51 protein-coding genes are annotated in these 45,780 nt (G+C 67.5%); 35 read left to right on the plus strand and 16 right to left on the minus strand.

Features of this window, described 5'->3' with window-relative positions; all coding sequences use genetic code 11:
- Positions 1-131: 131 nt before the first annotated feature.
- Positions 132-926: an alpha/beta fold hydrolase gene (locus HGB39_RS35305; RefSeq protein ID WP_005566291.1), complete on the plus strand. Its 795-nt coding sequence runs from the start codon at positions 132-134 to the stop codon at positions 924-926.
- 4 nt (positions 927-930) lie between these two features.
- Here HGB39_RS35305 and HGB39_RS35310 read toward each other — a convergent pair whose 3' ends face one another.
- The 6 genes from HGB39_RS35310 to HGB39_RS35335 form a co-directional block, all read right to left on the minus strand.
- Entirely contained in the window at positions 931-2,166 is a 1,236-nt protein-coding gene (locus HGB39_RS35310; protein WP_005566293.1) for an acetyl-CoA C-acetyltransferase, read from the minus strand.
- Positions 2,159-3,865, minus strand: a complete 1,707-nt coding sequence (locus HGB39_RS35315) for an AMP-binding protein (RefSeq protein WP_043789621.1) — start codon at positions 3,863-3,865, stop codon at positions 2,159-2,161. Before HGB39_RS35315 ends, HGB39_RS35310 begins: the two co-directional genes overlap by 8 nt.
- A complete protein-coding gene (locus HGB39_RS35320) occupies positions 3,862-4,710 on the minus strand; it encodes an alpha/beta fold hydrolase (RefSeq protein ID WP_043789624.1) in 849 nt (282 codons plus the stop codon). The genes HGB39_RS35315 and HGB39_RS35320 overlap by 4 nt, the downstream gene beginning before the upstream one ends.
- On the minus strand, positions 4,707-5,510 hold the full coding sequence (locus HGB39_RS35325) for a hypothetical protein (protein ID WP_005566298.1): 804 nt from the start codon (positions 5,508-5,510) through the stop codon (positions 4,707-4,709). Before HGB39_RS35325 ends, HGB39_RS35320 begins: the two co-directional genes overlap by 4 nt.
- Entirely contained in the window at positions 5,507-6,700 is a 1,194-nt protein-coding gene (locus HGB39_RS35330) for an acyl-CoA dehydrogenase family protein (RefSeq protein ID WP_005566299.1), read from the minus strand. The genes HGB39_RS35325 and HGB39_RS35330 overlap by 4 nt, the downstream gene beginning before the upstream one ends.
- A gap of 136 nt (positions 6,701-6,836) precedes the next feature.
- The gene (locus tag HGB39_RS35335) at positions 6,837-7,442 is read right to left on the minus strand and encodes a TetR/AcrR family transcriptional regulator (protein WP_050998621.1); all 606 of its coding nucleotides are present in this window, start codon (positions 7,440-7,442) and stop codon (positions 6,837-6,839) included.
- A gap of 203 nt (positions 7,443-7,645) precedes the next feature.
- Here HGB39_RS35335 and HGB39_RS35340 point away from each other — a divergent pair, with 203 nt between their 5' ends.
- The 7 genes from HGB39_RS35340 to HGB39_RS35370 all read left to right on the plus strand — a co-directional run bounded on the left by HGB39_RS35340 (position 7,646) and on the right by HGB39_RS35370 (position 12,392).
- Positions 7,646-8,125: a nuclear transport factor 2 family protein gene (locus HGB39_RS35340; RefSeq protein WP_005259034.1), complete on the plus strand. Its 480-nt coding sequence runs from the start codon at positions 7,646-7,648 to the stop codon at positions 8,123-8,125.
- Positions 8,122-8,475 (plus strand): DUF485 domain-containing protein, encoded by a 354-nt coding sequence (locus tag HGB39_RS35345; RefSeq protein ID WP_005566301.1) that lies wholly within the window; start codon positions 8,122-8,124, stop codon positions 8,473-8,475. Before HGB39_RS35340 ends, HGB39_RS35345 begins: the two co-directional genes overlap by 4 nt.
- Positions 8,472-10,076, plus strand: coding sequence for a solute symporter family protein (locus HGB39_RS35350; protein ID WP_005566303.1), 1,605 nt, complete (start codon positions 8,472-8,474; stop codon positions 10,074-10,076). Before HGB39_RS35345 ends, HGB39_RS35350 begins: the two co-directional genes overlap by 4 nt.
- A 142-nt stretch (positions 10,077-10,218) precedes the next feature.
- Complete coding sequence (locus HGB39_RS35355) at positions 10,219-10,689, plus strand: nuclear transport factor 2 family protein (protein ID WP_005566305.1); 471 nt, start codon at positions 10,219-10,221, stop codon at positions 10,687-10,689.
- Positions 10,690-10,709: 20 nt separating this feature from the next.
- On the plus strand, positions 10,710-11,282 hold the full coding sequence (locus HGB39_RS35360; RefSeq protein ID WP_005566307.1) for an LmrA/YxaF family transcription factor: 573 nt from the start codon (positions 10,710-10,712) through the stop codon (positions 11,280-11,282).
- Positions 11,283-11,316: 34 nt separating this feature from the next.
- A complete protein-coding gene (locus HGB39_RS35365) occupies positions 11,317-11,640 on the plus strand; it encodes a putative quinol monooxygenase (protein ID WP_064080657.1) in 324 nt (107 codons plus the stop codon).
- Positions 11,641-11,693: 53 nt separating this feature from the next.
- Positions 11,694-12,392, plus strand: a complete 699-nt coding sequence (locus HGB39_RS35370) for an HAD family hydrolase (RefSeq protein ID WP_005566309.1) — start codon at positions 11,694-11,696, stop codon at positions 12,390-12,392.
- Between the two features lie 32 nt (positions 12,393-12,424).
- On the opposite strand, the gene HGB39_RS35375 is transcribed toward HGB39_RS35370, so the two are convergent.
- Positions 12,425-13,507 (minus strand): NAD(P)H-dependent amine dehydrogenase family protein, encoded by a 1,083-nt coding sequence (locus HGB39_RS35375; protein ID WP_005566311.1) that lies wholly within the window; start codon positions 13,505-13,507, stop codon positions 12,425-12,427.
- A 121-nt stretch (positions 13,508-13,628) separates the two neighbouring features.
- On the opposite strand from HGB39_RS35375, the gene HGB39_RS35380 reads away from it, so the two are divergent.
- From HGB39_RS35380 to HGB39_RS35405, 6 genes are all read left to right on the plus strand, one after another.
- Positions 13,629-14,117, plus strand: a complete 489-nt coding sequence (locus HGB39_RS35380; RefSeq protein WP_005566313.1) for a hypothetical protein — start codon at positions 13,629-13,631, stop codon at positions 14,115-14,117.
- Between the two features lie 324 nt (positions 14,118-14,441).
- Positions 14,442-15,674: an alkane 1-monooxygenase gene (locus HGB39_RS35385; protein WP_043789643.1), complete on the plus strand. Its 1,233-nt coding sequence runs from the start codon at positions 14,442-14,444 to the stop codon at positions 15,672-15,674.
- A complete protein-coding gene (locus HGB39_RS35390) occupies positions 15,674-15,841 on the plus strand; it encodes a rubredoxin (RefSeq protein ID WP_005259056.1) in 168 nt (55 codons plus the stop codon). The genes HGB39_RS35385 and HGB39_RS35390 overlap by 1 nt, the downstream gene beginning before the upstream one ends.
- Before the next feature lies 1 nt (position 15,842).
- On the plus strand, positions 15,843-16,028 hold the full coding sequence (locus tag HGB39_RS35395) for a rubredoxin (protein WP_005251084.1): 186 nt from the start codon (positions 15,843-15,845) through the stop codon (positions 16,026-16,028).
- Positions 16,029-16,033: 5 nt separating this feature from the next.
- Complete coding sequence (locus HGB39_RS35400; RefSeq protein WP_005566315.1) at positions 16,034-17,299, plus strand: NAD(P)/FAD-dependent oxidoreductase; 1,266 nt, start codon at positions 16,034-16,036, stop codon at positions 17,297-17,299.
- Between the two features lie 10 nt (positions 17,300-17,309).
- Positions 17,310-17,936: a TetR/AcrR family transcriptional regulator gene (locus tag HGB39_RS35405; RefSeq protein ID WP_005259060.1), complete on the plus strand. Its 627-nt coding sequence runs from the start codon at positions 17,310-17,312 to the stop codon at positions 17,934-17,936.
- Positions 17,937-17,968: 32 nt separating this feature from the next.
- Here HGB39_RS35405 and HGB39_RS35410 read toward each other — a convergent pair whose 3' ends face one another.
- From HGB39_RS35410 to HGB39_RS35420, 3 genes are all read right to left on the minus strand, one after another.
- A complete protein-coding gene (locus tag HGB39_RS35410) occupies positions 17,969-19,147 on the minus strand; it encodes a 4-hydroxybenzoate 3-monooxygenase (RefSeq protein ID WP_005566316.1) in 1,179 nt (392 codons plus the stop codon).
- A gap of 91 nt (positions 19,148-19,238) precedes the next feature.
- Entirely contained in the window at positions 19,239-19,976 is a 738-nt protein-coding gene (locus tag HGB39_RS35415) for an IclR family transcriptional regulator (protein ID WP_005566317.1), read from the minus strand.
- Between the two features lie 16 nt (positions 19,977-19,992).
- Positions 19,993-22,068 (minus strand): acyltransferase family protein, encoded by a 2,076-nt coding sequence (locus tag HGB39_RS35420; protein ID WP_005566318.1) that lies wholly within the window; start codon positions 22,066-22,068, stop codon positions 19,993-19,995.
- 260 nt (positions 22,069-22,328) lie between these two features.
- Here HGB39_RS35420 and HGB39_RS35425 point away from each other — a divergent pair, with 260 nt between their 5' ends.
- The 3 genes from HGB39_RS35425 (at position 22,329) to HGB39_RS35435 (ending at position 24,593) form a co-directional block, all read left to right on the plus strand.
- Positions 22,329-23,606, plus strand: a complete 1,278-nt coding sequence (locus tag HGB39_RS35425; RefSeq protein ID WP_005566319.1) for an MFS transporter — start codon at positions 22,329-22,331, stop codon at positions 23,604-23,606.
- A 91-nt stretch (positions 23,607-23,697) separates the two neighbouring features.
- On the plus strand, positions 23,698-24,174 hold the full coding sequence (locus tag HGB39_RS35430; protein ID WP_005566320.1) for a VOC family protein: 477 nt from the start codon (positions 23,698-23,700) through the stop codon (positions 24,172-24,174).
- Positions 24,175-24,200: 26 nt separating this feature from the next.
- Positions 24,201-24,593 carry a VOC family protein gene (locus HGB39_RS35435; protein ID WP_043789633.1) on the plus strand — a complete coding sequence of 131 codons (393 nt, stop codon included), beginning with the start codon at positions 24,201-24,203 and terminating at the stop codon, positions 24,591-24,593.
- Here the strand turns inward: HGB39_RS35435 and aztA are convergent.
- Positions 24,574-25,209, minus strand: a complete 636-nt coding sequence (aztA, locus tag HGB39_RS35440) for a zinc ABC transporter ATP-binding protein AztA (RefSeq protein WP_005566322.1) — start codon at positions 25,207-25,209, stop codon at positions 24,574-24,576. The genes HGB39_RS35435 and aztA overlap by 20 nt on opposite strands.
- An 18-nt stretch (positions 25,210-25,227) precedes the next feature.
- Between aztA and aztB the strand changes: the two genes are divergently transcribed.
- The 4 genes from aztB to aztD all read left to right on the plus strand — a co-directional run bounded on the left by aztB (position 25,228) and on the right by aztD (position 29,517).
- Positions 25,228-26,082, plus strand: coding sequence for a zinc ABC transporter permease AztB (aztB, locus tag HGB39_RS35445; protein WP_037204472.1), 855 nt, complete (start codon positions 25,228-25,230; stop codon positions 26,080-26,082).
- Positions 26,083-26,095: 13 nt separating this feature from the next.
- Positions 26,096-27,370: a hypothetical protein gene (locus HGB39_RS35450; protein WP_005566323.1), complete on the plus strand. Its 1,275-nt coding sequence runs from the start codon at positions 26,096-26,098 to the stop codon at positions 27,368-27,370.
- A gap of 5 nt (positions 27,371-27,375) precedes the next feature.
- A complete protein-coding gene (aztC, locus tag HGB39_RS35455) occupies positions 27,376-28,287 on the plus strand; it encodes a zinc ABC transporter substrate-binding protein AztC (RefSeq protein WP_005566325.1) in 912 nt (303 codons plus the stop codon).
- Between the two features lie 75 nt (positions 28,288-28,362).
- Complete coding sequence (aztD, locus tag HGB39_RS35460; protein ID WP_043789636.1) at positions 28,363-29,517, plus strand: zinc metallochaperone AztD; 1,155 nt, start codon at positions 28,363-28,365, stop codon at positions 29,515-29,517.
- A gap of 16 nt (positions 29,518-29,533) precedes the next feature.
- Here aztD and HGB39_RS35465 read toward each other — a convergent pair whose 3' ends face one another.
- Genes HGB39_RS35465 through HGB39_RS40420 form a run of 3 tightly spaced genes read right to left on the minus strand, consistent with a single transcriptional unit; the run spans position 29,534 to position 30,976 of the window.
- Complete coding sequence (locus HGB39_RS35465) at positions 29,534-29,953, minus strand: carboxymuconolactone decarboxylase family protein (RefSeq protein ID WP_005566328.1); 420 nt, start codon at positions 29,951-29,953, stop codon at positions 29,534-29,536.
- Positions 29,954-29,996: 43 nt separating this feature from the next.
- Positions 29,997-30,833, minus strand: coding sequence for a serine aminopeptidase domain-containing protein (locus tag HGB39_RS35470; protein WP_005566329.1), 837 nt, complete (start codon positions 30,831-30,833; stop codon positions 29,997-29,999).
- A complete protein-coding gene (locus HGB39_RS40420) occupies positions 30,830-30,976 on the minus strand; it encodes a transposase (protein ID WP_080606173.1) in 147 nt (48 codons plus the stop codon). Before HGB39_RS40420 ends, HGB39_RS35470 begins: the two co-directional genes overlap by 4 nt.
- A 77-nt stretch (positions 30,977-31,053) precedes the next feature.
- Here HGB39_RS40420 and HGB39_RS35480 point away from each other — a divergent pair, with 77 nt between their 5' ends.
- The 4 genes from HGB39_RS35480 (at position 31,054) to HGB39_RS35490 (ending at position 33,611) form a co-directional block, all read left to right on the plus strand.
- On the plus strand, positions 31,054-32,214 hold the full coding sequence (locus HGB39_RS35480; protein ID WP_005566331.1) for an RNA-guided endonuclease InsQ/TnpB family protein: 1,161 nt from the start codon (positions 31,054-31,056) through the stop codon (positions 32,212-32,214).
- A gap of 262 nt (positions 32,215-32,476) precedes the next feature.
- Positions 32,477-32,626: a hypothetical protein gene (locus HGB39_RS39310; RefSeq protein WP_005566332.1), complete on the plus strand. Its 150-nt coding sequence runs from the start codon at positions 32,477-32,479 to the stop codon at positions 32,624-32,626.
- A 31-nt stretch (positions 32,627-32,657) separates the two neighbouring features.
- A complete protein-coding gene (locus tag HGB39_RS35485) occupies positions 32,658-33,164 on the plus strand; it encodes a hypothetical protein (RefSeq protein WP_005566333.1) in 507 nt (168 codons plus the stop codon).
- A 75-nt stretch (positions 33,165-33,239) separates the two neighbouring features.
- The gene (locus HGB39_RS35490) at positions 33,240-33,611 is read left to right on the plus strand and encodes an MmcQ/YjbR family DNA-binding protein (protein ID WP_005566334.1); all 372 of its coding nucleotides are present in this window, start codon (positions 33,240-33,242) and stop codon (positions 33,609-33,611) included.
- On the opposite strand, the gene HGB39_RS35495 is transcribed toward HGB39_RS35490, so the two are convergent.
- Positions 33,592-34,944, minus strand: a complete 1,353-nt coding sequence (locus HGB39_RS35495; RefSeq protein WP_064080658.1) for a TIGR01777 family oxidoreductase — start codon at positions 34,942-34,944, stop codon at positions 33,592-33,594. The two genes, HGB39_RS35490 and HGB39_RS35495, sit on opposite strands and share 20 nt — an antisense overlap.
- 59 nt (positions 34,945-35,003) lie before the next feature.
- On the opposite strand from HGB39_RS35495, the gene HGB39_RS35500 reads away from it, so the two are divergent.
- Positions 35,004-36,485, plus strand: coding sequence for an SDR family oxidoreductase (locus HGB39_RS35500; RefSeq protein ID WP_005259093.1), 1,482 nt, complete (start codon positions 35,004-35,006; stop codon positions 36,483-36,485).
- Here HGB39_RS35500 and HGB39_RS35505 read toward each other — a convergent pair.
- Positions 36,464-37,066 carry a lipocalin family protein gene (locus HGB39_RS35505; RefSeq protein ID WP_005562250.1) on the minus strand — a complete coding sequence of 201 codons (603 nt, stop codon included), beginning with the start codon at positions 37,064-37,066 and terminating at the stop codon, positions 36,464-36,466. The genes HGB39_RS35500 and HGB39_RS35505 overlap by 22 nt on opposite strands.
- Before the next feature lie 195 nt (positions 37,067-37,261).
- Between HGB39_RS35505 and HGB39_RS35510 the strand changes: the two genes are divergently transcribed.
- From HGB39_RS35510 to HGB39_RS35550, 9 genes are all read left to right on the plus strand, one after another.
- The gene (locus tag HGB39_RS35510; protein ID WP_005562251.1) at positions 37,262-37,921 is read left to right on the plus strand and encodes a fasciclin domain-containing protein; all 660 of its coding nucleotides are present in this window, start codon (positions 37,262-37,264) and stop codon (positions 37,919-37,921) included.
- Positions 37,922-38,094: 173 nt separating this feature from the next.
- Positions 38,095-38,742 carry an alpha/beta hydrolase family protein gene (locus HGB39_RS35515; protein WP_005562253.1) on the plus strand — a complete coding sequence of 216 codons (648 nt, stop codon included), beginning with the start codon at positions 38,095-38,097 and terminating at the stop codon, positions 38,740-38,742.
- Positions 38,735-40,075 (plus strand): NAD(P)/FAD-dependent oxidoreductase, encoded by a 1,341-nt coding sequence (locus HGB39_RS35520; protein ID WP_054246550.1) that lies wholly within the window; start codon positions 38,735-38,737, stop codon positions 40,073-40,075. The genes HGB39_RS35515 and HGB39_RS35520 overlap by 8 nt, the downstream gene beginning before the upstream one ends.
- The gene (locus tag HGB39_RS35525) at positions 40,072-40,812 is read left to right on the plus strand and encodes a DUF1365 domain-containing protein (RefSeq protein WP_043787624.1); all 741 of its coding nucleotides are present in this window, start codon (positions 40,072-40,074) and stop codon (positions 40,810-40,812) included. The genes HGB39_RS35520 and HGB39_RS35525 overlap by 4 nt, the downstream gene beginning before the upstream one ends.
- Entirely contained in the window at positions 40,809-42,191 is a 1,383-nt protein-coding gene (locus HGB39_RS35530; RefSeq protein WP_043787620.1) for a class I SAM-dependent methyltransferase, read from the plus strand. Before HGB39_RS35525 ends, HGB39_RS35530 begins: the two co-directional genes overlap by 4 nt.
- A complete protein-coding gene (locus HGB39_RS35535) occupies positions 42,188-43,498 on the plus strand; it encodes a class I SAM-dependent methyltransferase (RefSeq protein ID WP_005562260.1) in 1,311 nt (436 codons plus the stop codon). Before HGB39_RS35530 ends, HGB39_RS35535 begins: the two co-directional genes overlap by 4 nt.
- Positions 43,495-44,295, plus strand: a complete 801-nt coding sequence (locus HGB39_RS35540; protein ID WP_005562262.1) for a DUF1295 domain-containing protein — start codon at positions 43,495-43,497, stop codon at positions 44,293-44,295. The genes HGB39_RS35535 and HGB39_RS35540 overlap by 4 nt, the downstream gene beginning before the upstream one ends.
- A 98-nt stretch (positions 44,296-44,393) precedes the next feature.
- On the plus strand, positions 44,394-44,972 hold the full coding sequence (locus HGB39_RS35545) for a sigma-70 family RNA polymerase sigma factor (RefSeq protein WP_005259110.1): 579 nt from the start codon (positions 44,394-44,396) through the stop codon (positions 44,970-44,972).
- Entirely contained in the window at positions 44,965-45,702 is a 738-nt protein-coding gene (locus HGB39_RS35550) for an anti-sigma factor (protein WP_005562263.1), read from the plus strand. The genes HGB39_RS35545 and HGB39_RS35550 overlap by 8 nt, the downstream gene beginning before the upstream one ends.
- Positions 45,703-45,780: the final 78 nt, after the last annotated feature.

Consider the following 45,780-nt stretch of genomic DNA (forward strand, 5'->3'; position numbering starts at 1 on the left):
GACGACGCCGGGCGTAAGGTTGTCAGCTACGACTTCGCGCTCGATCCCGCCGCGGACTGAGACACCACCCTCCCCCGGGCGACGCGAAAGATCGTGTCGCCCGGGGGATCGACGTTTGTGGAGGAATCATCATGCCGAGCACATCACCGGTGCGGTCAACGGAATTCGTGCACACCGCGACGGCCGTGATCGAGGTCGTCGTCGAGGGCAGCGGTCCGTCGGTGATCCTGCTGCCTTCGCTCGGGCGCGAGTCGTACGACTACGACGACGTCGCGAGTGGACTCGCGCAGAACGGCTTCCGGGTCTCCCGACCCCAGCCGCGTGGCATCGGCCGGAGCACGGGACCATTGGAGAACATCACGTTGCGCGACCTGGCCGCCGACATCGGAGCGGTGATCGAGGCGCAGGACAACGGTGCGGCCGTCGTTCTCGGTCATGCCTTCGGGCACTACGTCGCCCGGATGCTCGCCGCCGACCGGCCCGACCTGGTGCGCGGCGTCGTCGTGGCTGCGGCGGGCGCCCGCAACTACCCGGCCGCACTGACGGCGCTGGCGGTCAAATGCTCCGATTCCTCACTGCCCGACGAAGAGCGGATCGGCTACCTGCAGATCGGATTCTTCGCCCCCGGCAACGATCCGAGGGAGTGGCTCACCGGTTGGTATCCGGAGGTGTCGAAGCGGCAGCTCGCCGCCTCGTCCGCCACACCCAAGGAGGAGTGGTGGGATGTCGCGCACCAGCCGATCCTGGATCTGCAGTCCGCTCTCGATCCGTTCCGCCCGCGTGAGACGGAGAACGAATTGCGGGATCGGTTCGGCGAATTGGTTACCGTGACCGTCGTGCCGAACGCGAGCCATGCGCTGATGCCGGAAGCGCCCGCACAGGTTGTGCGGGCGCTCACCGACTGGATTCGGGCTCTCGACAGCTGAGCTGTCAGACCCTTTCGAAGATGGCGGTCAGCCCCTGGCCACCGCCGATGCACATAGTCTCCAGGCCGTAACGGACTCCGCGACGGTCCATCTCGCGCAGCAGTGTGGTGAGGATCCGCACTCCCGTCGCGCCGACGGGGTGCCCGAGCGAGATTCCCGAGCCGTTGACATTGGTGCGGTCGAAATCCTGTGCACCGAAGTTCCATTCGCGCGTGACAGCCAGCGCCTGTGCGGCAAAGGCCTCGTTCAGTTCGATGAGGTCGATGTCGGCGAGGGTCAGCCCGGCGCGTTTCAGGGCCCGTTCGGTGGACGGCACCGGTCCGATGCCCATCTCGGACGGCTCCACCCCCGCGACCGCCCAGGTGACCAGGCGTGCGAGGGGCCGGAGCCCCAGACGCTCCGCCTCCGCCCGGGTGGTGACGAGGCATGCTGCCGCACCGTCGTTCTGCCCGCTGGCGTTGCCGGCGGTGACGGTCGCGTCGGGGTCGGTGGCGCCCATGATGGGCCGCAACCGAGCGAGCGACTCGATTGTCGTGTCGGCACGGGGGTGCTCGTCCCGATCGACGACCTGCGGATCGCCCTTCCGGACGGGAACTTCCACCGGCACGATCTCCTCGGCAAACTTTCCCGAGTCGATCGCGGCGACCGCCCGCCGGTGGGAACTCACCGCGAGCTCGTCCTGCTCTCGACGGCTGATGTCGTACTTGCGGCGCAGGTTCTCCGCCGTCTCGAGCATGCCGCCCGGCACCGGATAGTTGCGTCCGCCTGCGGTGACACGACCGCGGGCGAGCCTGTCGAGGAGCGCTGCCGGCGCACCTTTGGCTCCCCAGCGCATCGACTCCGTGTAGTACTCGGCGCGGCTCATCGATTCCACGCCGCCGGCGATCACCAGCTCGGCGATCCCCGTCTGCACCCGCATCGCCGCGTCGAGCACGGCCTGCAGACCGGATCCGCAACGACGGTCGAGTTGCTGACCGGGAACCGTCACCGGCATTCCCGCGTCCAGGGCCACGACGCGGCCGATGGCAGGCGCCTCACCGTTTGGGTAGCACTGACCGAAGATCACGTCGTCGACGCGGCCCGGATCCACCTTCGTCCGCGTGAGCAGTTCGGACACCACCCGAGCGCCGAGGTCGGCGGCGGGCGCGTCCTTGAACTGCCCGCCGTATCGGCCGACGGGGGTGCGCAGGGGCTCGCAGACGACGACGTCGTCCGCCTGGGCATTCGTACTTTCAGGCACTGCGGAAATCCCTTTCGTGATCGGTCCAGCGCTGCGCCCATTCACGCAGTTCGACCGCTCGGATCTTGGCTCCGTTGCCGCCCACGGTGGTCGGCATTTCCTCGATCACGTGCACCGCGGCGGGAACCTTGAACGCCGCCAGCGACTCTGCGCACCAGGCCCTGAGCTCGGCGGCGCCGGCCGACGTGTCTTCGGTGGGAACGACGAACGCCACGGCCTCGGTGTATCCGCCGGTGCCGGTGATGCCCACGACCTTCGTCAGGTGGACGGCGTCGTGTTCCGCCAGCCGGTGCTCGATCTCGGCGGGGTCCACCAGGAACCCGCGTAGCCGGAGCACGTCCCCCATTCGGCATACATACGTATAGCCTCCGTCGCCGGTCGCGACGGCAAGGTCGCCGCTGCGGAACCACCCGTCCCTCGTGAACGCCCGTGCGGCCGCATCCGGATTGCCGAGGTAGGCGTCGACGACGTTCGGTCCGCGCACCTGAAGCTCACCCTGCTCACCGTCCGGAAGGACCGAGTCGTCGAGCGGATCGACGATGCGAACCTCGATGCCGGATTCGACCGGGCGCCCACCGCCGTTCCAGCGCAGGGATTCCGGGTCCGCGGCATCCCACAGCAGCATCAGGGCGAACACCTCGGACGACCCGAAGACGCCCGTGGTGACGGCACCGAACTCGTCACGCACCCACGCGGCCACCTCGTGCGAGCGGCCGAGGAAGTCGGCGATGCCGAGGCGCTTCAACGACGACAGGTCGGCACGGTTACCCGCGTGCCACGTGTCGTGGAGCCGGGTGAAGAGATCGTCGCCGCCGACGACGTGCGTGACCTTCAGCGACTCCATCCGGGCCAGCGTGACCGCGGCGTCGAAGACGGGCTCCATCAGCAGCGTACCGCCGCCTGCGAGAGTGGCCAGGGCAGTGCTGTATCCGAACACCCCCGACACCGGCAGCACGCACAGGGTGACGTCTCCCGGTTCGACGGCAAGGACGACGGCGTCGGCTCGCGCGTGCCGGACCACCGCCGATTCGCGATGGGCTGCGAGTTTGGGAACACCGGTGGATCCGGATGTCGTGAACGCGACCGCGAGCACGTCGTCCGGGGCAGCCCGCTCACCCGCAGCGGTGATGGTCGCCATGTCGGGTGTCACCGGCACCTGGACGGTGCCGGTGTCCGCGCTGCCCGCTGTCCAGGCGCCACCGCCGAGGTCGAATCGCGCCGGGTCGGGGGCGTCGCCCGTCGTTCCGGGACCGCGCACGACGGCGACTGCCGGCGCCGGGAGGTCGAGGGAGTGCTGTGCCTCTCCGAGTCGTCCGAACAGGTCGAGACCGTGGAAGTGATCGGCCACGGCGACCACCGCGGGGCGCGCCGAGGTGAGAATGTGTGCGATCTCGTGGGTGTTGTACCGGGTGTTGACGCCGATGACGTGTGCACCCACGGCGGACGCGGCGAGTTGCCAGACGATCGCGTCCGACCAGTTCGGCAGCAGGACGGCCACACACTGGCCGCGCCGGACGCCGACGCGCAGGAGTTCCGACTTCAGGCCGTCGACGCGGGCTCGGAGTTCGCTGCGGCTGGTGACGATCGGCTCGCCGTCGACGACGTCGAGGGCGGCAGCGGCACCCGGGTCGGCGGTCACGAGTTCGTCGAGCAGCGAGGCGAGTGTGTCACGACGCGTCGCCGTGTCGTGCGCCGTCACGAGAGCACCACCGCCGCACGCAGATCGGTCAACCACTCGTCCGCCATCGAGGCGAAATCGTCGATCTCCTCCATGGGGTAGTGGCCGATGCCCTCGAGCAGAGTGAACGACGCAAGTCCGGGACGGGCGGCGTCGAGTGCCGACACGGTTTGCTCGACGCGTCCGGCGTCGATCCACGGATCCTGCGCTCCGGCGACGAGTCTGAGAGGACAGGTGATCTCGGCGATCCGGTCGCGCACGTCGTGCGTGCCCCAGCCGATCAGGTCGGAGGACGAGATCTCCGGGTCCTCACGCTTGTGCATCGTGGCGATCAGGTGCGCCTTCGCCTCGGGCACGGTATGTCCGACGGAGGCGAGCGTGCCCAGGTAGGTGCGGTCGGCGCGGCTGGGCCCGGCGACATCCTCGAGTTCGCGGCGCAGCCCACCCACGTTGACGCGGCCGGGACCGGCCTCCGCTGCCATCGCAATCGCTCCGGCCAGCGGCCTCGACGACCGCGTGGCGAGCTCGAGTGTCAGCTTGCCACCGATGGAACACCCGACGACGAAGGGCCGTTCGACGGCGAGTGCGTCGAGGACCTTCCCGAGCCAGTCTCCGAACGTGACGATGCTGGTGACGGGACCGTCGACCGCGGGCTCGGAACGTCCGTGCCCCGGAAGGTCGGGGACGATCACCCGGTAGCCCCGGCTTGCCAGTTCGGACGCGACGCGCCGCCACTGGACTCCGCTCTGGCCTGCGGTGTGCAGGCACAGAACTGTGGGCGCCTCGGTGTCCGGCTGATTGTCGGGGGTGATGATCTCGACGAAGCCGAGCGCTCCGTCGATCTCCAGGTATCGGGCCTCGATCATGGCCGGGCCTCCCTTCCGCACGTGAGTGGCAAAGAGTGCCCCGACACGCTTTGCCACTCACGTGCGGCGCTGCGGGCATGGGCGATGATGATGTCGAGTGGTTTGGTCAGGCGCAGGTACTCGTACCCGTCACCGCTGGAGGAGAATTCGCCACTGATGGCGCGGCGCATGAAATCGTTCCGTTCGGCGAACACGAGGTCGACCCAGGTGACGGCCGGGGCGATGAGCGTGAACGTGGCCCCACCCGGGACGCGGCGGGCGACGTCGATGATCGTTCCGCGGTAGATCCGCAGCTGCAGTTCGCGGGCCCGGCCCGAGGAGTCGGTGCAACGCAGACCCACGGTGCCGTCCCACGTCGACAGTGAGGACGCGAAGGCTGTATCGGTGGAGAGGGATTCGCGGAGACGCTCTCCCCAGGCCGGTGTGCAGAAGTCGACACCGGGATCGAAACGGACGTCGGACGGTTCGGGCGAACGCCACGTCTCGATTCCCTCCTCGCGAATCGACCCGGCCTCGTCGACGAGCCGCACGTGGCGATCGAACTCGGCTCCGGTCTCGGACTGTTCGACGCGCGTGACGACGGACTCGACGTGGACGACGTCGTCGCCCGCCACCGCGTACTGCGAATTCCATTGCAGTCCGGTGCGTGTGGCACCGGACGTCGTCGCCGGAGCGAGTACTCCCGCCACGACGATTCCCGTCAACGACGCCTCCGGCAGCGACAGTCCGAGTTCGGAGACGCGCCGGGCGTCGCTCACAGTGCGATCGCCGACGGCGATGCTCGTGGTGAGTGTGCTCATTCGCCCGCCCTTCCCAGGAGTTCGTCGGAGATGATCCGCATCTGGATCTCGCTGGTGCCCTCGAAGATCTTCGTCAACCGCGCATCGCGCCAATGCCGTTCGACCTGGAAGTCGGTGGTGTACCCGGCGCCGCCGTGAATCTGCACCGCCTCACTCGTGACCCGCTCGGCCATCTCCGTCGCCACCAACTTGCACATCGACGCCTCCAGCGAACACCGCCGGCCGGTGTCGATATCGGTGGCCACCGAGTACATCAATTGCCGGGCGGCCTCGATGTCGGCGGCCATCGTCGCGACCTTGAACCGCAGATGCTGAAAATCGGCCAACTCGTGCCCGAACTGCCTGCGGGTGTGCAGATACGCGATCGAATCCTCCAACGCGCCCCGCGCCAGACCGATCGCGCGGGCCGCGGTATGCGCCCGCCCCACCTCGAGACCGGACACCGCCAAGTAGAAGCCCTTGCCCTCCTCACCGAGCATGGACGTGGCGGGCACCCGGAAATTGTCGAACGAGAGCTCCCACGTGCTCCACCCGAAATATCCGATCTTGCGGATCTTCGTCCCGCTGATCCCTTCGGGGAACCCGCCGCGCTGCTTCTCGATCAGGAACGCGCTGATCCCGCGGTGCGGTTTCGCCGGATCTTTGTTCGGATCGGTGCGCGCGAACAGCACCAGGTAGTCGGCCTCGTCGGCGTACGTGCACCACATCTTGGTGCCGCTGATCACCCAATCGTGGCCGTCGCGGGTCGCGCGGCACGAAATGTTCGCCACATCTGATCCGGCCTCGGCCTCCGACAGGGCGTACGCGCCGAGGTACTCACCGCGGGCGACCTTCGGCAGCAGCGCCGCCTCCTGCTCCGGGGTGAATCCACCGCCCATCCCGTTACCGCGGGCCAGCAGCCCCGACACGCTCATCCACGCCCGGGACAACTCCTCCGCGACCAGGCAGTACTCGAACACCCCGAGACCGAGACCGCCGTGCTCCTCGGGGATCATGATCCCGAAGAACCCGACCTCGGCCATCGCCTTCTTCAACGTGTCCGGGATGGTGCCCTGCACCGGGTCGAGTTCGTTCGCGACCGGGAGCACCTGCTTCATCGCGAAATCGCGTGCCAGGTCGCGGATCGCCACCCGGTCCTCGGTCAGATACCGCGGTGAGTCGGTACGCGGCTGTGACGGCCGGTGAGTCATGGACACTCCTCATCCACTCGAACTACGGGGCGCGTGACTCGGGAGAACTCGCGGTTCCACACTCGGATCACATTAACGCTTGTTCACCCAGTACAGCACGGACGGGAACGCACCGTCAATGCCGAATCTCCCCGATTCAGGCGGGACGGTATCCGACCAGGTTGAGCGCATAGACGCCGTACGAGTCCGCGACCGCCTGCGCGGACAACGGTCCGTCCGGGCGGTACCAGAGCGCGATTCCCGCGCACATGGTGAGCACCGCGGTCACCGCCTGGTGAACATGGGGGACGTCGAAGTCGCCGCCGGCCACCCCCGCCTCCGCGATGGTGACGAACAAATGCTCCTGCGCGTCGCGCGAGCCCACGACCCGTTTGCGGTCCACCTCGTCGAGGTACCGCAGTTCGGTGTTCGCCACCAGGCAGGCTTGCTGGTTGCGGGCGGTGTACAGCGAATGCGCGACCACCGCAGCCGTCCACTGCTCCGCCGGTGCGGACCCTGCCCTCCGCAGTGCGGTCCGGGTGGCGGTGAACTGCTCATCACTGGCCGACCGCAGAATCTCGACCAGGAGCTCGTCCTTGTTCTCGAAGTGGTTGTACACGTTGGCGGCGCTGCAGCCAGCACGTTTGGCGATGGTGCGCATGGTCGCCGCGTGAAAGCCGGCGGTATAGAACTCCTCCAGCGCCGCGTCCAGGATCCGCTGCCGGACGGAGGGAATCACTGCACCGCTTGACCGAGTGTTCATCCCTCGGAGGGTAGGTGCCACGCGAGGCGCGGGCAATACAACCTGAAGAAAATGCAGCTCACCACGCATCACGCACGGCGGACAGGGCGAGCGGCGCACGGTGTTGACCGACGGTAGCGCGTCCGTTATGGTCCAGATCACGTGAACGATTGTTAATTACCGGTTCGCGCATTCCGCTCCTCACACCGTGGAGGTATGCCACCTTGAGCACCCTCGAAGAACGAATCCGCCGCCTCGAAGACCTGGAGGCCATCCGGTACCTCGACGCGCAGTACTGCCGCCATCTCGACGACGGCAACTGGGACGCCCTGATGGATCTGTTCACCGACGACGGCGAATTCGACGGGCTGTCCAACCCGAAGGGCAAGAGCGAGATGCGAGCGTTCTTCGCCGGCCTCGCACCCGGCGGGCTCACCGCGTTCTGGCACTTCATCACCAACCTGGAGATCGACCTCGACGGCGATCGCGCCACCGTCCGCTCGTTCCTGTGGCAGCCCTGCGTGTCCGACGGCAACGCCTCGATCGCCGCCGGCCGCTACACGGACGAGGCCGTCAAAGTCGACGGCCGCTGGCTGTACCGCGTCAAGCAGGTGCGCTTCCACTACTTCGGTCCGCTCACGGAGGGCTGGGACGAGAACCAGTTCGCGCTCGACTCGGCGCGACGTGCGGCGGTGAACGCGTGACCACCGAGTCCCCCGCCACCGCGGCGAGCGCAGCCGTCTGGTCACCGATCCTCGCATTGCCGGAGTTCGTCGAACTGCGGCGACGACGCCGGGCCGTCACCACCGGACTCGGCCTGATCGCGATCGCACTGTTCTCGGGGTTTCTCGTCGGATTCGCCTTCTTCCCCGAATCCCTCGGCGACAACACGGCATTCGGCATTCCACTGTCTCTGTGGGTGGTGTTCTCCCAGTTCGCCGGCACCTGGGTGCTCGTGTACGCGTACTTCCGCCTCTCCCGTACCTTCATCCAACCCGCCGCCGATGCCGCCGTCCGGGCCATCGCGCAACGTGATCAGGAGCGTGCCTCATGACCGGCGACGCCGATTTCCTCGCCATCGGCATCTGTGCCGCCGTCATCTCGCTCACGCTGTGGGTGACGTTCGCCGCATCGCGCCGAAGCCGTAGCGCCACCGGATTCTTCGCTGCGGGACGCTCGATCACCGGCTGGCAGAACGGTTTCGCGATCGCCGGCGAATTCATCTCCGCGGGCAGTTTCCTGGGCACCACGGGCTTGATCTTCTACAAGGGCGTCGACGGCGCCGTTATCCTGTGCACGTCGGTGGTCTCCTTCCTCCCCGTCCTCTTCCTCCTCGCCGAGAAGATGCGGAACGTCGGAAAGTTCACGCTCGCCGATGTTCTGGTGTTCCGGACCGGCGCACGTCGCGTCCGGGTGGTGGTTGCACTCAGCACCATCGTCACCGGCACGTTCGTGCTGCTCGCCCAACTCGTGGCGGCCGGCGTACTGCTCGAGTCCGTCTCGGGGATCCCGTTCGGCCTGTCCGTCGTGGTCGCCGGATCACTCATGGGCATCTACGTCTTCGTCGGCGGAATGCTGGCGACCACGTGGGTTCAAGTGATCAAGTCGTCCATCCTGTCGATCCTGGCGATCGTGGTGTGCCTCGGGATCCTCGCGAAGTTCGGCTTCAGCGTCCCCGGCATGCTCGGGGCGGCAACCTCGAACGCCGCGGCCGGAGATGCCATCCTCTCGCCGGGCCTGATCTTCGGGCAGACCGGTGCGATCAACCTGATCTCGTACTCCCTGGCGTTCGCGCTCGGCACGGCCGGCATGGCGCACATCCTGATTCGCTTCTTCACCGTCCCCGAGGCCGCGACGGCACGGAAGTCGCTCGGCTGGACCGTCGCGCTGTGCAGCATCTTCTACCTGATCGTCATCGTGATGGGCTTCGGCACCGCCGCGCTTCTCGGTCCCGACGGGGCGGATCGGGTCGGCGCCGGCGGCAATCTCGCGGCACCCACGCTGGTTACGGAACTCGGCGGAGGCGTCGGCACCATCGGTGGTTCGATCGCGCTGGCCATGGTGGCAGCCGTCGCGTTCGCGAGCATCGTCGCCGTCGTCGCGGGCGTCGTGATCTCGGCTGCGGGAACGTTCGCCCACGACGTGTGGCCCACCCTCACCCGCCGGAAGTCCGCCGATGCCGGCACGGAGACGGCGGATGCCCGCGAGGCGAAGGTCGCCCGGTACGCGGCGGTCGCGTTCAGCGTCGTCGCGATCGGACTGACGATGGCGATCGGCGACACCACCAACATCACCTACTTCATGGGTATGGCCTTCATGGTCGCAGGCAGTGCGCACCTGCCCAGCCTGCTGCTCAGTCTCAACTGGCGGCGGTTCAACAGCACAGGCGCCGTGTGGGGCATCTCGGTGGGATTGGCATCCACCGTGGTCAGCCTGATGTTCACGGAGGCGCTCTGGCTGGGTAGTGGTCCGGCGCCGCTGACCATTCAGTTGCCGGTGATCATCACGATGCCGCTCGGGCTGGCCGCCGCCGTGATCGGCTCCCTCGCCGGCGAACGCCTTCACGGACGTTCGGCGGATCGAGACGAGAAGTTCGCCGAGATGCTGGTCCGCGCCGAGACCGGTATCGGCGCGGAACTCGCCGAAACACACTAGGTTTCACGCTCGGCCGATGCCCTCGCCGTGACGGCGGGGGCATCGCCCGTGCCGTGTGTCCGCCGCAACCCTGGACAGCGCACTGTACCAATTGGTACAGTCTGTACTGATAGGTACAACACCTCCCGGAGGAGCGCTCACCATGTCCGTTCGCCCACCCGTACCCCCGTTCACACTCGACACCGCGATCGCGAAGGTCCGCGCCGCCGAGGACGGCTGGAATTCCCGTGATCCCGAGAAGGTCGCGCAGGCTTACACCGAGGACAGTTGGTGGCGCAATCGGTCCACCTTTCTGCAGGGGCGCCGCGAGATCGTCGACTTCCTCGCCGGGAAGTGGGACCGCGAACTGGAATACCGTCTGATCAAGGAACTGTGGGCGCACGACGGGAACCGGATCGCGGTCCGGTTCGCGTACGAGTTTCACAACACCGACGGGCAGTGGTTCCGCGCGTACGGCAACGAGAACTGGCAGTTCGACGACAACGGTCTGATGCGGTGGCGTCACGCCAGCATCAACGACGTGCCGATCGACGAATCCGACCGCAAGTTCTTCTGGGATATGTCCGGCGTGCGACCGTCGGATCATCCCGGGCTGAGCGATCTCGGCCTCTGACCGGCACACGAGGAGTAGTCATGCCCCGAGCAGTAGCCGAGCGCGGCGGCGTCGTCCCCGTGCTGGCGGAGGTGTTCCGATCCCACGGGTTCGACGGCGCGAGCCTGGCCGTCATCACCGAGCACACCGGACTCGGCAAAGGCAGCCTGTACAACTTCTTCCCGCGCGGCAAGGACGAGATGGCCGAGGCCGTCCTCGACGAGGTCGACGCCTGGTTCCAGACCGCCGTGTACCTGCCGCTGCGCGGGTCCGAGCCCGCCACTGCCCGTCTGGAGCGGATGTTCGAGGAGGTCGAGACGTACTTCCGGTCGGGACGCCGAATCTGCCTGTTCGGGGCGTTCGCGCTCGGCCTCGAACGTGACCGCTTCGCGGACCGGGTGCGTGCCTACTTCACCGACTGGGTCGATTCGCTCGCCGGCGCCCTCGCCGACGCCGGCCACGGCAGGCAGTCGCGGCCGCTCGCCGAGGAGGTCGTCGCGGGAATCCAGGGCGCGCTCGTCCTCGCGCGTGCCCTGGACGACCCCGACAGTTTCACGCGCATCCTCACCCGGCTACGCCGCTCGGTCGGGGATCCGACGACATCGCGCGCGTAGGATTCGAATCGTCGACTCGAGAAGTGAGGCAGCCGTGATTTTCATCGTCGTCAACTTCACCGTGAAACCGGACCACGCGGACGGCTGGCTCGACCTGGTGCAGCCGTTCACCGACGCGACCCGGAACGAACCGGGCAACCTGTGGTTCTACTGGTCGCGGGCGGTGAAGGATCCGAACTTGTACGTCCTCGTCGAGGCGTTCCGTGACGACGACGCCGCCGTCGCCCACGTGCAGAGCGAGCATTTCCAAAACGCCATGCGCGAGTTGAAACCCGCCCTCGCACAGACACCGCGGATCATCAACACCACGATCGACGGCACCGAGTGGTCGCTGATGGGTGAACTCGAAGTCGACTGACCCCGTCCGGCTTCACCCTGAAGTCGAGCGCACCGCGCGTTAGCCTGGAAAACGTGGCTTCCGATCTCACCGAATTCGACGCAGTGATCTTCGACTTCTCCGGCACGCTGTTCCGGCTGGAGGAGGACGACAGCTGGATGGCCGACCTCACCGACCACGACGGTGAACCGTTCGACCTCCACCAGCAGGCCGAGTTGATGCGGCGCATGACGGCGCCGGTCGGTCAGACCGTCGAGATGGACGCGGCCGAGCACCACGCGTGGACCAACCGCGACCTCGACCCTCGGTTCCACCGGCAGGCGTACCTCGACGTCTTGCGCAAGTCCGGGGTCGCGCACGAGGACCAGGCGGTCGGGCTGTACGAGCGGGTGATCGACCCGGGATGCTGGAGCGCATATCCCGACACCGCGGAAGTGCTTGCGTCACTGAAGGACCGTGCTGTCAAGGTCGCGGTGCTGAGCAACATCGCGTTCGACATCCGGCCCGCGTTCGCGGATCTGGGAGTCGAGCATCTCGTCGACGCGTTCGTGCTGTCGTTCGAGGTGGGTGCGATCAAACCGGACCCGAAGATCTTCGAGCACGCCCTTACCGCGCTCGGCTCCGAGCCCGAACGCACTCTCATGATCGGCGACAGCGAGGAAGCCGACGGCGCCGCACGCAAGGTGGGCTGCGCGTTCGCACTCGTCGAACCCGTTCCCCTCGCGGAGCGCCCCGACGGTCTCCGAAATGCGCTCAATGCCTTCGGCCTGTGAGTACTTATTAACCACGGGCGGTTAACAAGTACTCACAAGCGCGAAGCGCACAATCCGCGGCCGGTGACGAGAGGCAGATCGAGTGCGGTCACCAGCCCGGGCTTCGCCTCGACCACCGCGTGCACCGAATTCACCAGCCGCATCGCGGTGACGATCATCCCCGACACGTTGTGGTCGCCGTTTTCGCCGTGGTGGTTGAACTCGACGGTCATCATCGGCTCGCCCGTGATGTCGATGCGGTAGCACCCGTCGCCGCGGGTCGGTTTCGGCCAGTCCGGTTTCTGTTCGGGGTGGGTGCGGGTGACGTGCTCGAGGACCACGCGCGGCACCCCGGCGACCGTGCCGACGACTTCGAATCGCACCGCCGCCACCGTTCCCTTCGCGATGTGGCACGACAGAATGTCCAGATCCTGCTCGGCGGGGATGCGTTCGAACTTCTCGACCAGCGGCTCGTCAAGCGTGAGGTCCAGTCCCGCGGCGATCTGACGCACGACGCTCCCCCACGCCAGCGACAGCACGCCCGGCTGGAACAGCATCGGCGTCTCCTCGACGGGTTTGCCGAAACCGAAGATCTCGCTCATCACCACCGGCTGGTAATAGGTGGAGTAGTCGGCGATCTCGGAGCACCGCACCTCGTCGATCCGCTGCGACAGGCTCGTCATGGCCAGCGGCAGAACGTCGTTCGCGAACCCGGGGTCGATACCGTTCACGTGGAGACTCGCGTCGCCCTGCTCGCCGGCGCGCCGGATGCGATCGACGAGTTCGTCCGGGACCACACCGATCGGATACTGCAACAGAACGGGTCCCGAGGACACGACGTTGATGCCGGCCTCGAGGAACGAGATCAGGTCCTCGATGGCGTCGAAGATGCGGTCGTCCGTCATCGCCGTGTGCACGATGCAATCCGGCTTCAGAGCGAGAAGTGCCGCCTTGTCGTCGGTCGCCGCCACGCCGAGTTCTCGGCCGAGGCCCGCCAGCTCCCCGGCGTCCTTCCCGACCTTCTCCGGGTTGGACACCCACACGCCGACCAGTTCGAGGTCGTCGCGGGCGTCGATCCCTGCGATGGCGTGACGCCCGACCGTACCGGTGGACCATTCGACGACGCGGTATGTCATGAGTTCTCTCCGAGTTCCAGAAGTAGCACCCCTCCCGCGAATGTAACAGGTTCTAGTTTACCCGGGTGGACGATTGCCGAAGAGTGCTGTCGCGGTTCGGCGTCAGGGAGAATCCATACGTATGACACCCGCCGACGTCTACCGCGCACCGATGCGTTCCCGTCGCGACGACGTGATCCCAGGGCTCGCGGTGCAACGCGCGCTCGCGATGGACGTGTGTGGAATCGGCGGGTTGCTGGCCCCACCTCCCGTCGATCTGAGTGAGGCGCTCGACGCGACCGAGCGCACTTACGGTGATCCGGCCGCGCGCCGGCTCGAACGCTTCACGCAGGTGCTGGACGGATCGTTCGTCTGGTCGCGTGACGCCGACGGGCTCTACCTCCTCGGCCGGATCGACGGTCCGTGGCGCTACGACTCGAGTCCGGAGGCCGCGGCTGTGGATCTGGTGCACCTCCGAGACTGCGAGTGGCTCGACGCACCCGTCGCCGAGCTCGACGTACCGCCCGCGACCGTGCACACCTTCGCCCGCGGTGGACGCAACTTCCAGCAGACCCACCACCCTGACATCGCCGAGCAGACGCAGCGCGTGTGGGACCGCGGAAGGCGGTGAAATGCTTCGCCCGTGAGTACTTGTCAACCACCGGTGGTTGATAAGTACTCACGGGCGGAGCTACCAGCGGTACCCGAGCAGGCCCAGGACGAATTCGAGCCAGTCGGGAAGTCCGGGGTCTCGGAACATCGAGGGCCTCCTCAGCACGGTGCAACGGTGTCGACCTCTCTATCGGCAGCGAAGACCCCGGCGTTAGAGCACTGCATCTTGTCGGATTTACAAATCTTCAATTTTGTCTAGACGCTGGATCGAAGTCCGTGTACTGTCCAAACGAGAGTGAGCTGGTTCATACCGGTACGGCCACTGGACGAGGAGGTTCGGATCGTGACGACGTCGAATATCAGCAGGATGGCAGGAGAGGCACCACCGGAAGCGTGGCGTGACCGCAAGCGCTACCTGTGGCTGATGGGATTGATTCCCCCGACCTCACTGTTCCTCGCTGCGGGGCTCGTGTGGGCTTTCAACCAATTGGGATGGTCGGCGGCAGCACCGGTGTGGTGGTGGATCGGCGCCCTGCTGTTGTTCGGACTGCTCCCCCTCCTCGACCGGTTCTTCGGGCCCGACGGCCAGAACCCTCCCGAGGAAGTGATGGAACAGCTCGAGAACGACAGGTACTACCGGTACTGCACGTACGTGTTCATCCCATTCCAGATGGCGAGCCTGGTGTTCGCGTGTTACCTCTGGTCGGCGGACAATCTCTCCTGGCTCGGCATCGACGGCGGCCTCGGGCTGGTGTCGAAGGTCGGCGTCGCGTTCACCGTCGCCGTCATGGGCGGCATCGGCATCAACACCGCACACGAGATGGGTCACAAGAAGACCGAACTCGAACGGTGGCTGGCCAAGATCACTCTCGCGCAGACCTTCTACGGCCACTTCTACATCGAGCACAACCGGGGCCACCACGTCCGAGTCGCCACGCCGGAGGACCCGGCGAGTTCACGTTTCGGAGAAAGCTTCTGGACGTTCCTGCCCCGCAGTGTCTGGGGAAGCCTGAAGTCGTCCTGGGAGCTCGAGAAGACGCGGATGCAGCGACTCGGCAAGAGCACCTGGAGCATTCACAACGACGTGCTCAATGCCTGGCTCATGTCGGTGGTGCTGTTCGGTGCGCTCATCGCCATATTCGGTCCGGTCGTCATCCCGTTCCTGATCATTCAGGCCGTCTACGGATTCTCTCTCCTCGAGACGGTCAACTACCTCGAGCACTACGGCTTGATGCGTCAGAAGACCGCCAGCGGCCGCTACGAGCGCTGCGCTCCCGCACACAGCTGGAACTCCGACCACATCGTCACCAACATCTTCCTGTACCACCTGCAGCGCCACAGCGACCATCACGCGAACCCGACCAGGCGCTACCAGACGCTCCGGAGCATGGACGGCGCCCCCAACCTGCCCAGTGGCTACGCCAGCATGATCACGCTCGCGTACTTCCCGCCGCTCTGGCGCAAGGTGATGGATCACCGCGTGCTCGACCACTACGACGGTGACATCACCCGTGTGAACATCCAACCCGGCAAGCGTGAGAAGGTGCTGGCCAAGTACAGCGGCGGAGTTCGGTGATGGCCGCCTACCAGTGCCCGGTCTGCGACTACGTCTACGACGAGGCGTCCGGCGCACCGCGTGAGGGATTCCCCGCCGGCACCGCGTGGGCCGACGTGCCCGACGACTGGTGCTGCCCCGACTGCGGGGTCCGCGAGAAGATCGATTTCGACCCGAGGGTGGCGTGACATGAGCACCGATTTCAAGCTTTACCGCTGCGTCCAATGCGGATTCGAGTACGACGAGGCCGAGGGCTGGCCGGAGGACGGCATCGAGCCCGGCACCAGGTGGGACGACATTCCCGAGGACTGGTCGTGCCCCGACTGCGGGGCCGCCAAGGCGGACTTCGACATGGTCGAGGTCAGCCGGGCGTGAGCGCAATGTCGAATCACTCCACGGAACTGTCGACGGTGGTCATCGTCGGGTCCGGTATCGCGGGGGCGAGCGCCGCGCAGACGCTCCGGTCGGAAGGCTTCAGCGGACGCGTCGTCCTGATCGGAGACGAACCCGCACCGCCCTATCGGCGTCCGACGGTGTCGAAAGACTTCCTGTCGGGTGCCACGGCGGCGGAGAAGACCGCACTGAAGCCGGGCTCTTTCTGGAAGGAAAGAGATATCGAATTGATCACCGGTGCAACGGCAGTCGAACTCGACACCAGGCGGAAGTTGGTGACGCTCTCCTCCGGAGAGACCCTGTCATTCAGTGCTCTGCTGCTCGCGACCGGCGGCCGGGCCCGAAAACTCGAGGGTGTCTCCGGTGCGCACTTCTTCACTCTGCGGTCGATGGCCGACGCCGATTCCCTTCGCGAGTCGATTCGACGCACCGGGTCCCTGCTCGTGATCGGCGGGGGTCTCATCGGATGTGAGGTCGCGGCCACGGCGCGGTCGCTCGGCGCGGAGGTCACCGTCCTCGAACGCGACCGGTCGCTCCTCAGTCGAATTGTGCCCCCGGACATCTCGACGATGATCGCTTCGCTGCACTCCGAGAACGACGTCGACGTCTGCACGGATGTCGCACTGTCGTCGCTCGACGTGAGCGACGACGGCTCCGCCCGCGCCACCGCGGACGACGGTCGCAGCTGGAGTGCCGGCACCGTCCTCGTGTCGGTCGGCACCGTCCCCGAGGTGACGCTCGCGGTCGCGGCGGGACTGCGCGTCCACAACGGCATCACCGTCGATGGGCAGTTTCGCACGTCGGCCGACGGTGTCTACGCGGCCGGCGACGCGGCCAACATCCCCGGTGTACGTGACTCGGAGCGTTACCGTTCCGAACATTGGAATGGAGCTCAGGCCCAGGGGATTGCCGCCGCGCACTCCATCCTTGGAAAGCCCGCGCCGTTCACCGACGTTCCGTGGGGGTGGTCCACGCAGTACGGCCACAACGTGCAGTTCGCCGGCGCGACCCGTTTCGACGACGACTACGTGATCCGCGGTTCGATCGACGATCGCGATTTCACAGCGGTCGCGGTGCGTGAGGACACGCCGGTCGGGGTCATCGCCGTGGGCCGCCCGAAGGACCTCCGCACCGTGCGCACGATGATCGCCCGGGGCGGCACCGTCGACCGCGCCGCGTTGGCGGACGAGTCGGTTGCTCTGACCGACGTGCTCGCCGACGAGCGGGAAGGTCGGGTCGCGGCCGCCCGCTAGCATCGAGGTCATGTCCGCAGACGACCGCACCGAGCGACAGAGTCGATACCGGCTGGCCGCAACGTCGCTGATGCGGGAGACCACCCTCGATGCGCTTCGGGAGCTGCTGCTCGAACGTCCGTGGCCGACAATCACGATGACCGACGTCGCGGTCGCCGCGGGCCTGAGCAGGCAGACGATCTACAAAGAGTTCCGATCGCGGCGCGGCCTGGCGGAGGGGTACGCACTACGGCTGACCGACAACCTCGTCACCGTCATCGAATCCGCTCTGTACGAGAACCCCGGCGACGCGACGACTGCGCTGCGGCACGGGTATGCGACGTTCTTCGAACTCAGCGGAGCCGATCCCCTGGTGATGTCTCTGCACCAGGGGAAGGCACCGGAAGATCTGCTGCGCCTGATCACGACGGACAGCAACATCATCATCCGACCCGCGGCCGAACGGCTCGCACAGACGCTGCAACGGTCGTGGGTGAACTCCTCCCCGGACGACGCGGACGTCATCGCGCACGCCATCGTCCGGCTCGCCCTGAGTTTCATCGCCAACCCACCCGAGGACACCGCGGCGGCGTCGGCGAACACCGCCCGGCTCTTCGCCCCGTTCGTTGCGGCTCCGCCACCCGTGAGTACTTATTAACCGCCCGACGTTAACAAGTACTCACGGGGGCGTCAGCCCAGCGGAGTGCCGACATAGTTCTCGGCGATGAGGGTGCGTCCGGCGACGGACCGGGTGACCATGTCCAGTTCGGCGACCTGCCGCTTGTGTCCGAATCCGGTCTCGTCGGGGAGTCGGTGCAGCATCGAGGACATCCACCAGGAGAAGTGCTGGGTCCGCCACACGCGCGGGAGGACGCTGTCGGTGTAGCCCTCGAGCCCGGCCCGATTGCGGGTGGCGAAGTATTCGGCCATCGCCTTGGAGAGGAAGTACACGTCGGCGATCGCCAGGTTCATGCCCTTGGCGCCGGTGGGGGGCACGGTGTGGGCGGCGTCGCCGGCGAGGAAGAGGTTGCCGTGCTGCATGGGTTCGCACACGAAGCTGCGGAACTGCAGGATCGACTTCTGGAAGATCTTGCCGTCCTTGATCTCCGCGCCTTCGCCGTCGACGCGGGCGTGCAGTTCCGACCAGATGCGGTCGTCGGACCAGTTGTCGACGGAGTCGTCCGGGTCGACCTGCAGGTAGTGCCGCTGGACCTCCGGGGTGCGGGTGCTGATGAGCGCGAAGCCGCGGGGGTGGTTGGCGTAAATCAGTTCCTCGGACGACGGCGGGGCCTCGGCGAGGATGCCGAACCAGGCGAACGGGTACTGGCGGAAGTGGTCGGTGCGCACGGTGGTCCCGGGGATGAGACCGCGAGTCGAGGTCCGCGAGCCGTCGCAGCCGGCGACGAGCGCGCAGGTGAGCGTCTGCTCGTTGCCGTCGGCGTCGAGGTAGGTGATCTTCGGGTTGTCGGACGTGTGGTCATGAACCTGCACGTCGGAGACGCCGAAGCGGATGTCGCCGTCGTCTTCGAGACGCCGGGCGATGAGGTCCTTGAGGACCTCGTGCTGTGGGTAGACGGTGACGGCGCGGCCGTTCGTCAGTTCGTCGAAGTCGATGCGGTGGCCGCGGCCGCCGAACCGCAGTTCGATGCCGTGGTGGGTGAGCCCTTCACGCTTGACGCGGTCGCCGAGTCCGGTGTCGACCATCAGGTCGACGGTGTTCTGTTCGAGCACACCGGCCCGGATCGTTCCCTCCACCTCCTCGCGGGTGCGGCTTTCGAGCACGACGGAATCGATGCCCTTCAGGTGCAGGAGATGGGACAGCATCAGTCCTGCGGGACCCCCGCCGACGATCCCGACCTGTGTGTTCATGAGCAGACTCCTCGCGTAGTTCGTGACACCAGTCACTGTGCTGCACGCCGTGTGATCGCAACACCCCCTCTTTCACTGAGTGAAAGACGAGCTACGCGACGCCGCGGGAAATGCCGCGCGCCGCCGCCCGCACCGCCGGAATCAGGGGCGCGGGATCCTTCTCCGCCGGAACCACGACGGACACCGCTGCCACCACCTCACCCGTCGATCGCGACACCGGCGCGGCCACGGCCAGCGTTCCGACGTTGAGGTGTTCGCGGCACGTGACCCAGCCGGTCCTGCGGATGTCGTCGAGGGTGCTGCGCAGGCGATGTTCGGTGGTGATGGTCGACGGCGTGAAGCGTTCGAGCCCCGCAGCGAGAACCTCGTCGAGGAGGTCCGTGCCGCCGAATGCCAGCAGCACGAGACCGCCGCTCGACGCGTGCAGCGGCAACCGGCCACCGGCTCTCCCGACGACGGTCACGGCGCCGCGCGCCGACAGCCGTTCGATGTAGAGCGCCTCGAGATCTTCCCGGACCACGAGCTGGACGTTCTCCCGCGTCGCCTCGTACAGGTCCTCGAGATACGGCAACGCCACCTGCCGCAATCCGTGGGCGCGGGGCGCGAGCGCACCCAACTCCCACAGCCGCACCCCGATCTCGTAGTGCCCGTCGTCGACGCGTTCGAGGGCGCCGTTGCCGACCAGTTGGCGGCACAGCCGGTGCACCGTCGGCAGCGGCAGCCCGGTGCGCCGGCTCAGCTCCGACTGCGACAGGCGAGGGCGCTCCGAGGTGAACGAACCCAGCACCAGGAAGGCGCGTCCCAGCATGCTGCGGTCGTCTTCGGACATGCCGCCAGTATCCCGGTCACCACCAGCGGGTGGCCATGCCGATCTGACGGTCGAGTTCGGGGACGAGGCTCCGGACGTACGTCGCCGAGAGGTGATGCGAATCGTGGTACACGAGGATGTTGCCCTGCACCGCACGGCAGATCGCCACGTCACACACGGCGTCCGTGAGGTCGAGCGGATGCACCGACGGCAGGGCGCGGGCCGCCTCGAGCGTCGGGTTGTCCGGGGCCAGCACGTCGTCCCGGGGCATTCCGCAACTGTCGGCGTCGCCGCCGTCGGCGAGGCAGTCGACGACCGAATACGGGACGCCGTCGTTGTGCAACCACGGCGTGTCGCGGATGCCGAGGAACGGGAGCCCGAAATCCGCGAGCCGCGCCCAGAGGCCCACGTAGTCGTCGGGGGTGACGTCGCCGGCGCCCTCCTCGTTGGGACGCGAGGACGTCGAGAACACCCAGTCCGGTCGGTGATCACGGAGACGGTCGAGGACGTCGCGGGACCAGTCGCCGCAGTCGGGATACGGCTCGCCGGCGAGCAGCGGAACGTCCGCGACGGTCAGCGGGCACCCCATCTTGAGGTACGTCTCGACCCGGATGCCGCGCTGTTGCCCGATGCGATCGAGCGCGGGCACCCAATGCTCGGCGTGGGAACTGCCCACCACGGCGATCGTCCGGTCGGCGGTGAGGTCGCCGTACACACAGGTGACGACGTCGCGGGTGCTCAGATCGGAGATGCAGCCGTCGAGGGTCGGCTGCGGAAGATCTCCCGACGCTTCGAGCAGGGTGGGTCGCATGTCCGTGCGCGGCGCGAACGCGCCGTCGGTCAACGACGCCGCGCCCGGGTACAGCCACGGGTCCAGCTCACCGACCCGGGCGGTCGTCTCGGGGTTGCGGACCAGATACACGTGCCAGCCGCACGCGGTCCCCACCACGGCGACGCCGAGGATCACGACCAGCGCGGTCAGCGCTCGCCTCGGACGGGCCGACCCGGTCTTGAACCGCGCTTCGACCAGCCGCTGGGTGAGCCACGCCAGCATCAGCGACACGAGGATCACCGCGAGTCCGCCGAGCGCTCCGACTGCGGGCCGCTCCCGCCACGTGAGGTAGAAGATGAGGATCGGCCAGTGCCACAGGTACAGCGAATACGCCAGGCCACCGAGTTCGACGAACGGCCGCGACGCCATCATCGTCACGATCCCCGGCTGCTCGGACTCGCCTGCGCCCGCGAGGATCAGCGCCACCGCCGCGCCGACCGGGATCAGGGCGGCCGGGCCGGGGAACAGGGCGGCGCCGTCGACGAGGAACCCGCACCCGAGGACCACGGCGAACCCCGACATCGCGAGGACGGTCCGCGACCGCCGGGGCAGCGCGACCCGGTGCACGACGAGCGCGAGCAGCGCCCCCGCGAGCAGCTCCCACAGTCGCGCGAACGTGTCGAAGTACGCCCACGACTGCCGGTCCTGCGACAGCACGGCCGCGTAGGCGAACGACGCCACCGACCCGAGAACGAGGACACCGCCGAGCACGGGCCGGAGAAGGTCCGGTCGGCCGCGACGACGGCACGTCCACGCGATCCCGGCCACCACCGCGAGGGCGAGCAGATAGAACTGACCCTGCACGGACATCGACCACAGGTGCTGGAGCGGACTGACCGACGCGTCGGCGGCGGCGTAGTCGGATGCCGTCCGGGCCAGCTGCCAGTTCTGCACGTACAGCAGTGACGCGAGGAGTTGGTCCGCGATTCCCGACCACTGCGTAAACGGCCGCTGGATCACGGTCACGACCGCGGTCGCGGCCGACACCACCACGAGCGCGGGCAGCAGCCGGCGGGCGGTGCGCCGCAGGACGGCGGGTATCGACGGACCCGAGTCCGCCCCGGCGCGTCGCACGAGCATGCCCGTGAAGAAGAACCCGGAGAGGACCAGGAAGATGTCGACGCCGCCGGACACCCGCCCGAACCACACGTGATAGACCACGACCAGCGCGATCGCGATTCCGCGCAGACCGTCGAGGTCGTACCGGTAACCGCCCGCGGCCGACGGCCGCGCCGCGGCGTGGCTCGGACGGCTCGCAGCCACCTGGGGGTTGGGTCTCACAATCCGTCCTGGCTCATCGACTCGGTACCCGATCGATTATCCACACCGGGTTTACCAGTTCTTGACCAACCCGAGCGGGGCCGAATGCCGCATCGGTCCAGTCGGACGGCACCGGGTGACATTGGGCGAGCGCCCAGGATCGGCGGACCGCCGGGGTGTGGAGTAGCCGATGTTTGACAGGCAACTATGGCGCGCCACACAATGAGTGCGCTCATAGAACCGGTGTTCGTATCGCGAACCCGCCGAATGTCGAGGACATCATGACCACTTCCCAACGAAGCGCCGCCCGCGCCTCCACCGCCCTCTGGGTCGCGCCCCTCTGCTGGGTAGCCGTGCTGCTCGACGGCTTCGACCTGGTGGTCCTCGGCGCCGTCATCCCTTCACTCCTCGACTACGAGGACTGGGGTCTGACCACCGGAACGATCACGTTCATCTCGACATTCGGCCTGGTCGGCATGACCATCGGCGCACTGGTCATCGGTACGCTCACCGACGTCATCGGACGCCGGCGGGCCCTCCTGTATGCCGTTGCGGCGTTCTCCGTTCTCACGCTCCTCTGCGCGGTCGCGCCAAACCCGTTCTTCTTCGGACTGTTCCGCTTCCTGGCTGGGGTCGGACTCGGCGGCGCACTGCCGACTGCGCTGGCCCTGGTCAACGAGTTCTCGAAGAGGCAGGGCGGCGGCTCCGCGTCGACGCTGCTGATGACCGGGTATCACGTGGGTGCTGTCGCGACCGCTGCGCTGGCGATCGTGCTGATCGAACCGTTCGGCTGGCGTTCGATGTTCGTCGTCGGCGCCCTGCCCGCCGTGGTCCTGATTCCGCTGATGCTGCGGTATCTCCCCGAATCCCCCTCGTACCTGCTGGCGCACGGCAAGCGCGCCGAGGCCGAGGCCGTCGCGAAGCAGTACGGCCTGGAATTGGAGGCGGCACCCGCAGCCGACGCTCCCGTCGCGGCCTCGGCGAACCCGGTGCGCGCCCTGTTCTCGCGTCCGTTCCTGCGTAACAGCATCGCCATCTGGGTCACCTCGTTCATGGGACTGCTGCTCGTCTACGGCCTCAACACGTGGCTGCCGACGATCATGCGTGAGGCGGGCTACAACCTCGGCGCGTCGCTGACGTTCCTGCTGATCCTCAACGCAGGCGCGGTGGTCGGACTGCTGATCGCGGGCGGCGTCGCCAACAAGATCGGCCCTCGCACGGCGGCCATCATCTGGTTCGCGGGCGCCGCGGTGTTCCTCGCCCTGCTCAGCGTCAAGGTGTCGTTCGGCATCTACGCCCTGGTGTTCCTCGCCGGCTGCTTCGTGTTCAGCGCACAGGTTCTCGTCTACGCGTTCACGAGCGCCAACCACCCGCCGCAGATCCGCGCCACCGCACTCGGCTGGTCGGCCGGTGTGGGCCGGGTCGGCGCGATCTGCGGTCCGATCCTCGGCGGCGTTCTGCTGGGCGCCGGCTACGCGGTGCCGTGGGGCTTCTACGCATTCGCCCTGGTAGGGCTGTTCGGAGCGATCGCCATCTCCTCCACCCGGACGGTGCGCTGAACTCCTGACAGCCGTCCGATGAGTTTCGGGCGTCGGCGCGGTCTATATCGGCGAGGATGAATCGACGAGGACCTGCGAGAGGAACTGCGCCATGAAACCCATCACCCCCTGCCTCTGGTTCGACACCCAAGGCGAAGAGGCCGCGAAGTTCTACACGTCCCTGTTTCCGAATTCGCGGATCACGGAGGTCACCCACTACGGTCCGAACACTCCCGGTCCGGAGGGGGCGGTGTTGACGGTGTCCTTCGAGATCAACGGGCAGCCGTTCATCGCGCTCAACGGGGGGCCGCAGTTCACGTTCGACGAGGCCATCTCTTTCGAGATCCTGTGCAAGGATCAGGAGGAAGTGGACCGGTACTGGGACGCCCTCACCGGCGACGGCGGCGAGGAAAGCCAATGCGGTTGGGTCAAGGACCGTTTCGGCGTCTCCTGGCAAGTGGTGCCCGAGCGGCTGTACGAACTCATGCGCGACCCGGACACCGAGAAGGCACAGCGCGCCATGCAGGCCATGCTGAAGATGCGCAAACTCGACGTCGCCGAACTCGAGAAGGCGTTCGCGCAGGCGTGACGCCTGCCGACGAGAGGGTGGACGGTATGAGCGCGGACGGCAAGACCCACATCAACGGGGTGCACACGGTGGCGGTCCCGGTCACCGATCAGGATAGGGCGCTCGAATTCTATGTGGGCACACTTGGTTTCGAGCGTCGCATGGATGCGGAGTTCAGCCCCGGACAGCGGTGGGTGGAGGTGGCGCCACCGGGATCGGCGACGTCGATCGCGCTCGTCCCGACCCGTGACGGCGTCCCCGCGGGCGTCGAGACGGGCATCCGCCTCACCACCTCGGACGCCGACGCCGATCATGCGACCCTGGCGGCGAACGGCGTCGACGTGGACGCGGAGGTCTTGCGGATGGGCGACTACGTGCCGCCCATGTTCTATTTCCGGGATCCGGACGGAAACAAACTCGTCATCGTCGAAGTGGGGTGAGCTGCACCCCCGACGACAGGGTCAGCACCTGGTCGGCGCGTTCCGCGTCGTGGGATTCGTGCGTGGCCACGACGACGATCGCACCCCGCGCCGCTTCTTCGCCGACGACGTCGCCGATCACCGCGCGGGCCTCCGCGTCGAGACCGGTGGTGGGCTCGTCGAGGAGCAGCAGGTCGCCGCGTTGCACGAGCGCCTGCGCGAGCAGGGCGCGTTGACGCTGCCCGCCCGACAGTGTGCCGATCCGCCGTCGGCCGAGATCCGCGAGACCGAGCCTGTTCAGCGCCTCGTCGACGGCGTCACGGTCGCCGGGAGTGAGCCGCCGCCACAATCCACGTCGGTGCCAGGCCCCCATGGACGCCGCCTCGCGCACGGTCAGCGGTAGCTGATCGCTCACCGCATTGCGTTGCGGCACATATGCCGTTCCCAACCCCTTCGTGCCGTCGATCCGTCCCGTCGTCGGTCGCGCGATGCCCGCCAGACACTGCAGGAGCGTCGACTTCCCCGAACCGTTGTGCCCCACGACGGCTGTGACGGTACCCGGTGTGAGCCGCACGCTCACACCGTTCAACGCCGGGGTCGGGCCGTACCGGACCGCGATTTCGCTTACGACAATCATTATCGTTAGATTAGCAGAGTGCAGTGGCTACTCGACCCCCTGATGGTGTCCTTCGTCCGGCGCGCGCTCTTCGCGGGAATGCTGGTGTCCGTCCTCTGCGGCCTGGTGGGCACGTGGGTCGTGTTGCGCGGCATGGCCTTCATGAGCGAGGCCATCTCACACGGCATGCTGCCCGGGGTTGCCGTCGCCTATCTCGCCGGCGCGAATCTCCTCCTCGGCGCGGCCGCGAGTGCGGTCGTCATGATCCTCGGCGTCGCCTGGGTGTCGAAGAATTCGCGACTGTCCGAAGACACCGGGATCGGCCTGCTGTTCGTCGGCATGCTCGCACTGGGTGTCGTGATCGTCTCGCGCGCACGGTCGTTCGCGGTCGATCTCACAGCCTTCCTGTTCGGTGACGTCCTGTCGGCGACACGGGGAGATCTGATCTGGCTCGCGGCGGCGGCCGCCGTCGCCGGGATCGTCTCGGTGATCGCATACCGCCCCTTCGTCGCCCTCGTCTTCGACGAACGCAAGGCCCACACCCTGGGTCTGCAGCCGCGGTGGGCGCACCTCGCGCTCCTCGCACTGGTGGTCCTCGCGGTGGTCGCCTCGTTCCGCATCGTCGGCACCCTGCTCGTGTTCGGCCTCCTCGTCGCTCCATCCGCTACCGCAGCACTGTTCGGCAGGTCGATCGGCGCGACGATGGCGATTGCCGTGCTCCTCGGATGGTCCGCCACCTTCGCCGGGCTGATCGTGTCGTGGAATGCCGACACCGCCGCGGGCGCGACGATCGCCGGAATCGCCGTGCTCCAGTTCTTCGTCGCGGCCCTGGCCCGGTCGGCGGCGCGACGACTTCGGCCTGCCCTCTTGCCCACTCCGATTCCCGTTCGATAGATGGAGACCACGAATGCCGAACACGACCCTCGCCCGCGCAGCAATTGCCGCGGTCGCCGCGCTGACGCTCGGCGCCTGCGCATCCCCACAAGAGGAGGCCGCATCCCCCGACGGCCGGAACCAACCGGGTAGCGACCTTGCCGCCGAGGCCGGATCCACCGAGGTCGAGGGGCCCGAACCTCGGCTCGTCGTGTCGGACGCCGACTCCGGTCGCGTGGACGTGCTCGACCTCGCGACGGCAGAGACTCTCCATTCGTTCGAGTTCGACAACCCGACGCGGGTGACGACGGTGAAGGACCGCTACGCGTTCGCCGTGGACGGCGCCGGCGGCGCCGTGCATGTCGTGGACGCCGGTTCCTGGACCATCGATCACGGGGACCACACCCACTCGTACACCAAGCCACCGGTCGAACTCGGCGCCCTCGAGGGCGGCAAGCCGGCGCACGTGATCGAAGGCGACGACAAGGTGGCGACGTTCTTCGACGGCGACGGACTCGCCCGCGTGATCGACTTCGCTGCGCTCCGCAAGGACAGCATCGACGTCGGGACCGTCGTGGACGCCGACGCACCGCACCACGGCGTCGCCCTCCCGATCGCCGACGGTTTCGTGGTGTCGCGCTCGGCCGCGAACGGAACCGGTTCCCGCCCCGGCACGTTCGAGGCCCACACGGCGGACGGGCAGGTCGAGCAGAGCTTCGACACCGCCTGCCCGAACATACAAGGCACGGCCGTGTCCGACACGGGCGTACTGGCCGCGTGCGACGACGGACTGTTCCTCGCGACCACCGCGGCCGGGGCGTGGATGTCGGAGAAGGTTCCGTACCCGGCGGGCATCGACGCCGCCACCCGACCCACGTCGTTCCGCGGACACGACGGCCTGCCGATCCACGTCGCCGCCGCCGGACCCGCCGCCACCAACGTCGGGGTGCTGGTCTTCGATGCACGCACCCGCGGGTGGACGCACGTCCGGACCCCGGACCGCGCGCTGAGCGTCGCAGTGGCGGGCGACGGTCGCTCCGTGTTCGCGGTCCTCGCGGACGGCACCTTCCGCATGTTCGACACGACGACCGGCGCGGAGACCGCTTCCTCGCACGTGCTGGCCACCCCCTACGACTGGAGCGACGAGTCCGCGACCCCGCCTGCCGTGGTCGTCGGCGGCACCCGCGCGTACGTCTCGGATCCCGCATCGAAGACGGTGACCGAGATCGACTTCCGGGACAACGCGCGGGTGGCGCGGACTCTCGACGTCGGAGTCGCCGCGTCCACCCTCGGCGTGGTCGGGCTGTGAGCAGAATGCGGCGCCTACTGCCGCTGACCCTCCTGACCGCACTCGCGGCACTGTCCGTGACCGGGTGCACCCCGGGCGCGTCCGACGGGCCCGTGGTGGTCGTGACCACGAACATTCTGGGCGACGTGGTGCAGAACGTCGTCGGCGACCAGGCCGACGTGAAGGTGCTGATGCCGAGAGGCGCCGATCCCCATTCGTTCGAGATCTCCGCATCGGACGCCGCGCGCGTGGAGCGTGCCGACCTCCTCGTGTCGAACGGTCTCGGACTCGAGGAGGGAATCGGCAAGACCGTCGACACCGCACGCTCCGAGGGTGTCCCGATCCTGCAGGTCGGTGAGGCCGTGCGGCCGATCGAGTACCGTTCCGGAAAGTCCACGGGCACCATGGATCCGCACATCTGGACCGATCCGGACCGGGTACGCGAGGCTGTTGCACTGATCCGCGACGCGGTGATCGAACACGTGCCGGAGATCGATGCGGGAGCCGTCCGCACGAACTCGGACAGCTACGCCCGGCAACTCGAGGAACTCACTGCCCGGATGGCGGACAGATTCGCGACCGTCCCCGCAGATCGGCGAAAGCTGGTGACCAATCATCATGTCTTCGGTTATCTGGCCGAACGTTTCGGCTTCGATACCGTGGGGGCGGTGATTCCCAGCGGAACCACCCTGGCGTCGCCCAGCGCGTCGGACCTCTCGGACCTCGCCGCGACGATCACCGCGGCGAGGGTTCCCGCGATCTTCGTCGACTCCTCCCAGCCCGATCGGCTCGCGCAGGTAATGGCCTCGGAGGCCGGTGTTCCCGTGGACGTCGTCTCGCTGTTCACGGAGTCACTGGGCGAGTACGGCTCGGGCGCGGGCACGTACATCGAGATGATGGATTCGAATTCCCTGGCGATCGCGGAGGGCCTGGCGTAGCGATGCATTCACACATGCACACTTCCGACTTTGACAACCGTTTGCATTAAGAGTTAATTCTCCTGGGTGACCCTTATGCGTAGACCTCTCCCCACCGCCGTTGCCGCCGTGGCACTCTCGGCGACACTTCTCACGTCCTGCTCCACCGACTCCGGCGCGGCCGAAGCGACCACCACCAACTCGGCCGCACCGCGGCTGGCACTGAGCTACGACGGCGGCGTGCTGGTTCTCGACGCGCAGAGCCTCGACGTGGTCGGTTCTGCCGAGGTGGACGGATTCACCCGGCTCAACCCCGCAGGCGACGACCGGCACGTGCTGGTCAGCACCGGAAACAGTTTCGCCGCCCTCGACACCGCCGAACCTGCCCTCACCGACGTCGCGTTCGAGGCGAAGACGCCCGGCCACGTGGTCCGGCACGACGGCAAGACGATGCTGTTCGACGACGGCACCGGACTGGTGCGCGTGTTCGATCCGGCCGGACTCTCCGAAGGAACACCCGACACCACCGAGTACACGACGCCCGAGGCGCATCACGGAGTGGCCGTGGAACTCTCGGACGGCAGCCTGCTCACCACCGTCGGCAACGAGGACGAGCGCACCGGCATCGTCGTACTCGACCGCGACCGCAAGGAGATCGCACGCAACGAGGACTGCCCCGGTGTGCACGGCGAGGCCGTCGCCGCCGACGAGACGGTGGTGGTGGGATGCCAGAACGGCCTGCTGATCTACCGGGACGGCGTCATCACCAAGGTCACCAGCCCCGATCCCTACGGGCGCATCGGCAACCAGGCCGGCGACGAGGATTCACCGATACTGCTGGGCGATTACAAGACCGACCCCGACGCCGAACTCGAGCGCCCCGAACGGGTCTCGCTCACCGACACCGCCACCGGACAACTCACCCTCGTCGACCTGGGCACCAGCTACACGTTCCGCTCGCTCGGGCGCGCCCCGCACGGTGAGGCACTCGTCCTCGGCACCGACGGCGCCGTGCACGTGATCGACCCGAACAGCAAGGCGGTGAGCCGCACTGTCGACGTCCTCGATCCGTGGACGGAGCCGGACAAGTGGCAGTCGCCGCGGCCTGCGCTGTACGTGCAGGACCACACCGCCTACGTGACCGACCCCGCGGACAAGAAGATCCACACGATCGACCTCGACACCTGGACCGTATCCGGGCAGGCCGACCTGCCGGAGATCCCGAACGAGATCACCGGCGTCACGGGCTGATTCGCATACCGCGGGGTCAGTCTTCGGTTTCCAGCGGTCCCAGTTCCGCGTCGAGCGCCTCCTGCAACACGGCCATCGCCGACAACCCGGCGGGGGCGCCGCAGTAGGCGCTCGCGTGGATCACCGCTTCGACGACCTCGGTGCGGGACAGACCGTTTCGCAGTGCACCCCGCACGTGACCCTTCAGCTCACCGTGTGCACGCAGCGCGATGAGCATGCCGAGGTTGAGGAGGCTGCGGCTTCGCCGGTCCAGCCCCGGCCGGTTCCACACGGCGTCCCAGACGTGCTCGGTGACGAACTCCTGCAGCTGCTCGCTGTCGGTCCCCGCCGTGCGAGTGAGTGCCCGCTCGACGAAGTCGGGGCCCATCACCTCACGCCGTACCGTCAGACCCGCCTCGACGGCCGGACTCCGCTTCCCGGGTTCTTCACTGGTCATGAGTTCACTCCTGTTCACAGCGCCTACGTGTTCGGGAGTCACTCTACGAGTCGACGCGATCGGCGCGGGTGAGTGCGACGACGTCTCGGACGGAGTGGGCGTGCGGGATGTGCCCGAGCCCACCCTCGTACCGCAGCCTCCGCGGGAGCAGCCCGTCGGCCGGGTTGACCGACGCGTGGGTCCGCGAGCGGGCCACCCTCGATCGCCATCGTCCCGGGCGCGACTCGCGCTCGGTCGCGTCGCCGACCCTCACCACAAGCGGAGTGACACCGAACCGGATCCGGGCGTAGCCGAGCGCAACCGCCAGGGCGTCGTTCACCCCGGCCACCGTCGCACGACCACGCCTCCCCGTGCTCAACCCGTGCCCGGGGAGGTCCACGACGACGACGTCGAACCCGTTCTCCGCCAATTCCGCGGCGAACGGGGTGAGATACCGCGCGTGGAGTCCGGGTGGCGCGGGCAGGACCACGGTGGCTGAGCCGCCCGACTCCACGGTGGCTGAGCCGCCCGACTCCACGGTGGCTGAGCCGCCCGACTCCACGGTGGCTGAGCCGCCCGACTCCACGGTGGCTGAGCCGCCCGACTGCGCCGCGTGAACTTCGGCGTGCACGGCCCCGGTCGCCGCGGGAATCTGGACGTGTTCGAGCCCGCGGCCGTCGACGCCGACGAATTCGGACGCCGGCTCCAGCGCCGCCTCGCAGGCGATGCGGCGCTCCAGGGCATCTTCCCTGCGCAGCACGGGTTTCCCCTGCAGAAGGATCATGACGGCCGCCGACTCCCGGGCCGTCAGCGTCGGTGCCCAGCCGGTTGCCTCGGTCAGGCGCGTCGAATCGACGACGGTCTCGCCCGCGGTCACCCACTGGCCGGAGTAAATATTCACAGAGACACCCCTCGACACCGTTGACTGGCCGGTGGGTGGTGGATCAGCAGATGTACATGATCGGCGTCGCCATTGCACTCGGTCAGCGTCACACCGAACTTGTCACACCCCTCTGCCATGATCTCCTCACAGTGAATGAGCATCGGATCAGAACGCGCCTCGCCGATACTCTTTGGGCCACAAAATATTCGACCCGGCGCGCGGTGAAGGGGGTGCGGGTGTGAAACGGGTGGTGAAGATCAAACTCGCACCCACCGACGCGCAGGCGCATGCCCTGCACGAGACGCTGGTGTTGTGTAACACCGCCGCCGACGTGGTGTCACGGGTCGCGCAGGCCGTCGAGGATCGCCGCGCGTTCGCCCTGCAGAAGGCCGTCTACCACCAGTTGAAGGCGCTGGGGCTGTCGGCGCAACCGGCGGTCCGCACGATCAAGAAGGTCGCGGACGCCTACGCGACGCGGGGCGCGAACCTTGAGGCCGGTAATTATGGCCCGCGTGGCGGCAAACGCGCCACGGATATCGCCGCCACGGCGATCGGGTTCCGGGCGTTGGCGGCGCAACCGTTCGACGATCGGTGCCTGTCCTGGCAACAGCAGGATTCGACGGTCAGCATCTGGACGTGCGAAGGTCGACTCAAGGCAGTGCGGTACGTGTGCGCGCCGTGGCAGCGCGAACTCCTGGAGCACCGTTGCGGTGAAACAGATCTCGTGTTCCGCGACAACATGTGGTTCCTCTACGCGACTGTCGACGTCCCGACACCCGAACCGGTGGTGGTCCAGGAGTTCCTCGGCGTCGATCTGGGGATCGTGAACCTCGCGGTGACCTCTGATGACACGGCTGCGTCGGCGGACTGGTCCGGTGGGGCCGTCACGGCGCGCCGCACCAAGTACGCGCGGACCCGGCGGGCCCTGCAAAAGGTCGGGTCGAAGTCGGCGAAGCGGAAGTTGCGAGGGCGTCGTGAGAAGGAGCATCGGTACGCCACCGATATCAATCTTCAGATTTCGAAGACTATTGTTGCCCAGGCGCAACGCACCGGTCGTGGGATTGTCCTGGAAGACCTTTCCGGGATCCGCGAGCGGGTACGGCTGGCCAAGACTCAGCGGCAACAACTGCACTCGTGGGCGTACGCGCAGTTGCGGGACTTCATGACCTACAAAGCCGTGTCGGTGGGCGTTCCCCTGGTGGTGATCGATCCACGTAACACCTCGCGGACGTGCTATCCGTGCGGACACGTCGACAAGGCGAACCGGACCACACAGGATCGGTTCGTGTGCCGGATGTGTGGGCATGTCGATCAGGCAGATCACAATGCCGCGTTGAACATCGCCTACCTCGGGTATGTGCAGTACACGACTACGACGCGAAGTCATCGGGCCGTCTAATCAACCGGCCTACAGTCGGCGGGTCCCTGACAGCCAGTCAGGGACGCGACTGGCAAACCCGGCCCTTCAGGGCCGGATACGTTGATAGCCATCGATACCAATCTCCCCGCGGTGTGCACGATCGGGATTCCTCCGTTGATTCGGAGCGTCGCCGATCCGGTTTGGTGACCGACGCCGACCAGGCAGGTCGGATAGGCCATCGCTCGTGCCCCTGTGGATATTTCGGGAGATCCGGCTTTTCGAGAACAATTCGAGGATTGTCATGACCGCATTGATGGCCCGTGAACACGCAGCGCTGACGTCCTTTCTGCTCGGCCTTGCCACCTACCTGGACGAGACACACCTGCTCACGCTCGAAGGCAGAGACAGCGGAGCGATCGGTCGCTTCGGGGCCCAGGCGGCACCGCACTGACCATCTCCAAGGAATCCGGCGGGCTGGGGCCGTGCGGGTGCAGCGGGCGATCGCGCTGATCCCCGCCGACCTCGTTCTCCTCAACGGCGCCGACGACCCCGACGGCCGACACGAGATGACCGGGTACCTGTGGTTCGGCATGCTCGTCACCGCGAATTACCTGGGCGCGGCGAGCGCGCTGCTCGAGCGGCTACTGGCGGCGGGCAAGGACGACTACGAGGGTTACGTGCGCGCCGCCGCCGACGTGGAGAACGCGATGGCCGCGATCGAGAACATCGCCCGCGCCGTCGACGAAGGCGAACGCGGACAAGACATCTCGGTGCGGCTACTGTTCTCGCGCATTGCGATTCGTGACGCGCTCGTCCGCGCCTCCGCGGCGGCCGTCGAATCGCTCGGCGGGATCGCGTTCATCACATCCTCCGACATCGGCTACCTCACCGCCGCCGTCCACGCATTCGCCTTCCACCCGCCGTCACGGCGATCGGTCTCCGAATCGCTCGCCAAGTTCCACGCCGGAGACGAATTCGCCTTCGTCTGACCCGCCGCGGTCCGGGCTGTCGGTGATCCGGGATATAAAGGTCCCGGACCACCGACCGGCTGCCCAGGAGCTGTGATGCCCACCGAACACGACGTGCGCGCGATGATGCTGGCGCTACCGGAGGCGCACGAAGTGGTGATCGCCAACTGGGGCGACCAGCCGACGTTCCGCGTGCGCAAGAAGATGTTCGGTCTCGTGGGTTACGGCGCCCCCACCGTCTGCCTCAAAGCGACGAAGGAAACGCAGGCGGCTCTGCTGCAGGAGGATCCCGACGTCTTCCTGGTCGCACCGTTCTTCGGGCGGTGGGGCTGGATCGACGTCGTCCTCGACCGCGTCGACGCCGAAGAACTGGCCGAACTCGTCGAGGAGGCCTGGCGCCTCACCGCCCCGAAGCGGGTCGTGGCGGCGTACGACGCCGCGGGGCACGCTACCCCTCGTCGGTCTTGAACCGACCGAGCTGGTGGCGCAGCGCCGTGTCGAGGTCGGGGCGCCGGAACCGGTGGCCGCGGTCGAGGAGCTTGCCCGGGGCGACGCGCTGATCGGCGAGGGCGAGCTCGCGTGCGCCCTGCTCGCCGAGCAGGAGCTTCGGCCCGAAATCGGGGACGGGGAGGAAGGCCGGACGGTGCAGCACCGACGCCAGGACTGCGGTGTACTCCTCGTTGCGAACCGGATTCGGCGCCACCGCGTTGACCGGACCGCTCAGCCCCGCGTCGACGACGGCACGGTGGTAGACGTCGATCAGATCGTCGATGTCGATCCACGACAGCCACTGCGTTCCGGCACCGAGACGACCTCCGAGTCCGACCTCGAACAGCGGCCGTTGCAGACGCAGCACGCCGCCGCTCGGCGACTGGACGATCCCGGTGCGGACGTGGACCACCCGCAGTCCCGCGTCGGCGGCCGGCTTCGCCGCGTCCTCCCAGTCCGCCACGACGTCGGCGAGGAAGCCGTCACCCCGCGGGTCCTGCTCGTGCAGCACCTCGTCGCCCCGGTCGGGGCCGTAGTACCCGATCGCCGACGCACTCACGAAGATCTTCGGTCCCTGCCCGGACGCGGCCGCCACTTCCGCCAGCCGACGGGTGGGCTCGATACGACTGTCCCTGATCGCCCGGCGATGACCATCGGTGAACCGTCCCGCGATGGACGCGCCGGCGAGGTGGATCACGGCGTCGACTCCGTCGAGCAGGTCCGCGGCAGGAGCGTCCGGGTTCCAGCGCCGCTCGTCGGGTGTGCTGGGAGCGCGGCGCACGAGACGGACCACCCGGTGCCCGCCGGTGCTCAGGAACGCGGTGAGGGCGGAGCCGACCAGACCGGAACTCCCCGTCACGGCGATGGTGAGGGGACCGGGCAGGAGGGTGGACGCCCAGTGGTGCCGGTCCATGTCGTCGGCGAGCTGGCGGTGGCGGTAGACGAACGTCGACCGGAGGAAGTGGCCGGGCACGATGGTGTCGACCTGGTCGGTGACCCGGGTCCGGCCCTCGGACACGACGTCGAACGTGTGCGTGTGCCGCCACGGCACCAGCAGTCGCAGCGGCAGCGCGGCCGAATAGTCGACGAACCGGTGCGGAGGGTCGTACGCCTTCGCGTCGTGCTGCGCGATCCACGTCAGGCCACCGGGCATGCGCAGTTCGGCACGACCCGATTCCAGAGACTCGGACTCCTTCGCGAGACTCAGTGGCTGCCAGGGCGGTGAGAGCCGGGTGAACGCCCCGGCCCTCGTGTGCCAGGCGAACAACTCGTCCCGCGAGGCCTCGACCACACTCGAATGTACGATGCCCATGCCCCGACCTTAGCCGCGATGGCGGGCGAGGCGGTGACAACGACGGGTAGCGTGTGGGAATGACGCAGTTACGTGTACTGGTCACCGGTGCCACCGGATACATCGGCGGACGCCTCGCCCCCAGGCTTTCGCAAGCCGGCTACCGGGTGCGGGTGCTGGTGCGTTCACCCGAGAAACTGACCGACGTTCCGTGGGCGTCCGACGTCGAGATCGTCCGCGGCGACCTGAGCGATCCCGAATCCCTTTCTGCCGCTTTCACGGACGTCGACGTCGTCTACTACCTCGTGCATTCGATGGGCGGTTCGGAGGAGTTCGAGGAGGCCGAACGCGTCAGCGCGGAGAACGTGGCCGAGGCGGCCCGCACGTCCGGTGTCGGCCGGATCGTCTACCTCGGCGGACTGCATCCCGACTCCGTGGACCTCTCGCCGCACCTGCGCTCCCGCACACAGGTGGGGCAGATCCTCGTCGACTCCGGTGTTCCCACAATGGTTCTGCAGGCCGGGGTTGTCATCGGCTCCGGTTCTGCGTCGTTCGAGATGATCCGCCACCTCACCAACCGGCTCCCCGTGATGACCACCCCGCGGTGGGTGAACAACCGGATCCAGCCGATCGCGGTCCGCGACGTGCTGCACTACCTCGTCGCCGCGGCCGAGGCGCCGTTGCCGCGCAGCCGCACCTTCGACATCGGTGGCCCCGACGTCATCCGCTACGGCGAGATGATGCAGACGTACGCCGAGGTCGCGGGCCTGCGTCAGCGTCGCATCCTCGTCCTCCCGGTGCTGACCCCGAAGCTCGCCGGTCTGTGGATCGGTCTGGTCACCCCGATCCCCCGCTCACTCGGGCGGGCACTGATCGAATCACTCCACAACGATGCCGTCGCCACCGAGCACGACATCGACGACGTCATCCCACCGCCGAAGGCGGGCCTGACGACGTACCGGGACGCCGTGCGATTGGCGTTGCGGCGCATCGACAACGGCGAGGTGGAGACGACCTGGGCCAGTGCGTCCCCGGTCGGCGCCCCGTCCGATCCGTTGCCGTCCGACCCGGATTGGGCCGGTGAGGTCGTCTACACCGACGAACGCACCAGGGACTGCGAAGCGGACGCCGGAACGCTGTGGAGCGTCGTCGAGAGCATCGGCGGCGAGAACGGGTGGTACTCGTTCCCACTCGCGTGGTCGGTGCGCGGCTGGCTCGACCGCGTGGTCGGCGGTGTCGGACTCACCCGCGGACGCCGGAACCCGAAGCAGCTCAACACCGGTGACCCCTTGGATTTCTGGCGGGTCGAACACATCGACCGGGGATCTCTGCTACGGCTGCGCGCCGAGATGCGGGCACCGGGCGGGGCGTGGCTCGAATGGCGAGTCCACAGTGTGGATTCCGACCGGTCCCGACTCGATCAACGAGCCATCTTCTTCCCGAAAGGCCTCGCCGGACGGCTGTACTGGTACTCCATCATGCCGTTCCACGGAATCATCTTCAAAGGCATGATGGAGAACATCACCGGCTCGGCTGCCCGTCAGACCGTGCAGAGCGGCTGAATTCCTTCTCGGCCACCGGTGGTCGGGGACGTCAGCAACAGGCACGAGTTGTAGCCACGCGATTCCACCACCTGCCGGATCTGCTTCCATCCCGCGTCGTCGACCGCCGGGTTGCGGGAGAGGACGAAACCCGAAGCCCGTGCCGGGTCACCGACGAGCGCCCACGAGTAGTCGTCGGCGATGTAGGTGACCACATAGTTGGTGGGCCCGTCCGGTGAACTCTGGAACGGCACGTCCGGGAAACTCACGTGGAGTTGCGCATTGGTGACCGGATCGGTGACGCGCGCGTTGCCGTTGATTCCGTTCGTCCCTCCCGCCCAGGTGGTGCACGAGTTGGCGACGCTGACGTTCGACGGGTCGACGAGCCCGTACGTCGCCCTGGTGTCCCGCGCACAGTCCAGGTTGAACGGCTGTGGCACAGCGGCCAACTGATACCACGTACCGAGGTACCTCTGAACGTCGAGGGACGGGACGGGTGCGAGCGCACCGGGCTGAGCCTGTGCCGGGCTCGCCGCCAGCACCACGGCCGCAGCGGCGGTCAGCAGTCCTGCGGCGAATCCACGAGCCTTCGAGCGTGACATCTCGGGTCCTTTCACGATTAACGGGCAGCCGGAACAGAGGGCCTGTCCAGCACCCTCTCACGGGGCATTCGACGCCCCTCCCGGATCGGATGGGTCGATCCGGGAAAACCTTCGCCCCATCCGATCGGGAGACCGCTCCGAATGCCTGTCGATGGTGCTCATCCGCACCCACACCGGAGAGAGAGGCAATAACCCATGAACATCACCACACGAGTTCTGGCAGTCGCAGCGAGCACGTCCCTGGTCCTGCTGGGCGCAGCGTGTTCGTCGGACGACAGCGACTCGTCGAGCAGCAGCTCGGAGGCCATGACGTCCGAATCGATGTCGTCCGGCTCGATGACCTCGTCCGCGATGGCCGATCCCGCTGCCAACCTGGTCGGCCCCGGTTGCGCCGGCTACGCCGAGACGGTGCCCGACGGTGCCGGTTCGGTCAGTGGCATGGCGCAGGATCCGGTCGCGACGGCCGCGTCCAACAACCCACTGCTCACCACCCTCACCGCCGCCATATCCGGTCAGCTCAACCCGCAGGTCAACCTGGTCGACACGCTGAACAGCGGGCAGTTCACGGTGTTCGCGCCGGTGGACGCCGCGTTCGCGAAAGTCGACCCAGCCACCATCGAGACTCTCAAGACCGACGCGGCGCTGCTCACCAAGGTCCTGACCTACCACGTCGTCCCCGGCCAGATCGCGCCGAGTGACATCGACGGCCAGCACACGACCGTCGAGGGTGGCACGGTCACCGTCACCGGTTCGGGCGACGACCTGAAGGTCAACGACGCCGGCGTCATCTGCGGTGGCGTCCAGACCGCCAACGCCACGGTGTACCTGATCGACTCCGTCCTGATGCCCCAGTAAGCACCCTCGTCTCACAGTTCTCCGCGCCCGGCGGCATCGGTCCCACACCGATGCCGCCGGGCTTCTCGCGTGCGCTTACGTGAGTGCCACGGTGTGCTCGGGCACGCTTCGCCACTCACGTGAGCGGGTGCTGGTCCGCCCATCCGACACAAAGTCAGCTCCGAATAACGGTTATGGAGAAAGGCTCACCCACCGCCCCGGCGTACGTACTCGTGCTGCCCGGCGGCAAACCACGCAGTCAGGCACCCTCGCGGTTCTGGCACTTGTCGAATCTGCGCATGACCTGGATGGCCTGGTCTCTGAGGTGCACGCTCGGCCGGCACGGAATCGTCGTGGAGCGGCTGCAGTACCGGGTCCGCGGATGGAACGCCCCCGAGACCAGCCCGGTGCACGACGCCCGGGTTGCCGTCGAGCGGGCCCGGCTGCGGTTCGGGGACGTCCCCGTCGCCGTCGTCGGACATTCGATGGGCGGCCGCGTCGCCGCTCACCTCGCTGCGCTCGACAACGTGCGGGCGATCGCCGCGCTCGCACCCTGGTGGCCCGAGTCCGACGGCGAACTGGTGCCTGCCGACCGCAGCCTGATGGTCGCGCACGGAACCGCCGACCGTTGGACGGATCCCACCTCTTCCCGGGTCCAGACCGAGCGGGTGCTGGCTCGCGGGGTGAACGCCTCGTGGACTCCCCTGCCGGGAGCCGGACACTTCATGCTCACCCGGCCTCGCTGGTGGCATCGCATCACCGCCGATTTCGTTCTCGACGCCTTCGCTGCGGAAGGTGTCGTCGCCGCACCGACAGACCGGAAAGCAGGTCGCCATGCATGATTCGGAGAAGCTCGAACGCAGGAACGTCGCGGTGATCGGCAGCGGCGTCGCAGGGTTGACCGCCGCCTACGTTCTGTCCCGCCACGACCGCGTCACCCTCTACGAGGCCGACGCCCGTCTCGGCGGTCACGCCCACACCCACCACCTGGCACTCGACTCGGGCGCAGAAGTGGACGTCGACACGGGCTTCATCGTGCACAACGACCGCACCTACCCCACCCTGCTGCGCCTGTTCGCCGAACTCGACGTGGCCACCCAGGATTCGGACATGTCGATGTCGATCCGATCCGATGTGAGCGGGCTCGAATACGCAGGCGCGAAGGGGATCCGCGGGCTGTTCCCCACCACGCGCACCCTGGCCCGGCCGCGGTACTGGCGGATGCTCGGCGAGGTTCTTCGATTCCACCGCTGCGCCCGTGCCGTGCTCGACACCCCGGCCGACGAGGCTGGTGCGCAGGAACCGCTGCGCGAGTTCCTGAGCCGCAACGGTTTCAGCCCGTACTTCGTCGAGAACTTCATGACACCGCTCGTCGCGGCGGTGTGGTCGTGCGATCCCACGACGGCGGCGCATTATCCGGCTCGCTACCTGTTCAGGTTCCTCGAGCACCACGGAATGCTCACCGTCTTCGGGTCACCCACGTGGCGCACCGTGACGGGTGGCTCCGCCCGCTACGTCGAGAAGGTGGCGGCACACCTCGACGAGATACTTCTCGACACCCCCGTGCAGAAGGTGGAACGCACCCCGGACGGCGGCGCGTGCGTCGTCGACGGCCGCGGCGACGTCCGGTACTTCGACGCCGTGGTGGTCGCCGTTCACCCCCGTCAGGCGCTCGCCATGCTCGGCGACGCCTCGAACCTCGAGACCGAGATCCTCGGCGACATGCCGTATTCGGTGAACCACGCCCAGCTGCACACCGACGAGTCGCTGCTCCCCCGCGCGGAGAACGCCCGGGCCTCCTGGAACTACCTGACGCCCGCCGACAGCACGGACGCCACGGGCGTCATCGTCACCTACGACATGACCCGGCTCATGCGCCTGGACACGGTGCGCGACCGGCGGTTCCTCGTCACACTCGGTGGCAAGCACCTCGTCGACCCGTCGAAGGTCGTCGCCGAGATGACGTACGAGCACCCCATCTACACCCCCGATTCCGTGGCCGCGCAGTCGCGGTTACACGAACTCGGTTCCGGCACCTTCGCCTTCGCGGGCGCCTACCACGGCTGGGGGTTCCACGAGGACGGGGCGCTCTCGGGCCTGCGCGCCGCCGAACGGATCGGCGGATCGTGGGATGCGCACGCCGGGCGACACCGCGAACGGGAGACGGTGTCGTGACCGCGCCGGCGATCTACTCGACGACGATCCGGCACGCACGCACCGAACCCGTCCGCAACAGTTTCGAGTATTCGAGCTACAGCTGGTACGTGGACGTCGACGACCTTCCGCACCTACCCGGGTGGCTCGGTCCGTTCGCCCGCTTCCGCGCCGAGGACCACTTCGAACCCGGCTCCGGTGCCGGCGCGGACACGCTGCGCGCCCGGGTGGATGCGTTCCTCGCCACCCACGGAGTCGACCTCCGCGGCGGGACGGTGACGGCGCTCCTCAACGCGCGGGTGCTCGGCTACGTGTTCAACCCGCTCAGCGTGTACTGGTGCCACGACGTCGACGGCAGCCTCCGCTGCGTGATCGCCGAGGTGCACAACACCTATGGTCAGCGGCACAGCTACCTGATCCGGCCCGACGGCAGCGACCGCGCCGAGGTGGACAAGCAGTTCTACGTCTCCCCGTTCAACGACGTGAGCGGCCGATACGAGATGCGGTTCCCCGAGCCGGGCGACAGGCTCTCGCTGAACGTGGTGCTCCACCGGGACGGGCACGCCCCGTTCACCGCGACGGTGCGGGGAACGCGGCAGCCCGCCACCCGCCGGACGGTCCTGAGGACTCAACTACGCACTCCCCTGGCACCTCTCGTGGTGTCGGCTCGCATTCGTATCCAGGGAATCACTTTGTGGGCCCGTGGACTCCCCGTCACGGCTCGGCCCGACGGCCGGCAGAAGGAGACAGTTCAGTGAGAAGGAACAAGGACACCGGCATGGACGCATCGCCTGCCGTGAGTACCGCCGACCTCGAGTTCACCGGGGAGGATCCGCGGATCGACAACCGGATCTGGCCTGGCCTGGCCGACGTGCCGACCGGTCCGCGTGCCTCGATGTCGGCGAAGGTTGCCGACCGCCTGTTCCGCCGCGCGGCCGCCGACCTCGACGTCCGCATCGAGTACCCCGACGGCACCCTGGTGGGGGCTCGCCGGGAGCAGGAAATCCTGCCGCGCATGATCATCCGCAACCCGGATGCGTTCGCCCGGCGGGTCGGGACGAGCGGCCTCATCGGTTTCGGCGAGTCGTACATGGCCGGTGATTGGACGTCGCCGGATCTCGCCGCGGTGCTGAGCGTGTTCGCCTCACGGATGGCGACCCTCATTCCCCGCCCGCTGCAACGGTTGCGCGCACTGTATGTCGCCAAACACCCCGCCCAGGAACGCAACACCGAGCAGAACACCCGCTCCAACATCTCCCGGCACTATGACCTGTCCAACGAGATGTTCGAGACATTCCTCGACGAGACGCTGACGTACTCGAGTGCACTGTTCTCGACGACCCCGACCCGCGTGGGGCAGGTCCGGGACGTGACGGTCCTGCGGGCACCCGTCCCACAGATCACCCCGAAGTGGGAGGACTTCGCGGACGCGCAGCGCCGCAAGATCGATCGGCTGCTCGACGAGGCCGGTGTCGGTGTGGGAACCAGGCTGCTCGAGGTCGGGACGGGCTGGGGAGAGCTGTGCATCCGGGCGGCGGAACGCGGCGCCGTGGTCCGCTCGGTGACGCTGTCCAGCGAACAGCAGAGCCTGGCCCGCCTGCGCGTCGCCGAGGCCGGCCACTCGGAGACCGTGCAGATCGACCTGCTCGACTACCGCAACGTTGACGGCGAGTACGACGCCATCGTGTCGGTCGAGATGATCGAGGCCGTCGGACATCAGTACTGGGCCACCTACTTCCGGGTGCTCGACAAACTCCTGGCTCCGGGCGGAAAGGTTGCGCTGCAGGCGATCACCATGCCGCACGATCGGATGCTGCAGACCCGCAACACCTACACCTGGGTGCACAAGTACATCTTCCCGGGCGGATTCCTCCCGTCGACCGAGGCGATCGAATCCGTCACCGCCGAACACACCGCGTTGCGGGTGCGGGAACGCCTGAGCATGGGACAGCACTACGCGGAGACGCTCCGGCTGTGGAAGGACCGGTTCGCCGCGCACAGCGCGCAGGCGGAGGAACTCGGATTCGACGAGACGTTCCGCCGCATGTGGCATTTCTACCTCTGCTACTCCGAGGCCGGGTTCCGCTCCGGCTACATCGACGTCCAGCAGTTCGTCCTCGACAAGACGGGAGCATGACCGTGACCGTTGCCGCCGAACTCGACAAGGCGTTGCGTCCGCTCGTCCGCGGGGAATTGCCCGTTCATTTGACCGCGTGGGACGGCAGTACCGCCGGCCCGGTGACGGCGCCGAAGGTGGTGCTGCGCAGTCCCGACGCCCTGCGCCGATTGCTGTGGAGCCCCGGGGAACTCGGGGCCGCACAGGCCTACGTGACGGGTGAGATCGACGTCGAGGGCGACCTGGGCGAGGCCCTGGCACATGTGTGGGCGGTGGCGCGCGAGCGAGGTCTCAGCGGAGTCCGGCCGAGCCCGTGGACGGTCGCGAAGGTGCTGCGCGTCGCCGCGAAGCTGGGTGTCACGGGCGGGCCGCTCCCCGCACCCGCCGCACAGGCGAACATCCGCGGACGGCTGCACAGTCTGCTGCGCGACCGCGCCGCGATCAGTCACCACTACGATCTCTCCAACGATTTCTACGCCTTGATCCTGGACCCGCAGATGGCCTACTCGTGCGCCTATTTCACCCGGAATGCGCCGGGAACACCGCAGGATTCGGACTACGGACTCGAGGACGCCCAGCGGGACAAGCTCGACCTGGTGTGCCGCAAGATCGGACTCGAACCCGGCATGCGGCTGCTCGACGTCGGATGCGGCTGGGGATCGCTGAGCCTGCACGCCGCAGCCGAGTACGGTGCACACGTCGTCGGTGTCACCATCTCCCGTGAGCAGAAGGCGTTCATCGACAAGCGGATCGCCGAGCGCGGGTTGCAGGACCGCGTCGAGATCCGTCTGCAGGATTACCGCGAGGTCCCCGACGGCCCGTTCGATGCCGTCGCCTCCCTCGAGATGGGCGAGCACGTGGGCGAGAAGAACTACGCCCGGTACGCGCAGGCCCTCTACGACAACGCGAAGCCCGGTGCGCGGGTCCTGATCCAGCAGATGTCCCGCACCGGACGCCATCCCGGCGGCGGCCCGTTCATCGAGTCGTTCATAGCTCCCGACATGACCATGCGTCCCGTCGGCGAGAGCGTCGCGTACCTCGAACGAGCCGGGCTCGAGGTACGCGACGTGCATGGTCTCCGTGAGCATTACGTCTGGACCGTCGACGCGTGGCTGGAGAAGTTCGAGTCCCGCTGGGACGACGTCGTCGAGATGGTCGGGCTCGAGATGGCCCGGGTGTGGCGGCTGTACCTCGTCGGCGGCGGGATGAGCTTCGAGCAGGGCCGCATGGGCGTCGATCAGATCCTGGCCGTGAAGCCGACCGCGGCGGGTCGATCTCTCATGCCTGCCGTGCGGGTCGACTCCGCGGGATCCGGCGTGCTCCGATGAACGGATTCGACTGGTCGGACTTCGGCGCCGTCACCGCGGCGAGCGTTCTCGTGCTCGCCGTCCTCCAGGCCGCGACGTTCCTCGTCGGCCGGCGGATCGGACGCTACAACGTCGTCGACGTGTCCTGGGGCCTCGGTTTCGTCCTGGTGGCGCTCGTGGCCGCCGTCATCGGCGACGGCGACACACTGCGCCGCTGGCTGGTGGTGGTGCTCGTCGCCGTGTGGGGCCTGCGACTGACCTGGCACATGTACGCCAAGTCCGCAGGCAAGGGCGAGGACCCGCGCTACGTGGAGATGCTCGACCGGGCGGGCGGCGACTCGCCCGGTGTCGTCGTCAGGAAGATCTTTCTCACCCAGGGCCTCGCGCAGTGGTTCGTGTCGCTGCCGCTGCAAGTGTCGGCCGTCCTCGGTCCCGCATCCGGGCTCGGCGCGGTCGTCGGAGTGCTCGGCGTCCTCCTGTGGGTGGTGGGTGTCGTGTTCGAATCGGTCGGCGACCACCAGTTGAAGGCGTTCAAGGCGGACCCGTCCAACAAGGGCGAGATCATGGACGTCGGCCTGTGGGCGTGGACGCGGCACCCGAACTACTTCGGCGATTCCTGTGTGTGGTGGGGACTGTGGCTCATCGCGGCGAGCGTGTGGCCCGGAGCTCTCACTGTGCTGTCTCCGGTGGTCATGACGTATTTCCTGGTGTTCGCGACCGGCGCGAGGCTGCTCGAGAAGTCGATGTCGCAGCGACCCGGCTACCCCGAATACCAGCAGCGCACCAGCTATTTCCTTCCCTTGCCGCCGAAGCGGTGAGTGCCATGCCGGCATCGCTCGCATCCCCCCGAGTCCCATCGTGGTCACACCGGCCGCAACCTGCTATTAGGCTGTGGATCGATGAACGGAATGGGCCGATGACCGGCGTCGACAGGGACACGGAGAACGTGACGCTGACGGCGTTGCTGGCGCGTATCGCACAGGGCGAGCGGGATGCCTTCAGCGACTTCTACGAACGCACCAGCGCGCGGGTGTACGGGATGGTGCTGCGGGTTCTGCGCGATCCCGGATACAGCGAGGAAACCACCCAAGAGGTGTACCTGCAGGTCTGGAACAACGCGGAGAAATTCGATCCGAAGCAGGGGTCGCCGCTGTCGTGGCTGATCACCCTCGCCCATCGCCGTGCCGTCGACCGGGTGCGGTCCGAGCAGTCCGGCACCGAACGGGAAGCCGCCTACGGCGCCTCGAGTTGGTACGGACCGTTCGACGCCGTGTCGGAGGAAGTCACCCGACGCGGCGACACCAGCGACGTCGTCGATTGCCTCGGCACGCTCACCGAAGTCCAGCAGAGAACGGTGGTACTCGCCTATTACGGAGGGCTGACGTACCGAGAGGTGTCGGAACGGCTGTCCGTGGCGCTTCCCACGGTGAAATCACGAATTCGAGACGGATTGATCAGGCTCAAGCAATGTCTGGGGGTGCAGTTCGATGGATGAGTCCCAGCACGACATCCTCGACCTCGCTCAGGTGTACGCCCTCGACGCCGTCGACGATCAGCAGCGCCTCGAGATCGACACCGCGGTCCAGAGTGCACCGCCCCACGTTCGCCTGGAATTCGACACCGCCGTCCGCAGTGTGCACGAGACGATGGCCGCCCAGTCGGCGTCCACCGCGGTCGAGCCGCCCGCTCACCTGCTCGGGCGAATCCTCGATGCGTTGCCCGGCACTGCCGCTGCGCCCGCACCGATAGCGCTGGACGAGGTTCGTGCGCGCAAGCGCAGGCGTCTCGTGGCGGCGTTGAGTGCGGCGGCCGCGGTCGTCGTCCTCGCCGTGGGTGGCATCACTGTCGCTCAGCAGTTGCAGAGCGAGGACGGCCAACCCGTGCCCGCGCAGATCCTCGCGGCCGACGACGTCCGCACTGCGGTGGCACCGATCGCCGGTGGCGGTTCGGCCACCGTCGTGTACTCCAAGGACGTCGACGCCGGAGTGCTGGTGATGAACGACGTCCCGCCGCCCGCACCGGGTTCGGTGTATCAGATGTGGCTGCTCGGACCGTCGCACGAGCCGGTGTCCGCCGGAATCATGGAAGCCGATGACGTGTCACCGTCGACCACCGCGGTCGTGAACGACATCGACCAGTCCACGGAACTCGGATTCAGTGTGGAACCGCCCGGCGGTTCCACCCAGCCGACCGGCGACATCTTCGCGACGGTGAACCTCGCCTGATACGTGAGTGGCGAAGCGTCCCGCGGGACGCTTCGCCACTCACGTGGGGATTGGTCTGTCAGGCGTTGGCTGCTTTGT

This window comes from Rhodococcus opacus (assembly GCF_012396235.1).
Lineage (GTDB): Bacteria > Actinomycetota > Actinomycetes > Mycobacteriales > Mycobacteriaceae > Rhodococcus_F > Rhodococcus_F opacus.

Coding starts and splice junctions, on each gene's coding strand:
- HGB39_RS35305 (WP_005566291.1), top strand. CDS start 132: ATGCCGAGCACATCACCGGTGCGGTCAACGGAATTCGTGCACACCGCG.
- HGB39_RS35320 (WP_043789624.1), bottom strand. CDS start 4,710: ATGATCGAGGCCCGATACCTGGAGATCGACGGAGCGCTCGGCTTCGTC.
- HGB39_RS35325 (WP_005566298.1), bottom strand. CDS start 5,510: ATGAGCACACTCACCACGAGCATCGCCGTCGGCGATCGCACTGTGAGC.
- HGB39_RS35330 (WP_005566299.1), bottom strand. CDS start 6,700: ATGACTCACCGGCCGTCACAGCCGCGTACCGACTCACCGCGGTATCTG.
- HGB39_RS35335 (WP_050998621.1), bottom strand. CDS start 7,442: ATGAACACTCGGTCAAGCGGTGCAGTGATTCCCTCCGTCCGGCAGCGG.
- HGB39_RS35350 (WP_005566303.1), top strand. CDS start 8,472: ATGACCGGCGACGCCGATTTCCTCGCCATCGGCATCTGTGCCGCCGTC.
- HGB39_RS35355 (WP_005566305.1), top strand. CDS start 10,219: ATGTCCGTTCGCCCACCCGTACCCCCGTTCACACTCGACACCGCGATC.
- HGB39_RS35360 (WP_005566307.1), top strand. CDS start 10,710: ATGCCCCGAGCAGTAGCCGAGCGCGGCGGCGTCGTCCCCGTGCTGGCG.
- HGB39_RS35375 (WP_005566311.1), bottom strand. CDS start 13,507: ATGACATACCGCGTCGTCGAATGGTCCACCGGTACGGTCGGGCGTCAC.
- HGB39_RS35380 (WP_005566313.1), top strand. CDS start 13,629: ATGACACCCGCCGACGTCTACCGCGCACCGATGCGTTCCCGTCGCGAC.
- HGB39_RS35390 (WP_005259056.1), top strand. CDS start 15,674: ATGGCCGCCTACCAGTGCCCGGTCTGCGACTACGTCTACGACGAGGCG.
- HGB39_RS35395 (WP_005251084.1), top strand. CDS start 15,843: ATGAGCACCGATTTCAAGCTTTACCGCTGCGTCCAATGCGGATTCGAG.
- HGB39_RS35400 (WP_005566315.1), top strand. CDS start 16,034: ATGTCGAATCACTCCACGGAACTGTCGACGGTGGTCATCGTCGGGTCC.
- HGB39_RS35405 (WP_005259060.1), top strand. CDS start 17,310: ATGTCCGCAGACGACCGCACCGAGCGACAGAGTCGATACCGGCTGGCC.
- HGB39_RS35410 (WP_005566316.1), bottom strand. CDS start 19,147: ATGAACACACAGGTCGGGATCGTCGGCGGGGGTCCCGCAGGACTGATG.
- HGB39_RS35415 (WP_005566317.1), bottom strand. CDS start 19,976: ATGTCCGAAGACGACCGCAGCATGCTGGGACGCGCCTTCCTGGTGCTG.
- HGB39_RS35425 (WP_005566319.1), top strand. CDS start 22,329: ATGACCACTTCCCAACGAAGCGCCGCCCGCGCCTCCACCGCCCTCTGG.
- HGB39_RS35430 (WP_005566320.1), top strand. CDS start 23,698: ATGAAACCCATCACCCCCTGCCTCTGGTTCGACACCCAAGGCGAAGAG.
- HGB39_RS35435 (WP_043789633.1), top strand. CDS start 24,201: ATGAGCGCGGACGGCAAGACCCACATCAACGGGGTGCACACGGTGGCG.
- aztA (WP_005566322.1), bottom strand. CDS start 25,209: ATGATTGTCGTAAGCGAAATCGCGGTCCGGTACGGCCCGACCCCGGCG.
- HGB39_RS35450 (WP_005566323.1), top strand. CDS start 26,096: ATGCCGAACACGACCCTCGCCCGCGCAGCAATTGCCGCGGTCGCCGCG.
- aztC (WP_005566325.1), top strand. CDS start 27,376: ATGCGGCGCCTACTGCCGCTGACCCTCCTGACCGCACTCGCGGCACTG.
- aztD (WP_043789636.1), top strand. CDS start 28,363: ATGCGTAGACCTCTCCCCACCGCCGTTGCCGCCGTGGCACTCTCGGCG.
- HGB39_RS35465 (WP_005566328.1), bottom strand. CDS start 29,953: ATGACCAGTGAAGAACCCGGGAAGCGGAGTCCGGCCGTCGAGGCGGGT.
- HGB39_RS40420 (WP_080606173.1), bottom strand. CDS start 30,976: ATGCTCATTCACTGTGAGGAGATCATGGCAGAGGGGTGTGACAAGTTC.
- HGB39_RS39310 (WP_005566332.1), top strand. CDS start 32,477: ATGACCGCATTGATGGCCCGTGAACACGCAGCGCTGACGTCCTTTCTG.
- HGB39_RS35490 (WP_005566334.1), top strand. CDS start 33,240: ATGCCCACCGAACACGACGTGCGCGCGATGATGCTGGCGCTACCGGAG.
- HGB39_RS35495 (WP_064080658.1), bottom strand. CDS start 34,944: ATGGGCATCGTACATTCGAGTGTGGTCGAGGCCTCGCGGGACGAGTTG.
- HGB39_RS35500 (WP_005259093.1), top strand. CDS start 35,004: ATGACGCAGTTACGTGTACTGGTCACCGGTGCCACCGGATACATCGGC.
- HGB39_RS35505 (WP_005562250.1), bottom strand. CDS start 37,066: ATGTCACGCTCGAAGGCTCGTGGATTCGCCGCAGGACTGCTGACCGCC.
- HGB39_RS35510 (WP_005562251.1), top strand. CDS start 37,262: ATGAACATCACCACACGAGTTCTGGCAGTCGCAGCGAGCACGTCCCTG.
- HGB39_RS35515 (WP_005562253.1), top strand. CDS start 38,095: ATGGAGAAAGGCTCACCCACCGCCCCGGCGTACGTACTCGTGCTGCCC.
- HGB39_RS35520 (WP_054246550.1), top strand. CDS start 38,735: ATGCATGATTCGGAGAAGCTCGAACGCAGGAACGTCGCGGTGATCGGC.
- HGB39_RS35535 (WP_005562260.1), top strand. CDS start 42,188: ATGACCGTGACCGTTGCCGCCGAACTCGACAAGGCGTTGCGTCCGCTC.
- HGB39_RS35540 (WP_005562262.1), top strand. CDS start 43,495: ATGAACGGATTCGACTGGTCGGACTTCGGCGCCGTCACCGCGGCGAGC.
- HGB39_RS35545 (WP_005259110.1), top strand. CDS start 44,394: ATGACCGGCGTCGACAGGGACACGGAGAACGTGACGCTGACGGCGTTG.
- HGB39_RS35550 (WP_005562263.1), top strand. CDS start 44,965: ATGGATGAGTCCCAGCACGACATCCTCGACCTCGCTCAGGTGTACGCC.